The sequence below is a fragment of the Polyangium sp. 15x6 genome (assembly GCF_029960785.1).
GTDB lineage: Bacteria > Myxococcota_A > Polyangia > Polyangiales > Polyangiaceae > Polyangium.
Window position 1 is genome coordinate 1 of sequence record NZ_JASBQE010000065.1, and the last position, 56,938, is coordinate 56,938.

Genomic DNA, 56,938 nt, shown 5'->3' on the forward strand with positions numbered 1-56,938 from the left:
CGCCGCGCCCCCGCACGCCCTCCTCGCCCGCGCTCGATGCCGTGCGCGACCGCGAGCCCGTGCGCGACCGCGAGCCCGAGGCCGCCGCCGCGCCCGCCGCGAAAAACGCCCCCGCGGCCGACACGCTCCCGCCGCCGCCGCCCTTGCCCTCGGACCTCGCGCCGCCCTCGCCGCCGGCCAACCCCTCGCCGGTCGAGCGTATCCTCTCGGCGGCCGAGTGGCGCGCCTTCGCGATGGACCTCGACAACGCCCGTGGCCCCAAGCCCGCGGGCGTCATCGATCGGCTCTTCGCGACCCGCTACATGCCCCTCGTCGGCGCCCTCTCGCGTGGCCACGCCGACGCCTCCGTCCAGCGCGTCGTCGACGGCTTCCGCACCGCCTTCGAGCACAGCTACACCGAGGGTTTTGCCGCGATCCGCGCGACGGGAAAACGCCCGCTCATGGTCCTCGACGCGCCCGACGTGGCCGCGCGGATCGCGCGCCTGAACAACGCTCGCGCCGTGCGCTTGCTCCTCGTCGACGCCCTCCGCTTCGACCTCGGCGAGCGCGTCATGGCGCGCCTCAAGCCCACCTTGCAGGGCCGCGCCGTCTGCGTCGACCGCACCTTGCTCTGGAGCGCGCTCCCCACGACCACGCCGGCCCAGGTCGCGCTCCTCGGCCGCGGCCCCGAGGGCCTGCGCGAACCGCTCCCCGAGCCGGGCCCCGAGCCCGACATCGTCCGCGGCCGTGCCCTCTCCACGATCCGCCGCGAACGCTACGGCACCAAGGAAGTCTTCAAGCTCGACCTCGTCGAGGCGCGCCTGCGCGGCGTCGGCCCTGGCTTCGACGAGCGGCTCGGCAGCATCGCGGACGAGACGGCGCAGGTGATCTCGCGCTTCGTCGAGAGCTCGCCGCCGCGCACGCTGCTCTTCGTCTTCGGCGACCACGGCTTCCGCCTCTCGTGCGACGCGCGCGGCACGGCCCCCGCGACCCAGGGCGGCGCGAGCCCCGAGGAAGTGCTCGTCCCCGGGTATGCGTGGCTCGTGGGCGGGGTGCATTGAGGCGAGCACGAGCCGCCCGGACCGCCTGACCTCGCTCGAAGGACCGTTCACCCGCCCGCCCGATCCCCCAAGCCACGCTCGAGGCCCTGGTCGGCACACGACCTGCCGGCCTGCTCTCGCCCGAGGCCCTGGTCCCTCGCCGACCGAGCCCCCCAGGCATCGCCAGATCGTCCGGGAGACCGCCCTCCCACGTGCCCAAGCAACGCTCGGGGCCTTGGGAGGGGTGGTGACCGGCCCCTCTGTCGACGCTCGGGTTACTCGTCGCCCGTGTCCTCCTCTGTATCCTCGGCCTCACGCGCCTCCGGCTCCTCGGCCGGGGGCTCGGTGACCTTCGTGCCGGCGGGGACCTGAAGGTCGTAGAAGTAAAGGCGGAGCTGGTCGACGCGGCCGAGGTGGCGCAGGAGGCTCTCGCAGACGGCTTTCGCGGCGATGTAGCCATTGAGCCAGACCTGCCTCGTCGCCTCGACCTCCGGCGTCAGGGATTGCCTGTCGATACGGGCGTCGTCGGCGAATGCGACGACGGGCGCGAGCGACTTCGTCATCGCATCGAATCGACCATGCCAGTGCGCGGCGTCGCGTACGGCGAAGCCAGGCGCGGCGAGCTTCGTCGTGATGTGCGTGACCGCGAGGACGACGTCGGGTGCGGCCTTTCCGACGCCTCCGGCGGTGCCGTCTTTCGTGAAAAACACCTTTCGGTCGATGGCGCCCGCGTCGTGCGCGCCGAGGTGGGTGCTGAATTTGCCGAGGAGGGCGCGAGCTTGCTTGAGGAGCGGCGCCTTGCTCCGGACGCCCTGCCTGCGCGAGGCGTCCGTGCCACGCGCGGCCTCCACGGCAGATTTCACGGCGGCGGTCTGGGCGTCGATCTGGTCGGCGGCGTAGGTCAATGCAGGATCGTATTCGGGGATCAGACCGAGGAGCCGCGTGCGGATCCTTTTCGAGGCATAAGGACCGTAAATCGTGACCTCGTCCTGATCGATGAACCTGTCAGCCATTCTGGTCTTCCTTCGAAAGGGGACGGCCGACGCTAGCGGATGCGAAGGGGCCGTCCATGCCACGAAGGTGGGCTCGCGCCCGCGAGGCAGATCGTGTAGAGTGGCCGAGAGCCGAACGAGGGAGCCCGTGATGACCCGCCGGAAGAAGCTCTTCGCCGTCGCCATCGCCTTGCCGATCGCCGTCGCCGTGGGGGTGGGCTTGAAGGTCCGACGCGCCTCGTCGGACACGCTGGGGGCGGATGCTTGCGACAAGGATCTCGCGGCGGTGTTCGAGTTGTGCGAGGCCGGGGGGAAGATCTGCAACCCGGACGAGGGGCAAGAGGAAGCGTGCCAGGCCGGCTGCGTGATGTCGCATTGCCCGGAGCAGATGGCGTGCACGGGGATGGATCCGATCTGGTGCAAGCCGTGCGAGGATGAGGAGGGGGCGCTCCATTGGCGGATCTTGTACGAGGTACACGAGCAGTGCAGCCCTTCGCCTGATCTCGACACATGGAGACATGCGGACTGGAAGGCTTACAGTGATTGCTACATTGCTGAGGGGGAGCGCAGGTGCCCGGCGCTCAAGAATAAGCCGCAGTGGTATCGGCCGCCTCGTACAAGGGATTGAGACTCTTTCCCGAGGGTCGTCTCAGAATCCGCCCTGGTCCCCCGCGCCGTCCTCGCCACCATAGCCATCCGTTCCGCCCATCCCCTGCGGCTCGCTCTTGAAATCGCCGCTGGCCGCGCTGCCCACGATGATGACCGGGCCGCCGGGTCCAGGGCTCGCGCCGCAGCCGTTCGAGCCCGGCGGGTCGAGGCAAATGACCTGGGGGGAAACCTCAATCTTGTGGCATGTACCGGGGATGCCGCGCTCCTTGGCCCTTTTGATGCACGCGTCTTCGTTCTCCCGGGCGCTTCTGCGGTCGATGATCTGCGCGTCCTCCGCTCCCCGCAAGGCGTCTTGATGGTCACCCCCGCCTTGGAATCCTGAGGCGCAGGTCAAGACCACGTTGCATTGCATGAGAACCCCCTCCCTGGCGCCCGCCTCGCCGTTCGGCGGGCCCCTCTTCGGGTTCTTGCACGCGGGCTCCCAGCAGGCAGGTCCGAGCACGACGAACCAAACGAAGAGCAAGCCGAGGACGAGTGATCTCATGCCGAGCCTCCGCGCCGGACCGGAATCATTGTAGAAGACCGCAGTCCGGCGACACAAGACGCGATCATTCTCCGTGCGTGGGAACCTTCGTCCGCGCGCAGAGGCCTCGCGTCCTCGGCGCGGATCGTGTACGGTGGCCGCGACGAGCAGGGAGGACGAGAGATGACCCGACGGAAGAAGCTCTTCGCCGCAGCCATCGCCTTGCCGATCGCCGTCGCCGTGGGCGTGGGATTGAAGGTCCGCCGCGCCTCGTCGGACACGCTCGGGGCGGACGCTTGCGACAAGGACCTCGCGGCGGTGTTCGAGTTGTGCGAGGCCGGGGGTGAGATCTGCAAGAAGCCGCCCGAGGGACAAGAGGAAGCCTGCCAGGCCGGCTGCGTGATGGCCCGGTGCCCGAATCACGTGGCGTGCACGGAGCTCGATCTCATCTGGTGCAAGCCGTGCGAGGACGAAGAGGGCGCGCTCTTTTGGAGCCTCCAGGTCGAGGCGGCGCGTCTGTGCGAACCTTTGAATCCTACCGTGAATACGTTTGAAGGGCTCAAGGCATACTACGATTGCCTTGTCGAGGAGCCGGAGCGGAAGTGCCCAGCCCTAAAAAACAAGCCGAAGTGGTACCTGCCCCCCGATCGCAGGCAATAACCCAGCCCGGCCCGCGCTCCCCGCCCGCCCATCAAGCCACGTAACAACAAACCGTCCGCGGCCCGATCCTCGCCACCTCCCCAATCACCTCCCCGCCCGCCGCCTGGCAGCTCCCCGGCTGATACACGGGCGAGAGCGCCGTCTTCGATTCGAGCGCGCGTCCGGCAGGCACGACGTCGTGGCACGTGGGGCCCTTCGACCAGGCGCTCGCGATGAGGGGCGTCAGGGTACAAGCGGCGTCGGAATGAAATGCGATATCGGAATGACAAGAACTCCCCTCCGGCGCGCCGCACGAGCACGCCGTGCAATCGCGCTCGTCGCTGAAGCCTTCATAAAAGATAAATTGTTCGGTGTACCCCTCGGCCGCGCAGTCGTGGACCCCCTCGCGCTGGACGCACTGGCGAAACCCGGTCGGCGCCGTGGGCACGCAATGCTTGTCCGACGCGCACGCGCCGAACGCGCTGCCCTCGCAGACCCGCGCGATGAGGCCCCACGAGGGCGCGGGCGGCGGGGCCGTCACCGAACCGGAGCCGCCGATCGCCTCGCAAGACTCCGCCGCGACGCCGAGCGGACCCACGGTGATCGATTGCACGCACGGCCCCTCGGCCCCACAAGCGAGGTCCGCGGGGAGGGCGTCTCCTGCGGCGCAGGCGCCGTCCCACCCGGGGGGCGGGTCGGCCGGCGTCGCGGTCGCCCCGTCGGCGAGCGTGCAGGGCGCGGCGTGGGCCGTGATGCTGGTGGGGAGCGCGCACGTGCCCGTCGAGGGGGTACACGTGCAGGGGCCGCATTTCTTCGGGGGGATCACGAGGTCGGCGTGCCACACGAACTGCTCGACGGGCGCGTTGTCGGAGCAGGGGGGCGCGGCGCCGTCGTTGGGCCCGATCCACACGAGGACGGGGAAAGACATGTCGCCCGGGTGGAGGGGGACGCATTCGTCGCGACACGTGAAATCGCAATCGACGGGCCTCCCGCTGCTCGTGGGGCCGTCGGCGCCCGCGTCGGAGGCGCCGCCCTCACCACCCGCGCCACCTCCCCCATCCATTTGCGTATACGTCACGACCCCGTCCGCGCAGGCGACCATACCCACAAGAAAACTTGCAATAACAAACCCCTGAATCCAATGTTTCATGATACATCCATTTGTTCCATTTTAATGTTCATTTAGAGATCCTTGCCGCGACGGCGATGCCGAACGTGAGTCGCAGGAGGGGTGAGCGCCAATCGGGCACGTACGATCCTTCGCGAGGATCGGGCTGGATAGCGATGCTTCGCAGTTGCTGGTTCACATCGGCGTAACCTAACAGAGAGAACCGGGGCGAGAGCTGGAAGCGACCGTTGGCGCGCACGCCCATTCCGAACGTGGCGGCATCGACGCTCGTGACGGGATAAGTCGCAGGCAAGAGAAAGTCGATCTTGCTGAAGCTCGCTACGCCGCACACGTCGAAATGATCGGCGGCGAAGCAGGGCATCAGCGAGGCCGTCCACAACCCCGTTCGTCCCGGGAGCGCCCGGTCCCCGATGCCAGACGCGGGCGTGATGACGCCCCGCAGCTCGCCGGCAAACCCGAAGCTCCCCCATCGGACCCCCACGAGCCCGTTGCCCCCGACCGCGACACTCGTCAACCCGTGAGGCATCACGGCCGGGCCCAGGACGACCTCCACCTTGAACGGCGGCCTGTCCTCGACCATCGGACGCGGCAACGGCTCCTTCGAGACCACGACTACGGGCTCGTACGCCTCCTCCTCGACCGGGTGGAGCAGCTTCACGATGGCGGACGACGGCTCGAAATCCAGCACCGGCCGCCCGACCTCGAAGGTGACCGGCGCGACGAGCCACGGAGGCGGCTCCGGTCCTCGCCAAGCGCGCGGGCCGAAGGCGATGGACACGAGGACCGCGACGTCATAGAGGAGCTCGCGGCAGTCCCCCTGCGTGAGCACGCGCCGCCATTCCCCGTTGCTCTCGGGATCCGGCACCGTGATCACGGCATCGAGCTTGTTCCCGTTCGGATGCGTCTCGATCCGCAATGTCGCCCGGGCGTCGTCCCGCACGAGGAGATACCCGAACTCTGCCGCGAGAATGAGGCCAAACTCCTCCGCCGTGGGGCACCCGCGCCCGGGGAGCGCTTGCAAGTCCAGTCGGAAAGCGATCTTCGGCGCAGGCTCGGCCGCGGCCGCCCGCGGGAGCGCGAGCGCGACGAGGGCAGCGGCGAGGGCAGCGGCGCGGTGAGCCATGACGAACCCGAGGGTAGGGGAGAGCGGCCGTGCGGCGCAAGCACCATCACCCGCGGTATGCGCCGTCCACGCTGGAGTTCGTCCGAGCAAAACGAGATTGAGGAGCAGCCCGCTCGCCGCATCCGCAGCCCGGCGGCCTCGTGGGTGGCGCGCATTGAGCGCTACGTCCCGTCACCGGGACGGCGCATAGATGAGATCGGAGCGCACGGCGTACTTCACGCCGGCCGTGACCTCGGCGCCCTCGTGCAGGAGCAGGTGGTCGAACACGACGACGCTCCCCGGGGCCGGCCGCACCGCGAATCGCACGCGATTGTTGAATTTGCGCGCTCGACCCTCGCCACGGCGGCTCTTCTTGTCCTTCTCCTCGAAGAAGCGCGTCGAGCCGCCCTCGAAACCTTCGTTCAAATAAATCATGAGCGACGCGCGCGTCTCCCCCCGCGGCACGGCCGTGCGCACGTCGACGTGCGGCGAGAAGCGTTGACCGACCTCGTACCGATAGACCCGAAAGCGATCGTTCAGGCCCACGAGGGGCGAGGCCTCGTGCTCCGTGTCCACGTGGCCGCGAATGCGCGCCCAGAGCCCTTCGGCGAGCCGCTGCGCGTCGAGCACGACGCGCAGGTTGTTTCGGGCCGCCAGGTTCACCCGGTACGTGTCGTCGCCAATGGCGAGCCCCGCGTGCGTGAAGCCGATCGCCTCGGCCGTGCCGATCAAGCGCTTGCATTCCTTCGGCGACATCACGCCGTGCAGGAGATAAACCCCCTTCTCGACGTCCTCGCGGCGGACCGCGGCGGCGCGGTCTTCGTCGAGCAAGACCTCGTCGAGGCGATGCGGCACGGCGCGGAAGGTCTCCTCTCGGCGGAAGGAGATGTGGGTTCGGGATTTCATGGACATCTCCTCGGGCAGCCTGGACGCCTTTGACGGCGTGAGCGCCGGAGTGTATACGATGTCGTATGAATTCTCCCATCCTCGAACGCCTCGCCGAGCTTCGTCGACGCCTGACCCGGCTCCGCGACGGTCTTTGACCTTCCCCGGCAGGCGCGGCGCCTCGCCGAACTCGACTTCCTTCTCAGCGAAACCGACCTCTGGCGCGACCGCGAACGTGCGGAAGAGCTCCTCGCGGAGCGAGCACGTCTCGGCGCCCTGAACGATCGGATCACGCACGCCGAGCGCACGCTGGGCGATACGCATGGGTTCGTCCTGCTCGCGCTCCACGAAGGCGACGCGGACGCCCTCGCCGCGGCCGAAGCCGATCTCGCAGCCATCGAGGTCGAGCTCCGAGAGGCCGAGCGCTCGTGCGTGCCCCCCGAACCGGAGGGGTGCATGGGCGCGATCGTGTCCATTCAACCGGGCGCGGGCGGCGTCGACGCCAAGGACTTCGCGGCAATGCTCTTGCGGATGTACCTCCGCTGGGCGGCGCGGCGAGGGCTCCTCGTCGAGGAGCTCCACCGGCAGGAAGGAGACGAAGCGGGGATCGATGGCGTCGCGCTCCGGATTCCGGGCGCCGGCGTGTACGGCGCTCTCCGGGGCGAGACCGGCGTCCATCGGCTCGTGCGCGTGAGCCCCTTTGGCAAAGGGGATCGGCGGCAAACGTCGTTCGTCGCGATCGAGGTCCTGCTCGATATCGACGACGCGATTCCCGTCGAGATTCGCGACGACGATCTGGAGGTGACCACGATGTGCGCCGGCGGGCCCGGCGGACAGAACGTCAACAAGGTCGCGTCGGCGGTCCGCATGCGGCATCTACCGACGGGGATCGTCATCGTCGCTCGGTCGGAGCGCAGCCAGCATCAAAACCGCGCGAGCGCGCTCCGGCTCCTCCGGAGCAAGCTCGTCGAGCTCGAGCTCGAGCGGCGCGAACAGGCTGCGGCCGCGAGACGCGGCGCTCGGCCGGTCGCTCGATTCGGGCACCAGCGGCGCAGTTATGTCTTCGCGCCGCAGCGGCTCGTGCGTGACGAAATCAGCGGGGTCGTGAGCCCCCATGTCGAGCGTGTCCTCGACGGAGATCTCGACGCCCTGCTCGAACATCCCCCGAAAAACTGATCCACCTCGGCGCGCGCTGGCCTACGCTGAAACGTCCCCTCGGCGAGGCTCTCATGCAAGACCCTGCGCGCAGTGACGTCCCCACCGAACCCACCCCGACCGCCGAGTCCGAGGTCATCGCGGACGACGTCCGGCAGCTCCACCGGATGGGGTATGCCCAGGAGCTCCTCCGGCGGATGAGCGGATTCTCGAATTTCGCCGTCTCCTTTTCGATCATCTGCATCCTCGCCGGCGGCCTCACCTCCTATCACCTCGGCCTTTCCGCCGCGGGCGGCGCCTCGATCGGCCTCGGCTGGCCGCTCTCCTGCTTGCTCTCGTTCTGCTTCGCGCTCGCGATGGCCCAGCTCGCCTCGGCGTTCCCGACGGCGGGCGGCCTCTATCACTGGGCGTCCATTCTCGGCGGCAAGGGCCTCGGCTGGGCGACGGCCTGGTTCAACCTCGTCGGCCTCGTCACCGTCCTCGCCGCGATCAACGTCGGCGCCTATCTCTTCATCGCGGGCTCGCTCGGCCCCGTCTTCGGCATCGACCCGGAGAAACTCGGCCCGGGCCACCAGCTCGCCGCCGTCGTCGTCATCACCGGGACGCAGGCGCTCTTCAATCACCGCGGCATTCGCCTCACCACGCGCCTCACCGATTTCAGCGGGTATCTCATCTTCGTCGTCGCGACCGTCCTCACGGCCTCGATGCTCCTTTTTGCGCCGCGCCTCGAAGCGTCGCGGCTCGTCACCTTCACCAATTTCAGCGGCCCGGCCGGCGGGGACGTCTGGCCCGCGACGAACGGCATGACCTGGCTCTTTTTGCTCGGCCTGCTCATGCCGGCGTACACGGTCACCGGGTTCGATGCCTCCGCGCATACCGCCGAGGAGACCGTCGGCGCCGCGACGAACGTCCCCCGGGCCATTCTGCGCGCCGTGCTCTACTCGGGCGTGTTCGGATACCTGATGGTGGCCTCGATCCTCCTCGCCATGCCGAGCGTGGAGGTCGGCGCCTCGAAAGGCCCAGGGGTGTTTTTCTGGGTCATGGGCGAGATCCTCCCGCGCCCTTTGCAGATCGCTCTTTACGTCGGCATCGGCATCGCCCAGTACCTCTGCGGCCTCGCCACGGTCACCAGCGCCTCGCGCATGACGTACGCGTTTGCCCGCGACGGCGGCCTGCCCTTTTCGTATGCCCTCCGCCGCGTGAGCGAGGTGCACAGGACGCCCGCCCATGCGATCTGGGTCGTCGCGGCCGTGAGCACGGCGTTCACCGTCTACACGCCCGTGTATTCGACGATCACCGCGGTTTGCACGATTTTTCTCTACATCTCCTACGGCATGCCCATCGCGCTCGGCCTCTTCGCCTACGGCCGCACCTGGACCACGATGGGGCCCTTCTCGCTCGGCCCGTGGTATCGCCTCGTCGCGGTGATCTGCGTGCTCGGCTGCGCGCTCCTCCTCGTCATCGGCGTCGCGCCCCCGAACGACAAGGCCTTGCCGATCACGCTCGGCGCGCTGCTCGTCACGATCGTCGTGTGGTTCGGCGGCCTCCGGCGCGTGTTCCAGGGGCCGCCGGCCGCGGGGCCGCTCTGAATTCGTCTCTCAAAAGAAGAGGAAAATCACGAAGAACCCGATGAGCAGCACCGTCGCCGCGCCCACCGCGACGGCCAGGTAAAACCCCGTCTTGTTGACGTGCTCCACGTGCTGCGCCGGACGCTGGTGCAGCTCCGTCACCGTCATCTGCTGCTGCCGCGCGCTGAACAGCGTCGGCGCCGCGGCGCCGGGCGGCGGCGCGGTCGGCGGCGGCTCGGTCGGCTCGTCCACGATGTGCGCGCCTGCCATGGGCATCGGCGGCGGCGCGAACACGCCGGACGGCTCGATATAGACCTGCGTCGGCTCCGAGTCGTGCGAGGCGCGCGGCGGCGGGACGTACGCGGCTCGCGGGCGCCGCGTCGATTCCTCCGCGCGCGGGGAGGAAGAAGACGACGGCGGGGCCATGAGCAGCGTGCCGAGCGGCCCGGCCGAGGACGAGGGCGCGGGGAAACTCCCCGAGGCCGGCGACGATCGCAGCAAAGGCGCCGGACCCGACGGCGCCGACTCGGCCATCACCAGCGTGCCGAGCTGACCCCGCATCGGCAGCTCTTCCAGCACGGGCGCGTGCGCCGCGCCATTCGTGTTTTCGTCGTGGATCTTCGCCGGACCCGGAGCCGACGCCGCCGGCGGCGAAAGCGACGGTTTGCGCCCCGCTGCCGCGAACACCTCGAGCATGTGCGCGACGACCATCGCGCTGCCGATGCGTTTGTCGCGCTCGCGCTCCATGCACCGCGCCACGATCTCTTCGAGCGCCGGATCCACCGCGGACGCGAGCTGCGAGATCCGCGGCACCGGCCCGCTCGTGATCCGCGCCGTGATGTCCGCGCGCCCGCCCTCGAAAGGACGCTGCCCCGCGAGCATCTCGAACAGCACCACGCCGAGCGACCAGAGATCCGTTCGTACGTCGAACGACTCCGGCGCGGCGAGCTGCTCCGGGCTCCGGTACGACGGCGATCCCAGCCCGAGCGTCTCCGCCACGACCGCGGGCACCGCCCGCGCGACCCATAGATCCAGCAGTTTTACGATGGGCGCGTCCGTGCCCGGCTCTCCGTGCAGGAACACGTTCGCCGGCCGGAGATCGCCGTGCACGAGCCGCGCGGCATGCGCGATGGTCAGCGCCGAGGCGATGTCGCGCCCGATCTGCGCGGCGAGCGGCGGCGGCAGCGTGCGCTCGCGCGCGAGCCGGTCGGCGAGCGTCTCGCCCGAGAGCAGCTCCATGGCGACGAACGGCTCGCCGCCGCCCGTCTCGCCCACGTCGAGGATCGTGACCAGCGTGGGGTGCTTGGCGGCTTGCGCCGCGCGCGCCTCCTCGCCGAGCCGCCGCCCGACTTCCTGGTTCGGGATGCTGAGGAGCTTCAGCGCGACGTGGCGCGACGCCGTGTGGTCCTCCGCCTCCCAGACGGCCCCGAGCGCGCCCGTCCCGATTTGCCGCACGAGGCCGTATCTATCGCCGATGAGTTCGCCGCCGCTCATTGCCCTGCTCGACTCGAATTCATGCCCGATTGCGGAAATTCTTCACGGAAGCGATCGAATGCGCCGCGCCGCCTCTTCCAGCACGGCGTCCTCCTTCGCGAAGCAGAACCGGGAGAGCGTCTCGCCCACCGGGTCCCCGTAAAACGAGGTGCCAGGTACGCTCGCGATGCGGAGTTTTTCGAGCAGCAGCATCGCCGCCGCCTTCGCGTTCGGCGCGCCGAGCCGCCGGATGTCGGCGAGCACGTAATACGCGCCCCGCGGCACGTACGGCGTGAGGCCCGCGTCCGCGAGCGCGCTGCAGAGGATATCGCGCTTCTTCTGGTAGCCCTGCCCGATCGACGCGAAGTAATCGTCCGGCATCCCGAGCCCCGCCACCATCGCGTGCTGGAGCGGCGTCGGCGCGCAGACGTAGAGCAGATCGTGCGCCACCGTGATCCGCCGCGCGGCCTCGGGCGGCGCCGTCAGGTACCCGCACCGCCAGCCCGTCACCGCGAACGTCTTCGAGAATCCCGAGATCGACACCGTGCGGGACGCCGCGTTCTTCCGCGTCGCGAGCGGCACGTGCTTCTGCCCGTCGAACACGATGTGCTCGTAGATCTCGTCCGTGATCGCCACGAGATCGTGCGCCTCGATCGCGTCCGCGAGCCAGTCGAGCTCCTCCTCGCTCCACACCTTGCCGCTCGGGTTCGACGGCGTGCACACGACGACCGCGCGTGTCCGCGGCCCGATCGCCCGCACGAACGCTTCCCGATCGATCTCCCACGACGGCGGCCGCGTCGGCACGAGCACGGGCTGAAGGCCGAGCGCGAGCACCGTGTTCAAGTGGTAGCCGTAATAGGGCTCGAACAGGATCACCTCGTCGCCCGGATCGAGCAGCGCGAGGCACGCCGCCGCGAACGCGCCCGTCGCGCCCGACGTCACCACCACCTCACTCGCCGGATCGACCTCGCGTCCGTAGCGCTTCTTCAGATCGGCCGCGATCGCGAGCCGCAGCGGCAGGATCCCCTCGGGCGCGGTGTAGATCGCCACGCTCGCGTCGATCGCAGCGTTCGCCGCGCGGGCCACGGGCGGGGGCGTCGGCAGATCACACACGCCTTGCCCGAGGTTGATCCCGCCGACCGCCTCACACGCGCGGCTCATCGCGCGAATGTCGGAGATGACCAGCGAGCTCAGGCGTTGACCGATCCGCATGGCAGCACCCTACCTCAACACGGACCTAAAAATCCCCTCCGCTGCGCACGGCGATGACCACGAAGCCGAAAGCCGCCCCTTGCCTGAACGGCTGGACCATGGCACCCCCGGCGCCGTGCGTCCGTCATCCCTCGCCGAGACCCGCCTCGTTCGTGAGGGCGATCGCGCCCTCATGGCCGAGGTCTGGTCGCTCGCCTGGCCGGCGATCACGCACATGCTGCTGATCACGCTCGTCTTTCTGGTCGGGCGGCTCATGCTCGGCCGGTACTCGTCGACCGCGCTCGCGGCGATCCAGATCGGCGGCGCCACGAGCTGGACCCTCTACTCCGTCTGCACGGCCTTCTCCGCGGGCACCCTCGCCGTCGTGGCCCGGCGTGTCGGCGCCGGCGACCGTCCGGGCGCGGCCCGCGCCGCCCGCGCCGCGCTCCTCTTCGCGGTCGGGCTCGGCGTCGTCGTCGCGTGCGCCCTGTTTTTCGCGGAAGGCCCCTTCATTCGGACCCTCTTTCCTCGCGCCGGCGCGGCCGTGCATGAACAAGCGGGCGCGTACCTCCGCATCGCGTGCTGGGCCATGCCGCTCACGTTCGTCGAGGCGATCGCGGCCGCGTCGCTGCAAGCCTCGGGCGATACGCGCACGCCGCTCGTCGTCGCGGGCGTGGGCAATGTCCTGAACCTCGCGCTGAACGCGCTGCTCATCTTCGGCCTGTTCGGCCTGCCCGAGCTCGGCATTCGCGGCGCGGCCGTCGCGAACGCCGCGACCATGTCCCTCGAAGGCCTCCTGCTCGCCTACGCGCTCTTCCGCCGCACGAGCCCGCTGCCATTGCACAGCGCGAGCTTCGAGGGCGCGGGGGATGCTTTGAGGCGCGTGCTGCGCGTCTCGAGCGCGGCGTTCGGCGAGAAGGCGGCGTATCACCTCGGGTACATGTTTTACGTCGCGATCGTCGCGCTCCTCGGCGAGGTCGCGCTCGCGGCGCAGCAGGCGGCGATCAGCATCGAGTCGATCTCGTGGCTCTCGGCGGATGGGTTTGGCATCGCGGCGGGCGCGATCGTGGGCCAGAAGCTCGGGGCGAAGCGGCCCGAGGAGGCGGCGCGGGCGGGCCGGGTCGCGGCGATGCTCGCCGTGTTCTGCTTGACCCTCGTCGGGCTGTCGTTTTTGACGATGGCGCCCTTGCTCGTCTCGGCGTTCACGCCGGATCGGACCATCGTGGAGACGGCCGTGCCGGCGATGCGCGTGGGCGGATTCGCGCAGCCGTTCATGGGGTTCGCGATGGTCACGGCGATGGCGCTGCGCGGCGCGGGCGACACGCGCACCGTGCTCGGCACGATGATCCTCTGCGGTCTTTTCCTGCGGGCCGGCGTGACCTGGCTCTGCGCGATCAAGCTCGATCTCGGCCTCGCCGGCGTGTGGATGGGCAGCACGGCGGACTGGATCTGCCGCGCCGTGCTGCTCGGCTGGGCGTTCGCGCGGGGGCGGTGGAAGAAGGTCGAAGTGTAGGGCCGCTACACGCCACCGACGCAGGCGAATTTCACGCAGCTCTGATCGTTCTGGCAGTCGTTCGTCGACACGCATTGCACGTTGAGACACAACGCCACGTCCGAGCACGCGACGTCGCCGCCGCAATTGGCGAATGCGGATTGCTGGTCCGGCGTGAAGCCTTCACAGTCCGTGAGGCACTGCGTGGCTTCGTCTGCAGCGAGGCCGCAGGACTCGAAATGCTTGCAGGCTTCCTTGCACCCGACGAGGTTGTCGAACATGGGCGTCTCTGCGTCGGTCGTGGGCCGATCGATGCATTGCCGCGGCGCGGCCGCGTCCGGATCGCACATCTGCGACGGGTCGCAATTGTCGTCCGTGAGACAGCCCTCCTCGCATACGGAGAGCGAGAAATCTGCGCAGTGTTGACCGGGCGAGCAGAAGACGTCGCCGCCGCAATGGTCGAAGCCGGGTCCCTTGTTGGGCACGAAATCCTGGCGCATCTTGCACCCGAGGCCCAATGCGCCGAGCGCGAGGGCGAGGAGCAAGCCGGACTGGAGCGGAGCAAGTCGAAGTGATGCAAGCATAAGGACCTCCCTTCGAGGTGGCCCATTTGTGCGACGTGTGCGCGTTCGTGTCATGTTGCACATCTGCGAGCGGAGTTCGCAGGGGTGCAACGACGTCGCAGAGCCGCCGGCTCAGAGCGCCGCGCGAAACCGCCGCATGAGCGCGTCCATGAGCACCCGCACGCGGGGCGTCTTGCGCAGGTCGGGGTGGGTGAGCAGCCAGGCGGTCCGTTCGAGCGGCGCGACGTGCTCGCGATAGGCGGGGATCTCCACGAGCTCGGGGTGGAGCGCGGCGAGTGCGCGCGGAATGAGCCCGACGCCCACGCCGCCGGCGACGAGCGATACGAGCGCGCTGAACTGGGCGCGGGTGGCATAACCGCTGGCGTGCTCGCGCTCCCACGCCGACTCGGGCGAGGAGCGCTCGCTCAGCGCGCGCACGACCCAGAGCGGCTCGGGCTCGCGCCTCACGGCCTCCGCGGTCCCGAAGACGCCGTACGGGAGTTTGCCCAGCCGAACCCCCCAGCACCCGGGCGGCGGGCGCCGCATGATGCCGATCGCGACGTCGACCTCGCGGTCCCGGACGCTCGGCCCCGAATCGCCGAGGATGAGGTTCACGCGTAATGGATATTGCGTGGTTATTTCGGCGATCGGGTCCACGAGGAATGGGAGCAAGGCCTCCACGGTCGTGAGGCTGACCTCGCCGACGATCTCCGTGGCCTGGGCGTGCACGTGCCCCGCGACCTCGGCGAGGGCCTTGCGCATGCGGTGGCCGACCTGCGCGAGCATGGCGCCGGTCTCCGTCAAACCGCCGCCGGCCGGGCCACGCTCGAGGCACGGCGCGCCCACGGTGGATTCGAGGATCGCAATGCGGCGGTACACGGTGGAGGCCGACACGCCGAGCTCGCGGGCCGCGCCGCCCACGCCGCCGGCGCGGGCGACCGCTTCCAGATAACGGACGTCTTCCCAGAGAATCGACACGCGCCGAGTGTACTACGCGGCGGGATGAGGTCCTAGTGTAGCCCTTGCTCACCAGTTGCCGGTGGCCGAGACCCCCATCGTCTCGTTGGAAACGCTCGGCGCGATGTAGACGCTCGGAGCGGGCGCCTGGGGCAGGCTGGCGATTCCAATTCCCAGTCCTATGACACTGAGCCCAAGGAGGCCACCCCCAGCTCCTGCAACACCGGTCCACGCCCTACGGGTCGCCGCATCCTCGGTGTCACGAAACACGAGCCCCATGGCAAGTGCTCCCGTCCCGAGCCCCATGCCTACCACGCTCGCAATGATGAGGTTCTTCGGCCATGTAGGCTTTCCGTCTTGAGGGTCCGGCGAATATCCCCTCATGTTGACGTTCAGCGGGCGCTCGAACCCGATGACCTGCGTCTGGATCCGCTGCTGCATGGGGATGATCACCTCGGCGGTCTCTCCGGCTTTGACCTCCACGTATCGCTGGTTCATCCAGTAGCCTTCCTTCATCGCTTTCACGATGTGCTTGCCGGGCGCGACGAAAAACTCGTGATTGGCCCACAGGTCCCGGACCTCCTCCTCCCCGACGAATACGCGCGTATCCGGCACGTTCGGGTGCAGGATGATCGTGCCGATGTGCTTCTTGCATTCCCCGAGAGCGGCGTATGTCTCGTCGATGCGATGGGCCCGCAGGCGGTGGCCATACACCAGCGCCATGTCGAGGTGCCGAGCGGCCTGTAAGTAATTCCCGGCGCGGAGCTGGGCGAGGCCGAGCTCCACCTCGACGTCGTTGTCGCGGTCGCGCTGGAGCGCCTGCTCGAAGAGATCGAGCGCCTCCTTGAAATCGCCACGCCGCTCGGCCTTGTACGCCTGCTCGAAGAGCGCTTGCACTTCGGGCCTGTAAAAACCCTTCGCCTCGGCCAGGTACGCGGGGGAAGGCACACGCGGGGGAGGCTCGGCCCACGTCGACGGGGTGACAAAGACAGCCATGAAAAATGCTGCGATCGGGATAGAAGATTTGGTGTTCATGGAACGTGAGCTTACTCCATCCCGCATAGGCTGGTCAAGACGAACCCTGTTCCAGGACGAACCCAGGGTTTGCCCCCGAACCACGTGGGTTCGTCCCGGGCAGCGGCCGACGCAAGCGCGCGACATGGGGGGACGAGCACGCGCCGAGCCATCGTCCGGCGGCAGCCGAGGCGGCGGGGTGGGCATGTTCAACGAACCGGAGACCTCGCGCCCTCACCCGTGGTATACGCCCCGCCATGGCACAGGTCCACGGCGGCAGGCTCGTATCGAAGGCGCTCGCGCGGCACGGGGTCACGCACCTCTTCACGCTCTGCGGCGGGCACATCCAGGCCATTTACGATGGCTGTCTCGACGACGGCATCCGCGTCGTCGACGTCCGGCACGAGCAGACCGCGGGGCACGCGGCCGACGCCTGGGCCCGCGTCACGGGCAAGCCGGGCGTTTGCGCGGTCACGGCCGGCCCCGGCGTCACCGACACCGTCACCGCGGTCGCCAATGCCCAGCGTGCCGGCATCCCCATGATCGTGATCGGCGGCGCCGGCCCGCGCCTGCTCGCCGACATGGGCTCGCTCCAGGACATGAACCACGTCGAGCTCATGCGCCCGGTCACGAAGTGGAGCGTCTCCGTCCCCTCCACCGACCGCATCCAGGAGTACATCGACGCCGCCTTCCGCATCGCGCAGGGCAACGTCCCCGGCCCCGTCTTCCTGGAGATGCCGCTCGATCTCCTCATGAGCTTCGGCGACGACGCGCCGCCCGCCACGGTTCCTTTCGACGAACCCCCGCGCCCCGCCGGCAATCCGCACGCGATCGCCCGCGCCGCAGCGATGCTGCGCGAGGCCGAGCGACCGATGTTCATCGTCGGCACGCAGCTCCGATGGTCGCCGCGCAAGGAGATCCTGCGCGCGTTCGCCGACGCCATCGACGCCCCGTATTTCCTGAACGGCATGGCCCGCGGCGGCCTGCCGCACGCGCACCCGAACTTCTTCGCTCGGTCGCGCCGTGTCGCGCTCGGACAAACCGACCTCTGCGTCGTCCTCGGCACGCCCTTCGATTTCCGCCTCGAATACGGCCGCGCCATCAACCCGGGCGCGCGCGTCATCCAGATCGACCTCGACGGCAACGAGATCGGCCGCAATCGCAAGGTCGACGTCGCCATTCACGGCGACAGCGGCCTCGTCCTCGAGCAGCTCCTCGCCGAGGTGAAGGAGAAGCGCGCGCCCGGCTGGATCGCGGCGATGCGCGCGGCCGAGGACAAGTCGCGGGCCAAGATGCAGCCCGAGATCGACGCCACGACCGACCCGCCGAACCCGCTGCGCGTCTGCGACGAGATCGGGAAACGCCTCGGCAAGGAGGACATCGTCATCGGCGACGGCGGCGATTTCGTGGCCACCGCGGCGAACGTGATCAAGCTCGAATGGCCGCAGCTCTGGATGGATCCGGGCCCGCTCGGCACGCTCGGCGTCGGCCCCGGGTATGCGATGGCCGCGAAGCTCGCCCGTCCGGGCGCGCGCGTGGTGCTCATTTACGGTGATGGCTCGTTCGGCTTCAACGCGGCCGAGTTCGAGGCGCTCGCGCGGCAAGGCATTCCGGTCGTCAGCATCATCGGCAACGACGCCGCGTGGATGCAGATTCGCCGCGGCCAGGTCGATCTTTATGGCGCAGAGCGCGCGCCGGCCACGGCGCTCGAATACACGCGTTACGAGAAGGTCGTCGAGGCGCTCGGCGGCGTGGGCTACTGGGTCGAGAAGATGGCCGATCTCGGTCCCGCCCTCGATGCAGCATTCGCGGCCGACAAACCGTCCTGCGTGAACGTCAAGATCGCCACCAGCGAGTTCCGCAAGGGCGCGATCAGCGTATAGCGGGGCGGGACGTGGAGCTCCGCTTCTGCAACCCCGAGCTCACGAGCCTCGACGATCTCGACACCGAGATCCTCGCGTGCAGCGTGTGGGCGGACGCGCGCCCGGTGCACGGCGTCTTTGGCCTCTGCGATTGGCGCCTCGCCGGGCACCTGTCCGGGCTTTTGCGCAACGGCTTTTTGACGGGCAAGCTCGGCGAGGTCCTGATGGTCCCGGCCAAACCGCGCCTCACGTTCGACAAGCTCCTGTTTTTCGGGGCGGGTCCACGCGAGGGGTTCGGCGAGGAGGCCTTCCGCCGCGTCGTTCAGCACATGCTCGACGTGATGGAGGGCCTCGCCGCGCGTGTCGCGGTCGTCGAATTGCCGGGCCGCCCGGACGGCCTGATCCCGGCCGAACGAGCGGCCGACATCCTGCTCGCGAGCGCCGGCCGCAAGCGCGAGCACGACGTCTGGACGCTCGTCGAGGGCGCCGACGGCAAGCAGCGCATCACGCAACACATGATCGAGGAGCGGCGGCGGGTGCGGCGGGTTCTGTAGCGTCAGGGTAGAACCTGACAAACCCCTTTCCGCTCCGTATTGCAGATTCGCCCGTTGACCTTCGGCGCGAGCGGCTTGTTCTCTTTCTTCAGCGCGGCGAGCCTGTCGAGCACGACCTGCTTGATGTCCGGGCCCTTGGCGATCACCTTCGCCGAGCCCAGCATCGAATAGCCGTCCTTTTTCCCCTTCGGGTCGACCAGGTAATCGATCGTGACCGCGTAGAGCACGTCCTTCGGCCCGATCTTTTTGGGTTTGGCGCCGAGCAAGGTCAACTTCGACGCCGTCTTCGCCGCGGTATCGTGCTCGAACGCGAACCCGGCGATCTGCAGGAAATGCCCCTCGCCCGTCCAGTTCTCGATGCTGTGGTTCACGACCTTCTGCAAGGTCTCGCCGTTGATCTCGATGAGGTGCAGGATCGCCGGATACGCGAAGAGCTCCTCGATGTTCCGCGTCGTGATCGGCTCGCCTTTCGGCAGGTTCAGGTTGATCCGCAACGTCCCGCTGTTGATGAAGGCGATCTGCGGGCGCTTCTTTTCCTTGGGGAACGCGGCGAGCGCCTGGTCGAGGATCCAGTCCCCGAGGTTCGTCTCGAAGCGACGAATTTCGAGCTCCTCGGCGATGAGGTCCTCGCCCGCCGCGCCGAGCACCTCGGAGAGGCAGCCCGAGCCCGCCGGCAAATTGCGCGTCTTCGCGCAGAACTCGTCCTCGTGTTTCTTCAGCGTGGCGTCGACCCACGCCTTCATCTCGGGATCCTCGGGCACGGCCGCGCCCTCGAGCGGGACCCATTCGTGGGAGATCCGAAGGTTGCCACTCGAACGATCGATCCTGAGCACGTTCGCGCTCACCGCCTCCGCGTCGGCCTTGTAGACCACGCGCTCGCCCGCCGCGGCTTTTTGCTTCTGATGCTCGTGCCCGCCGAGCGTCACGTCCGGCCCCTCGGCGCCGAGTTTTTCGAGCAGTCCACGATCCGTCGTCATCGACAGGTGCGTCAGCGCCACGACCACGTCCGCGCCCTCTTTGCGCAGCGCGGCCGTCTGCACGCGCGCGGCCTCGACCGGGTCGTGGATCGCGGCGATGTACGGCTGATCCGCGCCGATCGTCACGCCGAAGACGCCGAGCTTCAGCGGGCCGCAGGGCACGATCGTTCGCGGCAGGACCTTTCCTTCGGGCAGGTTCACCGCGGGTTTGCCCGCGTCGTCGACCTTGAAATGCACGTTCGCCGAGAGCCAGCGGAACTCCGACTCCGCGACCCGCGCCGAGATCACGGCGGGGTCGTCCTTGTCGAACTCGTGATTGCCGAACGCCGCGAAGAGCCGGGCGTCCTGCCCCGGGCCGCCGTCGAGCCGGCTCACGGCCTCGATCATCTGCCGGCCCTTGTACATCTGGCTGATCAGCGACGGGAACAGCATGTCGCCCGCGTGCAGCACCACGAGGTCCGGATACTTCTTTTCGAGCTCCTTGCGGATCGTCCGGACCCGCGCCATGCCGCCCTTGCCGCCGGGCAATGCTTCGATTCGGTACGTATCGTTGATCGAGAGCACCGCGCAGCCCGTCTTCGGCGCGGGCGGCGTCGTGGCCGTCGTCGCCTCCGTCGCCTCCGTGGTCTTGACGGGTTCGTCCGGGCCCTTCGCGGGCGTCTCGGCCGCGGGCGCGCCGCAGCCCGATGCGAGGGCGAAGCCGAGAAGCAGGGCAGGGGCGTGTGTCCGGGCACGATCACGAATCCGAGGCATCATCGTTCGGAGCGTACACGCCTCTCCGAGCCGAAATCCAGCACGACATACTGTTGACTTTCAATTTCAACAACAGTACAGGGCATTTTCTCCGCACGAGAACCGCATGCGCCCTCGCACTCTGCTCGGCTCGTTTTTGCTGCTCGCCTGCACGACCCCGGCCTTCGCCGACGAGGCCAAACCCGCGCCCCCCGCCCCCGAAGCCGCGCCAAACGAGGCGCCCGCGAAGGCCGAAGCCGCGCCGGACGCGGCCCCCGCGCCGCCAAAGGAAGGCGAAACCGTAGCCGAGGCGCAGGCCAAGCCGTCCCCGCCCGAGGTGATCGAGGTGAGCGTGCTCGGCCGGAGCGACGACGCGCTCCAGAAGGTGCCGGGCTCGGGCACGTTGATCGGCGCGAAGGAGATCCGTCGCGCGATGCCCGCGGAGACAGGCGAGATCCTGCGGCGCGTGCCGGGCCTCGTGGTGCGGCCCGAGGAGGGGCTCGGCCTCCGGCTCAACGTCGGTATGCGCGGCCTCGATCCGACGCGCAGCCGTCAGGTGCTCATCCTCGAAGACGGCATGCCCGTCGCGATCAACCCGTACGGCGAGCCCGATCTCTACTACTCGACGCCCGTCGAGCGCATCCGCGCGGTCGAGGTCGTGAAGGGCTCGGGCAGCATTTTGTTCGGACCTCAAACCATTGGCGGCGTGGTCAACTTCCTTACGGCGCTTCCCCCGGACAAACCCGAGTGGTCGCTCGAAGCGCAGGCCGGCCAGCGCAACTACTTCAAGCTCTCGGGCCTCTACGGCGGCGCGGCCGGCGACGCGCGGTACGTCCTGCAATTCACGAGGAAGCAAGGCGACGGCTTCCGCAACATCGAGTTCCACGCCACGGACTTCATGGGCAAGATCGCGTTCCCGACGTCGGCGCGCGGCGAGGCCACGTTCAAGATCGCGGTGTACGACGAGTTCTCGCGCTCGACGTACGTGGGCCTGACGCGCCGCATGTTCGAGCTCGACCCGCGGACGCCCTCGATCGCGCCACACGACGGGTTCAACGTGCGTCGCTACGACGCCTCGCTCACGCACGAATACCGTTTTTCCGAGGCGACGCGGCTGCGCACGTTCATCTACGGCTACATCACGGATCGCGACTGGCGCAGGCAGAACTACGACCGCGATGCGAAGCCCGACGTGACGTACGAGCGGATCGTGGGCGATGCGTCGGTCTCGGGCGCCGCGATTTATTTCCGCAACACCTCGATGGTCCGCGACCGCGATTACCAGGTCCTCGGCATCGAGCCGCGCGTCGAGCACCGCTTCGAGACGGGCCGGGTGCGCCACACGATCACGGCCGGCGCGCGCGCGCACGTCGAGACCGCCGACCGAAAGCAATTCCAGGGCGAGATCGTGAATACGGCGGCCGGTAACCTCCAGGACCGGGAGCACCACCGCACGTTCGCGATCGCCGCGTATGCCCAGGACCGCCTCGCGTTCCGGGACGATTTGCTCGTCACGCCCGGCGTCCGCGTCGAATACGCGGCGAACCTGCGCAGCGTGGATCGAACGGCGGAGACGGGCACGTCGCGGGACGTGACGAACCGCGGTACGAGCGATTCTCTGGCGGTGATGCCGGGCATCGGAATGGTGTACGGGACGCCGAAGCTGAACTTCTTCGGCGGCGTGCACGTCGGGTACGCGCCGCCGCGCGTGTCGTCCGCCATTTCCCCGGGCGGCCAGGACGCCCAGCTCGACGCGGAAGAGAGCACGAATTACGAGATCGGCGTGCGGCTCGCGAAGCTGAAATGGATTCGCGCCGAGGTCACGGGGTTCGTCATGAGCTTCCGCAACCAGATCGTCACCGGCTCGGAGGCGAGCGGGCAGCAGAGCGAGCTCGCGAACGGCGGACGAACCTTGCACCGAGGCGCCGAGGCGCAGGTCACGGTCGGCGTCGGTCAGGCGCTTTCGCTGCCGCTCACGATCGATTTGACGGGGCGATACACCTTTTCCGTCTCCACGTTCCGCGGCGGGCCGTTCGACGGCAATCGCCTGCCCTATGCGCCGCTCCACACGGCGAACGCGACGCTCGACGTCGAGCACCGCATCGGGCTCGGGGGGCAGGTCGCCTGGAGCTACCTGAGCGACCAGTTCGCCGACGAATACAACACGGTGCTCGTGGACCCGACGGGGCGCCTCGGCGTGGTGCCGGCGTATCACCTCGTCGACGTGTCGTTGCGCTACCGCCACGCGAAGACGGGGCTCGGCGCGCTCCTCACGGTGAAGAACGCGCTCGATCAGGTGTTCGTGGCGACGAGGTTGCCCGATGGCATTCAGACGGGCGGGTTTCGGCAGGTGAACGTCGGGCTGCGGTGGGATCACCGCTGAGGCGAAGACCGAATCACTTCGGAATCGGCGGGATCGGGGTCGTGCCGACGGTGGTGCCGGCCTCGGCGCTCCATTGCCAGTTGTCGATGACGGCCGTCGAGTCGAGGACGCCGTCGCCCGAGTCGTAGGCGCCCCAGCGAATCCGGATGGTGCTGCCCGGCGTGACGGGCGCCTGCGTCTTCAGCCAGCTCGTCGCCGCGTGGGTCTCGAAGCCGGTGCCATCGAGCTCGGCCGTGCCGAGCGGGCAATCGAACATCTTGCCGCCTGCCTGGCAGGGCGGGCCGGCCGCGCAGCCGCACACGTTCATGAACGCGTTGTTCACGCTGATGGGGTTGCCCTGCATGTCGAACGAGATTTGCCCGTCCGGTTGACCCGCCGGGATCGGCGAGAGGATCGCCACGAAGAAGTCGTTGTACTTGCTGCAGATGTAGACCGGCCACTCGTACGTGTAGAAGTTGAAGTCGAACGAGAAGCCCTTCGCATTCTGCGGCACGCGAATCTCGAGCTCGACCGCCGTGGCGTCGTACGGCGTCCCCGTGATCACGCCGGGGCACGCCGGCGACTCCTTCGGGAAGCCTTGCGGATGGCCGCTGTTGTACCCCTTGCTGAAGCCGCTCGGGCTCTGATAGCCCGCGTCCGTCGGCTGGCGCGCCGCGCCGCTGGAGACGCTGAAGATCTTGCTGCCCGCCCGCGGCTTGACGTTCGGGCCGAAGCTGCTCAGGACGCCGTGGCCGAGGTGATAGTTCGCGCTGCCGTTCGCCGGCGAGCCGTCGGCCATGACCCATTGCGCGCTGACCACGCCCCAATCGGTGCCGCCCGGCGTGGCGATCTTGCAGAGCTCCACGGCGCGCGCGGCGTCGAACGGATCCTGCGTGTCGACAGCGAGCGCCCCGTCGCAGGTCTCGACCGCCTCGTCGGCCACCATGTTGCAGTTCTCGTCCGCGGGCTTGTAGTCGGGGTTCATCGCGTCACCCACGACTTCGACCGAGTTCGGGCTGACGTTCACGTCGCAATCGTTGCAGTCGCCCGCCGCCTCGCTGAACCCGTCGCCGTCGTCGTCCACGTTGACGTCGGTGTCGCAGGTGGGCTCGCCGGCGCCGCTGCCGCCCGCGCCCGGACCGACGAACGAGCCGCCGACGCCGTCGGGGTTCGAGCCGCCGTTGCCGCCCGGCATGGCGCCCGCGCCGCCGTCCCCGGACCACCCCTCGCCGCCGGAACCATCGTCACCAAAGACGTTTCGGCCACCCGTGGCTGTGCATGCGGCGCCCAGCACGGTGCTGCCTGCAAGGCCCACGAGCCCGATCCACTTCACCAAGTTCCGCATGGCCACTCCTTGAAAAGCTGATCCGCGTCGAGGCCTCCGACCCCAAGGAATCTCGGGGGCCGTGCGGCCGCGAGCAGTCTACAGGCAAGGCGTGGCCGTCGTGCAGCAAGAAATCGGCAGACGGACGTACGAAAATCGAGGACCCGTTGTCCGGGGCGAACCCCGAACGCCCAATGGTCGGCTCTTCCCGTCCCGCAGCTAACGGGCCCGCCCAGTTTCCGCCATCGCTCGCCAAAACCGCTCGAGCCGGTGCTCGATCGCGCCGAAGACCGTGCCCGCAGGGTAATGGCCGGTGTCGTCCGCGATACCTGCGGGCGATCCTGTGAGCAGCTCGATGCCTTCTTCGACCGCGGAAACCACGTGAACGTGGAATTGTTTACGCTCGATAGCCTCGACCACGTCGCTGCGCAACATCAGCGCGTGCTGGTTCGTGGCCGGGATCAGGACGCCCTGGTGGCCGGTGAGGCCTTTGGCCGCACAGAGATCGTAGAATGCCTCGATTTTTTCATTGAGACCACCCACGGGCAAGACGCCGCCCTGCTGATCGACGCTGCCCGTCACCGCGAGGTCCTGCCGGAGCGCATAACCGGAGAGCGCCGAGAGCAGCGCGTAAAGCTCGGGCGACGAGGCGCTGTCGCCGTCGATCGCCTCGTAGGTCTGCTCGAAGACGAGCGAGGCGCCGAATGAGAGGGGGCGGATCTGCGCGAACCGGAGCGACAAGAAGCCCGACAAAACGAGCACGCCCTTCGCGTGGATGGGCCCGCTCATTTCGACCTCGCGCGCGATGTTCACCGGTCCCTCGGTCCCCGGATACACGACGGCCGTGACGCGGCACGGTCGGCCAAACGTGACAGGTCCGTCGCTCAAGACCGAGATCGCGTTCACCTGGCCGACGCGCCGGCCCGTGACGTCGATGCGGATCGTGCCGTCGGCGAGCAGCTCGTGCACCTGGTCGCGGAAATGATCACTGCGCCTGCGCGCCGCCGCGAGCGCACCCACGATCTCGCCGCAGTCGACGACTCGTTTGCCCTTGCGCGTCGCGCGGTAGCTCGCCTCCGTTGCGACCTCCGCGAGGAGGCCGAGCTGCGCGGTGACCTTGCGCTGGCTCTCGGCGAGGCGGCCGCCGTAGAAGAAGAGCTCGGCCACGGCGTCGGCCGTGAGCGGCAAGAGGCGCCGCTCGCGCACGATGTCCGCGAGGAACGAGGGGTACGTCGCGAGCGCCGCGCCGAGCGGCATCGTGCCCTCGAAGCGCGCCTGCACCTTGAAGAGCTGCGAGAACTCGGGGTCGGCCTCGTGCAGGTCCTGGTAGAGGTCGGGGCTCGCGATGAGCACGACCTTCAGGTCGAGCTGCATCGGCGGGAACATGAGCTCCTCGCTCGTGCCGCGGTAATACGTGGGGTTGTGCTCGGGCACGATGAACTTGCTCGCGAGCAAGCACGCCTTGAGCTGCTCGTAGAGCGCCTCGTTCTTGAGCAGCGCGTTCGCCGGCAGGATCAAGAACCCGCCGTTCGCGAGGTGCAGCGCGCCCGCCACGGCGAACCCCGGCTCCGGCGGCGTGCCCGTGTCCGGCGGCGCGTAGCTGCGGCCGAACAGCGCCGACAAGGTCGGGTATGGGACCTCCACGACCGGCGCGCCCGACCCCGGCTTGTGCTCGGTGAGCAGCGTCGGCACCACGATGCCCTGCACGAGCACGGGCTGTTCGTCGTTGCCAGGTTCGTCGACGAGCAGGCGCGTCTCGCGCGTGACGAGCGTCTCCACCTCGCCGAGGAACGCGAGCAGCTCGTCGCGGCCCTCGAAGCGCGCGCGCACCGGCGAGAAGCACGCCTTCACCGCGTCGCCGAGGAGCTGCTTCGTCGTCGCGCGGAGCTCCGAATCGGCCTCGTCCTGCACCTCGGCGAGCCGCTCCTCGAAGGCCTCGATCGCCGTCGTGATCTCCCGGATCGACTCGCTCGGCGGGCTCTCGTCGACGAGCGGCGTCACCTGGAACTCGCGCCCCGCGCGCACCACGTCGAGCCCGAGCCCCTTCGCCTGCGCGCGGAGCTCCTCTTCGAGCCGCGACTCCTCCGCCTCCACGCGTCGCTGCCCGCGCGCCCGCGCCTGCTTCCACCGCTCGCCCTCCGTCGCGCCGTGGATCGACTCCAAAAGCTTCGCGTAGAGCTCCTCCATCGCCTCCGTGAACGGACGGCCTTCACCCGCAGGCAGCGTCAGCACCGTCGGCTCGCTCGGCCTTCGCGGGTTCGGCAGGAGCAACATGTCGTCGGGCGTGGGGAGCGTCGCGGCGAGCCTCCGGGCGACCTGACGCGCGCAGAACGTCCGTCCCGAGCCGGACGGACCCACGACGACGACGTGAAACCGGGAGTGGCGGATATCCAGCCCGAACGAAAGCGCCGCGAGCGCTCGCTCCTGGGCCGCGATGCCCGAGACGGGCTCCACCTCTTCGGTCGTCTGGAACGACAGCTCCGCGGGCTCGATGCGCTTGAGGCACTCCGCTGCGGTAAGCTCACGTGCGGGCATATCGCCGGAAGATACCACCCGACCCCGCACCCCGCTCGGCCCTCCTCGCGATGCGCCGCATTCGTCCGCGACACTGCGAGCGAGGGCCTTTCCGTCTCGTCATGGGCAACGCAGGACGAGCACCGGGCAGGTAGCCTTACGCAGGACGCGCTCGAAGACCGCTCCGTGCTCTTCGCGCCGGAGCCCGTGCCAGACGAGCACGGTCAGATCCGCGGCGAGGGTCTCGGCAAAGCGGAGGATCTCGTCCGCGGGGGCGCCGGCGCCGAGGAAGAAGCGCGTCGGGACGTCCTCGGGGCAGTGGCCGATCGTCTTCGCGAAGCGATGCACGAACTCCGCGGAGAACGCGGGCCACTCGTGATGCGGCTGGTCCACGTACTGCGGCGCGCCCATCGCGCCCGGCTCGACGTGGGGGCCGTGCTGCGCCTCGCCCACGAGCACGATGTCGAGCGACGCGCCCGCCTGCCGCGCGAGGGCCCCGGCCGGCTCGAGCGCGCTCGCCGTGCTCGGCGTCCCGTCGAGGGGCACGAGGATCCGGCTGAGCGCGAGCCGCTCCTCGGGCCGCACCACGATCACCGGCGCGTGCGACCGCTCGATCGTGTGCCCCGCGAGCTCACCCACCCCGAGCCCCCCGCGCTCGCTGCTCTCGGCTCCCACGATCACGAACGCCGTCGGGTGCGCCTCGGTGAAGGCCATGATCCGCTCCACGGGATCGCCGACCTCCACGTCGAGCACCACGCCGTCGAGGGCGTGCTTGGGCATCCCGAGGAGCCTCGGCAGCTCGCCGGGCGGGACCTTCGCCTCGGACGCGAAGATCCCGTGCAGCGGCTCGTGCAGCGTCCTCGCCACGAGCCGACCCATCGCGACCGCCGCCTGTGACGCGGCCGCGTCGGTGCCGTTCAAGGCCACGAGCACCCGCTGCCTCTTCGGACGCGCCTCGCTGCGCGGCCCCTCCTCGGCGCCTCGCTCGGCGCCGTGGGTCGTCCCTTCCGCGAGATCCGCCGGCTTCATGGCTCGATCTCCTCCCACGCCAAAAACCCTTCTTCCTCGCGCCGCGCCACGTAGGCCCGTCCGGGCTCGGCGCGCACCGTGTGTGTCGCCCCGGCCTTGTCCGGAGCGGCGAGCCCGATCGGCGCGGTCCCGGAGGTCACGTGCACCTCCACCGCGCCCGGCAGCGCATGCACCTGGAGCGAGCGGCCGCGGAGCTGCATCGGCAAGGACACGCGCCGCATGCCCGGCAAGAGCGTCGGCGCGACGATCAGCGTCTCCGGGTCCTCGGGCGCCGTGCGCAGGCCCGCCACGCCGAAGGCCACGGCCTGCCACAGGCTCCCGAGCCCGGCCGCGTGCACGCCGCCCGCGGCGTTGCCCATGTTGTTGCCGAGGTCGATCGACGCCGTCTGTTCGAGGTACCGCACGGCCGTCTCGAGCAGCCCGAGCCGCGCCGCCACGAGCGCATGAATCCCGGGCGACAGCGAGCTCCCGTGCGCCGTGCGTGGCTCGTAATAGAGAAAATTCTCTCGCCGTGCGCCGGGCGAGAACTCGTCCCAGAGCAGCGCCAGGAGCTGCACCACGTCCGCCTGCTTCACCACCTGCGAGTGCCGCGTCCGCTCGCGCCCGAGCAGCACGTCGATCGGCACCGTGCGTGGCGAGTACGCGGCGACGTCGATGTATTCGAGATCGAAAAAGCCCTTGTGCTGCTCGATCAATCCCGTGCGCGGATCCTCGCCGAGGTACATCCGCGCGGCGATCTCCTCCCAGTGGCTGATCTCCTGCGGCGTCACCCCGAGCGCCGCCGCCTTCGCGTTCCCCACGCCCCGCGCGATCGCCGCCGCGTACCTCAGGTTCTGCCGCGCCATCCAGTTCGTGAACGCGTTGTCGTCCACGCTCTCGTGGTACTCGTCGGGCCCAATCACCCGGTCGATGTGGAACTTGCCGTCGACCTTCATGGCGCCGCGGCTCACCCAGAAGCGCGCCGTCTCGACGAGGATCTCCGCGCCCTCCTCGTGCAGGATCCGCTCGTCGCCGGTGCCCTGCGCGTAGGCCCAGATCGCGTACGCCACGTCGGCGCTGATGTGGTGCTCCTCCAGCCCCGACAGGATCGGCACGATCTCGCCGACCGGGCTCCGCACGAACTCGGGCGTCGTCTCGTCCCCCGTGTCCGCCGACTCCCACGCGTAGAGCGCGCCCTCGTAGCCGAGCTTCTTCGCCTTGCGCCGCGCGCCGTCGAGGGTGAGGTGCCGGTAGAGGAGGAGCGTCCGCGCCGCCTCGGGCCACGTGTGCACGTAGAACGGCACCATGAAGATCTCCGTGTCCCAGAAGACGTGACCGCGGTACGCCTCGCCCGAGAGCGCGCGCGCGCCGATCGAGCAGCGCGGATCGTGCGGCTGCACCGTCGCGATCAGGTGGTAGAGCGCGAACCGGAGCGCCCGCTCGATCTGCGGCGCCCCGTCGATCTCCACGTCCGACTGCTTCCACCGCGCCTGCCACGCCGCCACGTGATCCGCGAGCAGCGCGTCGAACGACGTCGCCGCCGCTTGCCGCTCGAGCACCTCGACCCGTTGCACCGGCGTCGTTCCGTCACGCGACGTAAACAGACCGACCACCCGATGCAGCACGCTCGGCTCGCCGAGCCGGACGTGAAGCGTGCACCGCTCCATCGCCGACGCCGGCCCGACCTCCCGCTCGCAGCGCATCTCGAGCGACCCTGGATCCGCCGCCGTCGTACGCGACGCGAGCGCGAGCTCGAGCCCGCCGTGCGTCTTGCCCACGAGGATCGGCCCCACGAGCCCGTGACGCGGCTCGAACCCGGCCCAGTGCGACGAGCCGCTCCCGCTCTTCACGTCGCCCGACAGCACCGCGTCGATCACCACCGTGCCCGAGAAATTCTGCGGCGAGATCTCCACCGCCTCGAGCAGCAGATGCCGGTTCGCGAGCGACGCGAGGTGCACCGTCCGGATCCGCGTCGCGTGCCCGCCCGGCCCGGTCCCGAGCCCGTCGCGCAGGACGAGCCCACGCCGCAGGTCGAGCGTCCGGTGGTGCCGCTCCATCGACGTCGTCTCCACCCCGAACGGCTCGCCCTCCACCGTGAACCGGAGCCGCCCCCAGTCCGGCGCGATCACGAGCTCCGGCACCGGCGACACGTCCGACGACGCCTCGAACGCCCCCGCCAGAAACGTCGCCGGCCGCGACACGCTGCTCCCCTCCGCCAGCGATCCGCGCATCCCGAGGTAGCCGTTCGCGATCGTCAAAAGCGACTCGATCTCGTGCTCCCGCGCCACGTCGAAGCCGCTCTCCACCACCACCCACGAAGGGTCCCGCGGCGGCGCGAACGGCCCGAGCTCGGCTTCCAGCGCGAGCTGCTGCTCCAGGATGTCCGCGAGCCCCCCGAGCCCGTACGCCTCGCCCACGACGAGCACGTCCTCCGGATCGAGCCCGAGCGGCCGCGCGATTTCGTGCATCATGAACGAAAGCACGTCACCTCGGTCTGCCGTCTGCGCGACCTCGATGGGCCTGCCGCGGTGATCGAACCCGAAGACGTGATCCCCGCTGTCCGTCGCCACGTGGAGCCGTCTCCTCGGCTCCACTGCGAGCGTCGCCTCGATCGCCGGCGTGAGCTCGCCCAGGCTCGCGTCCGTCACGATCGCCACCCGCGCGCCTCGATCGAGGAGTGCTCCCACGAGGCCGAGGGCCCGCGTCGACTCGGGCGCTTGGGCCGACGTTCCGCGCAGATCCCAGCTCAGCACGAACAGGCGAAAGAGGTGGTCGAGCTCGGGCAGGGGGGACGTCGGGACGAACCCGGACGAGCGACCGGATGCGGGCTCTCGGATCTCGGCAGATGCGGTGGACGTCATGGGCCTCGTTCGTCGAGCGAGGACCGTGCCGACGTCGCGCGCTCCCGAGGTCCCCCGATCCGTGCAGCGCCGTGGCATTTGCATCCACCGCGCACGGAGCTCGAAACGAGCGGGCGTACGGGACGCGTTCAGGCGGCGAGCCGTGACAGCTCGTCGAGCAGCTTTTCGAGATCGAAGGGCTTTCGGATCATCGCGCGCACCCGTCGAACGGGCACATCGAGGCGCGACTCGTTCATCGCGGAGAGCACCATCACGGGGACGTCGATCCCTGCGCGATCGAGCGCGGCGAGGAACGCGTCGCCTTTCATCTCGGGCATCAAGTAATCGAGGAGAATCACATCGGGCCGGGTGCCTGCTTCCAGCCTTGCGAGCGCCTCGCTCGCAACGGTGTGCGCTTCTACCTCGTAGCCTTCTTCTCGGAGCAGATCGGAGAGTGCTTCGACCAGGGCATCATCGTCATCCACGATGAAAACCGAGGGCCCGGATTTCTTGTCGTCGGGGCTACCGGGTGGCGCGGCCGGCACGTTCGGGCTCGGACTCATGGGCCCCTTCCATCGAGCAGGTTCCCCGCGTCGTCGAGCCTCCGGACCCCTTGCCGCCGCCGGCTGATCGATTCATACGTTGTGAACGGCTGGCTGGGGTTTGTGATCTCGTTTGTCCAAGCGGAAATCGAGTGGGGTAGGGACTTTCCGTAGGGCGTGTTCCGCGTGCGCCCGACCACAGCCGCACTTGACGCGCGAGTCAGGCTGAGGCCCAATTCGTTGAAGGGCGGTCCTTGTCATGTCGGACACGAATAACAGCATCCGCGTTTACCTCATCGATGATCATCCGGTTTTGCGGGAGGGTTTTGCCAAAGCACTCGAAGCAGAGCCGGGGATGACCGTCGTTGGTCAGGCGGGCACGGCGGCCGATGCGCTTCGGGAAGTACAGTCGATCAAGCCCGAAGTCGTGCTGGTCGACTTGAACATTCCCGATCGCGACGGCATCGAGCTCCTCGCGGCCCTTCGCGTCCAGGTGCCCTCCGCAAAGCTGCTCGTTTTGAGCTGCTACGACGACGAATTTCGCGTCGCCGAAGCGCTTCGTGCTGGGGCGCAGGGGTACCTCGTGAAGACCAGCGAGCTCGCCGAAGTGATCGACGGCATTCGGCGAATCGCGAGCGGCGGCGCGCCGCTCAGTCAACGCATCGCGGGAGCCGTCGTTCGCGCGATGCGCAAACCTGCGCCTGAAGGCACGGGCGGTCTCGACGCGCTCACGCCGCGCGAGCGGCAGGTGCTGCGCCTCCTCGCGGCGGGCATCTCCACCCGCGAGACGGCCGCGCGTCTCACGATCAGCCCGAAGACCGTGGAGACCCACCGCGTGCGGATCTACGCGAAGCTCGGCTGCAAGAGCGCCGTCGAGCTCACGCGGATCGCGGTCCGCACCGGCCTCATCGAGGCCTGAACCATCGGGAAAACCGAGCTCATCCCTCGGGTTTTTGATCAGGCGCGTCGATCTGCGGCGCGCCTGATCGTTTGTGCTGCAACAATAGATCGATTCGAACGCCGTCGATGGTCAGCCCTTCGATCGAGCAGTTCGTGATCGTCACGCCGGCGAGGCTCACGTCGTCGAGCGACGCGCCTTCGAACGACGCGTTGTGCATCTTCGTTTTCGCGAACGTCACGTCGTCGAACGCTGCGGACTCGAACGACACGTTTTTCACGCTGGCCCGCGCGAAGCTCGCGTCGTCGAGCTTCACGTCCTCGAACGACGCGTTGTGAATCGTCGCGCCTGAAAAACTCACGTCGTCGAACGAAGCCCTTTCGAACGTCGTGTCGTGCACCTTCGCGTCGGCCATCGATACGTCGTCGAGTTCGATTTTTTCGAACGACGCATTCGAAACCCTCATCGGCAGCGTCGGTGTGTTTCCGGACTTCGGTCCAGTCGTCTTCGCAGGGCCGCTGGGCTTCGATGGCGCCTTCTTCTTCATGCGCACATGCTACCCCTCTTCCCCGACTCCAGCTTCCCCGTACGGCCGGATCCAGGACGACATGCACGAGCCCGCCATGCTTCCCCATCACGCCATCGTCACCGCGCCCGGCGCGTCGCCTTCGTGCTGCGTGCTCGTACTTCATGGCATCTTTGGCTCCGGCGGCAACTTTCGGACGTTGACCCGCACCCTCGCGTCGGCCTGCCCCCGCTGGGCCTTCGTGCTCGTCGACCTCCGCGCGCACGGCCTCTCCACGTCGCTCCCGCCCCCGCACACGCTCGGGGCCGCGGCCGACGACCTCGTGCGGCTCGGCTCTGCGCTCCCGTTCGAGGTGCGCGGCGTGATGGGCCACTCCTTCGGCGGCAAGGTTGCGCTCGCGTACGCCGCCCTGCGGCGCGGCGAGCTCGACCAGCTCTGGGTGCTCGACTCGACCCCGAGCGCGCGTCCTTTCGGCATGGAGAACGTCGGCGCGGCGAAGGTCCTCGCCATGCTCGAGTCCTTCCCCGCGGAGCTTCCGTCCCGCGAGCGCTTCCTCGAGCTCGTCACCTCGCATGGCGTCTCCCGCGCCGAGGCCGACTGGCTCGCCATGAACGTCCGTCGCGAGGGCGACGCCTTCCGCTTCCGCCTCGACCTCGCCGCGATCCGCGACCTGCTCACCGACTACTTCACCGAGGACCTCTGGCCGGTCGTCGAGCAGCCCGACGGCCGTCGCCGCACGGGCTTCGTCATCGGCGGCCGCTCGGACACGGTCAGCCCCGAGGACCGCGCGCGCCTCACCGCGCTCGCCGCGAAGGACCCGACCCTCGGCGTGCACATCCTCCCGAACGCCGGCCACTGGGTGCACGTCGACGACACCGAGGGCCTTTTGCGCATCCTCACGGCGGCCTTCGGCGGCTGAGGACTTCTCGCGAGGGTTTTTCCGGGCTACGGGAGGGGCCATGCGAATCGCCTCCTGGAACGTGAACTCGATCCGCGCCCGCCTCGAACACCTCCGCACCTTCCTCGGGAGCGCGAGCCCGGACGTCCTCTGCATGCAGGAGACCAAGGTCGAGGACGAGAAATTCCCCGAGGAGGCCCTCGGCGACGCTGGCTACCGCGTCGTCTACTTCGGGCAGAAGACCTACAACGGCGTCGCCATCGCCGCGCGGTACGGCCTCGGCATCGAGGACGTGAAGAAGAACCTCGACGGCGACGAGGACGACGCCCCGCGCAGGCTCCTCGCCGCCACGATCGAGGGCGTCCGCATCGTCAACGTCTACGTGCCCAACGGGCAGGCCGTGGGCACGAAGCCCTTCGCCTACAAGCTCGCCTGGTTCGAGCGGCTCGGCCTCGACCTCGCCACGCACCACAAGCCGGACGAGCCCTTGCTCGTCTGCGGCGACTTCAACGTCGCGCCCACGAACCTCGACGTCCACGAGCCCAAGCGCTGGGAGGGGCAGGTCCTCTGCCACCCGGACGAGCGCGCGGCCCTCGGGCGCCTGCTCTCCTGGGGGCTCGTCGACGCCCTGCGCGAGCGTCACCCCGACGAGAAGGTCTACTCCTGGTGGGACTACCGCATGGGCGCCTACCGCAAGAACCATGGCCTGCGCATCGACCTCGCCCTCGTCACGTCGCCGCTCCTCGCGCGCACGAAGGACGTGTGGGTCGACCGCAGCGTTCGTGAGCTCGAACGACCCAGTGACCACGCCCCCGTCCTGATCGACATCGGCGAAAGTCAAGCCTGACTTCGGACAATCTACGTCCGATCGGTCCAGAAACGTCCTACCCAATCTAGGACATATCCTGTCCGATCGCCCCCCATTTCGCCCCCGATCGAACGACGCGATTTGCTAGTTTTCTCCGCGTGATGCGGCTCAACCTGGATGGTTATTCGCTCGACCTTCCCCCCGCCTGGTCCGGCCTCGAGGACGTGACCTACTCCGATCCGAGCACCCTGCCTCCGGTCGCGCTCGCGGCCGAGGGAGGCACGGGCCGGCTCATGGTGGCCGAGATGCTCTTCGACGACGACGACGAGCAGCCCGGCCATGAACCCGAAGAGCTCGAAGCCCTCATCCGCGCCTGGGGCAAACGCCGCAGGCTCGAACCCCTGGAGCAGGGCACCCACGAGCGCCCCGACGGCGTCGTCGCCACGGCCACCTACCTCGTGCGTGGCTGCTTCGTGCAGGTCTGGTTCCTGTCGAACGGCGACCGCGTCGTGCAGGCGAGTTACGTCTGCCCCTGGGACGAACGCGACAGCGAAGAGGCCGATCGCGAGGCGATCGTGAGCTCCTTGCGCTGGTCCTGAAGCACTAGCGGTCCTTGTCGCCGCCCTCGTCCTTCTTGGCCTTCGTGGCCACGGGCGGGGGCGGCGCCGCTTCCTTGGCTTCCTTCTCTTCCTTCGCTTCGCCCGCCTTTTCCTTCGGCGCGGGCTCCCCCTTCGTGTCCTTGCTCGCCGCGCCCGCCGCGTTCGTCGCGCTCGCCGCGCTCCCCCCGCCGCCTCCGCGCAGGTACGACTCCTCCACGCACGCCGACTTCATCCTCTCGGGACAGGCGATTCGCACGTGGAAGTGATCGTCGTGCACGTCCGCGTCCGCGGGGCTCATCAGCACCGACGCGGCCTTCGTGTAGAGCTCCTTCGCCACGTTTTTCTTCGCCGCGTACTTGAGCAGCCGCGTACGCAGCCCGGCCGACACGAACAGGTACCGCACGTCGGTCTTCGTGTCGGTGAGCAGCGCCTCGACGAAGGCCCAGTTCCGCTCATCGTCGAAGCGCACCACCTCGCCGCCGCGCGGCCGCCCGTCGCTCCCGAACGCGACGAACCTGTGCGGGTTCACGTGCTTGCCTTTCTCGCTCACCATGTAGAAGCCGACGTCCGCGTCGCGCCCCGACTGATGCGAGTTGTGCCCGAAGAGCGCCCCGCCGTTCTTCGCCGACAGGTCCCCCACGTACAGGACCGACCCCTTGTGCTTCCCGCTCACCTTGGCCGCGGCGCGCCGGAGCACCCGCACGAGGTCGGGCAGCCCGTACGCGTGCCCGCCGCCGCGCACCTCGACCGACTTGCTCGACGCGAGCTTCTCGCCCCCGTACAGCCGGCCCTTGTTCGGCGCGCCCGCCGACAGCGCGCCTTTGGGCTTCCGTTCCTTCTCCGCGCCCTTCTTCGGCTCGCCCTTGTCCTTCTTGCCCTTGTCCTTCGTGGGCTCCGTCTTCGCAGCCTTGGCGCCAGGCGCGGCTTCGGAGGCGCGCGGGCCCGTGGCGACGAGCGCGAGGCCGAGGGTGAGGGTCGCGGCGATCCGAGCGAGCAGGCGCATGACGTCGCGGACGTTAGCGCGCAAGGCGCGCGCGGGGGAGGGGATGTGTACGGCCGATCGTGGGGTTTTGCGCGACCGACCTCAGCCGTGGCTGGATCATGAGCCAGCCCACACGAAAAAAAGAAGACACCATGTGCTTGACATGAACCATCGGGACGGGTAGAAGGCTCGTCGCGTCCCACCCGAGGGCGGCGCAGGATGCGCCCGTAGCTCAGCTGGATAGAGCGTCGGACTTCGAATCCGAAAGTCGCCCGTTCGAATCGGGCCGGGCGTACCGGGTTCCGAGTCGACTCTACCCAGGGGAGCTCGGGAGACCGTTGAAAAGATAAGCAGCAAAACCGGGCCATTAGCTCAATTGGTAGAGCAGTGGACTCTTAATCCATTGGCTGAAGGTTCAAGTCCTTCATGGCCCACCCGGAAGACAGCCAGAGAGCCCGACGAACGTCATGGTCGTCGGGCTTTCGACATTTTGTCCCTCTGTCGCCCGTAGGTATCTCGATACCCTCCTCGGATGGCGGGCGCGTGACTTATCCCGAGCGATAGCTCCGCCGTCCGTCAGCCCCGTCGCACGGGCGCGCGGAAGAGAGGCGGCAGAGCTTCGTAGGCTTCGCTTGCATCATCGATGTCCTCCTCGACGATGATCCTGAGCCGATGGGCGACCTCGGGTTCGGCTCGCGCCTCGACCTCGTGGATGCGCCTCTGGGTATCCTCGGGATCGATACGCCGCAGCACCCTCGTCGCTGCCACGCGCAGCGCGACGGGCGCCTCGATGTCCCCGATGATGCTCGCGAGGTCGACGCGCTCGATGGCCGTGTGACGGTAGGGAGCGGCGCTCGGGTCCGTGTCGAGCGCGTCGAGGCGCGACAGCCACGCCCGGACGGGTTCGTCATGCCTGCGCGACAGGTCATGGAGCCGCTCGGACGCAGCCGACCCTTCTCCTCTTTTTACGGCGGCGCCCTCTGCGGCCGAGAGGATGTGGGTCGCCACATGGGCGAGCTCGGTCGCAGAACGCCCGGGCAAACCGATGACGATCGGACTTCGATCGGCCGGAGCCTCGCGGAGCTGGATCGCGATCCCGCCTCGTTGCAACGCGACCGACGCGATATCGACGTAGGGGATCCGTACGTCTTCGAGGCGCAGCTCGTCCTTCCCCAGGACCAGCCTCTCGTGACCACGGAAACGCAAGCAGCGAAAAACGAACCCTGCCAGCACGCAGAGGATTCCGACCAGGGCCAGCGGCCAGGGCAAGCCACGCCAATAGCAGTTCGAGGCGGCGACCCAGAAGGGGCTGAAGGGGTCACCGCTCAGGTTCCAGCACGCAAAGCAGAGGACCCAAAACAACAAGCCCGAGACGCGAATGAACCCTTCGATCCGGTCGCGGACCACGTCGCTGGAGGTGCCATCCACGCGGGCCGGCAGCGCCACATCGCCCGTCCCGAGGCCGCTCTCGAGGAGCGTCGCCGCGATGGATCGCGACTGCTCGAGATCCTCGAACTCCAGGAATATGGCGGCCCCGTTTCGCCGCACCACCATGAGGCTCGCTCCTTCGGCAGCCTCTGCCACCCGCACGCCGGCGATGTCCTCGCCTGGGATCTGCTCCCATCGCGAGCTCCCCGAGGCGCCGAGGAGGAGCCCATCCTTCCACGCCTCCACCGAATGCACCTGCGAACGCCGACGCGGCAGGACGGCGGGCCAAACGATACCGACGATCCCGGCGACGGCCAGAAGCGCCGCGAATCCATGCCCGGCCCCCGTCTCGCTCCAATCACGAAGCGCGTGGAGCCAGAATGCCGGAGTCAGCGTCGAAATGTTGATGTGTTTGGACAGGACGAACGGGATCCAATACACACCGGCGACGAGCAGGCAAAGGAGCGGCCCGAGCCCGATCCGGATCAGGGACCAACCTGCGTGGCCGTCCCCTGGAGCGGGGTCCTTCTGCGGTCGTGAGTGAGAAACAGGTTCCCGGGCTTTAGATCCCGGTGAACGACGCCTGCTGCGTGGGCTTGTGCCAGTGCATCGGCGAGCTGGAGGAAGAGGCGGCGTAGGCTGCTATTGCAGAGTCGTCGCGCCGCGCTTGGCGGGCTCGTCAGGGCGTCCAAACCGCGCGGGGGAGCGAATAGGGCCAGAACGTCGTAGCCGCCGCCAAGAGGGCGCCATCGAGCGGGTCGACGAGCTGCGCGGCCCAGCGGAGAATGACGGACGGCTTCGTCTGGAAGGCGTGAGCGATGGCGTTGGGCAAGACGAGGTTCGGAATGCCGAGCTCGTGCACGCTTATGTCGAGAGGTTGTCGAGGCCAAAATACCAATGCATGTCGTGCAATGAGGTGCCAGCCCTCGTCGAGTAGCTGGTAGCGAATCTCTGCGATTCTGCCATTGTAACCAAGCACCGTAGCCACGGCATCGAGCGCGAACTTGGACTGATTGCTTTGAACGATGAGCGCGAACGTGGGGCTGGTACTCTGCGCGACTTGGCTTTGGAGCATCGGAAAGTCGCCCTTCAGGTTCCGGCCCTCGGGGAGAGCATCCTGGGGCCAGCGCTGTGCCATGAGGGCGTACGTGGTGTAAAACGCCTCGTCATCCGCCACGAATTGGGTGTTGCCATGTCGCATGGCGCCTGCGCACCCTCGGAGCGCTTCGAGGAAGGTCCAAGTAAAGCGCCCGCCGGGGACGCCCCCGCCTTCCATCGTATTCTCGTCGGATCTCGCCGCGAAGAACATGCGCATGCCGGGCATGGCGCTCTCGAGGAGCTCTGCCCAGGAACGTCCGATGCCGCCGACTTCGACGACCTTGCCGAACGTACCGGACTGGCACGCGTCGAGGATCACCAGCACGGCCCGAGCGGAGACCTCTTGGAGCGCCTTGTGCAATCGACGGTAGCTGAGCGTGCCGTCGGCGAGAGCGATCCCATCCTCGCCCCCATGGCCCGAGAAGTAGAAGAGCAGGTACTCGGTGCCGATGCGGGCCATGTGCTGGAGGCAGAAAAGGACGTTTCCGACCGTCGCGTGTGGACCGAGAAGGAGAGGCGAATCCGAGGCGCTCGCCGGGCCCATCGGCCCCGTGAACGCCTCATGGACGCGCCGCGCGTCGTCTTCGGCGAACCGTAGGGGCGACGCCCCCGCAGTCCTGTTCACGCCACACACGAGTGCCCGGTACTTCATGCTGTTCGCCACCCCGACCCCTCCCAGATGCTCAGGCGGGCCAACGTGGCCACGCTCGTCGGCCTGTCAAGCCGCGTAAGGCTTGGTCGCTTGCGGAGGAGCCTTGCCGCTCCGCGAGCCCGTGACCTTGCGGACGAGCTTGGCGGTGCGGGCGCGGTCCCTCTCGTCGGGCAAGGTGACCAGATGCCGCAGCGGGATGTCGATTCGGCGGACTGACACCGGTGCCGAGGTGCGCATTCTCCTGTCGCAGACCTGCGCCGGAGAGGCGCGGCGCGATTCTCCCATGCGCATTGGGATCCCGAGGCGTCGGTTCTTCCGGAAGAACCATGCGCCGGAGCAGTTCTCGCCACTTGACTTTTCAAACCTGCTCCGGCAGACGTTGGCTACATTGGCATTCCCTGAAACCGTCAGAGCAGATTTTTGTGAAAGTTCACGCTAGCTCAGGGAACCTCGGAACCAACCCTCGGCGCTCGACGACCCGGTCCAAGGCCGATGTCGTGATCATCGGTGGCGGCCTCGCCGGACTCGCGGCGGCATTTCGTGACGGTCGCATCCTCTCGGACGCCCTCCCCGACGAGGCGCTGCGCATCATCAATGCGTCCTTCGAGCAGGTCCACCCGGGCGACATTCGCGACTACATCCCCGAGAGGCAACGAGACGCGATCGATCCGCTGTATCCCGACCACTTCGAACACGGCAACGGTTGCGCCGTCGAGGCATACCTGAACGTCCTGGGGGACAGGGTCGAGCTCGCGGAGACGGCGTCCGGCGTCCGGGTCCATTATCGCACGGCGGACCTCGAGCGCGACGGGTGGATCGATTGCGCCGCGGCGATCGTCGCGAGCCCTGCGCACGTCGCGAGCGGCCCTCCCCGCGCGGCGCCGTTTTTTACGTCCATCGCCGGCATGGACTCGGCCATCGCCGGGCGATGGGCGACGACGCAGACGAACGGATGACAACGACCATGGACCAAACCAACGTGATCCCTGCCGACCGCCCTCGAACGAGCGCCGACGTCACGCCCGACGTCTCCGCGACGAGTTATTACGCGCATGGCTCGGCCGAGCTACGCTCGCTGGCCAGGGCGCTCGGGCAGCACGCGCAGATCGATTCGCTGCTCGGCACGTTCCGCGCGATGATCGAGCCGTGGGGATACCGCCGCGTGGGCGATCTGCGCGGGTGGCGCAGCAACGTCGCCGACGATGGAACGCCGTACGAGCTCTCCGTGGCTTTCTCGGAGGAGGAGCAACCCGAAATCCGTGTGCTCGTGGAGGCCCAGGGGGAATCACCCGGCCTCGACGCCCTCTGGCGCGCCGGCAAGGACCTGTCGCGACGCCTGCAGCACGATTTCAATGCCTCGCTTTCGAAGCTGCACGAGGTGGAGGACCTCTTCGAGCCGCGCGGCGCGGGGCGGCTCGCCGTGTGGCACGCGGCCGCGTTCCAGCCCGAGCAGGCGCCCGAATTCAAGATCTATCTCGATGCCCAAGCGCAGGGCACCGCGCGCGCACAGTCGGTCGTCGAAGAAGCGCTGTGGCGGCTCGGCTACCGGCACGCGTGGCGGAGAATGCTCGAGGGCCCGCTGCGGAGAGGATTTGCGCTCGACGAGCTCAAGTATTTCGCGCTCGACCTGAGCCCGCACGGCGAGGCTCGCGCGAAGGTGTACGTGAGCCACCACGGGGTATCACTCGCGGAGCTATCGGCATCCTTGCTCCCGGACGCCTGCGACGTCGATTCCATGGTCGACTTTTGCCGTCACATGACGGGCGGGGAAGGGCCCTACACGGGCCGCCCCATTTTCACGTGCACCGCGTTCCGCGATATCCACATGAGCGCCCCGCTCTCGCAGACCCTGTACGTGCCCATCGTCGATTACACGAGCAGCGACCACATGGTCCGACAGCGCGTGTCCGGCTACATGGACCTTCATGGTTTGCCCGTCCGGAGCTACCAGGCGGCGCTCCCCGCGAAGGCGGAGGGAAAAACCAACCGGAAGCATAGCTACGTCGGCCTGCGCCACGACGGGGGCAAGCGCCGGCTGACGGTGTACGTCTCGCCGCAGGCCCACGCGCCGATGCCCATCACCCCGGCCCCTTCCGAGCGCAAGCTAAGGCCGGCCGAGGAGATCGTCGAGCGTTACGAGCGAAAGCACCTTCTCACCGATCACCCCTTCTTCCAGCGCCTGCAGCGCGAGCCGGTGCATTTTGGTCATCTGTGGCTCATCATGGCGAATTTCTGGGAAGGCGTGGTCCACGACTTCCCCGCCCGGCTCGCGCACGTCGTGGCCAAGGTGAGCGACGATCGGGCCCGCTGCCTGCTCGCCAAGCAGCTCAACGACGAGCTCGGCGAGGGCGACTTCCAGCGCGCCCATCGAGGCCTGTTCAGGACATTGCTCGACGGCCTCGCGCCCTACCGCCTCGCGCTCGACGACACGCTCCTCCTCGCCCCTGGCCGGGAGCTCCACGCGCGGCTGAACGAGCCGCTCTATTCGACCGACGAATACGAATCGATCGGCGCCCTCATGTTGATCGAGATTTACGGCAAACAGGTCGACGTTCGCCTCGGATCCGAGTTCCGTCGCCAGCACGAGCTCCCGCGCGAGGTGCTCACGTGGCTGCACCTCCACGAGGAGCTCGAGGTCGATCACGCGGAGGATTCGCTTTGCCTGGCGAGGCTCGTCCCCGCGCGCGAGGCGCACCTCGCTGCGGCCTGGGCCGGCGCCGAGGCCGTCGCTCGGGCATCGGAGCAGTATTTCGATGCCCTCTACAGGTTGTGTTACCCGTGATGACCACGAACTTCGCCCCCTACCGCCAGCGCTTTCCCGTCTTCGCGGAGAGAAACTACCTGGCCTCCCAGAGCATCGGGCCTCTCCCCGCCGAGGGGCTCGAGGACCTGACGGAGTACATCCGCAGCCGCGCGCTCAACAATCGCGCGATCGGAACCTGGTACGAGCGCGTGGAGGAGATGACCGGGCTCATCGCAAAGCTCCTGCATACGGAGCCCGCCACGATCGCGCTGCGTGACAATGCCACCGCCTGCCAGGCCGCCATTGCAGCGTCGATCCACCCGGGACCGGTACGCCGGCGGATCATCACCACCGCCCTCGATTTCCATTCCTCCCTTCACCTCTGGAACGCGCAGGCGCAGCGTGGCTTCGAAGTCGTCGAGGTGCCGTCGTCGGATGGATCCTCGGTCTCCGAAGAGGCCATTCTCCGGGAAATCGACGAGCGCACGGCGATCGTGGCCGTATCGCTGGTCTCGCGTTACAACGCGCGCCTCGACGTCCGGGCGCTCTGCGAACGGACGCGCGCCGTGGGCGCTGTCCTCTTGCTCGACGCTTATCAGGCGGTGGGCATCGTCCCGCTCGACGTCACGCAGCTCGGCGCGGACGTCGTCGTCGGAGGTGTCCACAAGTGGCTCTCCGGTTCGACCGGGCTCGCCTTCATGTACGTCGACCCGTCCCTCAGCGACAAGCTCGAACCCGCGTATCCTGGGTGGTTTGCCCACAGGAGCCTCGACGCCTTCGTCACGCAAAAGACGTTCGAGGACGCCTACCTCCCGCGACTCGGCGCGCGCCGCTTCCAGCAGGGCACGCCCGGGCTGCCCTCCATTTACGGATCGCGCGCCGGACTCCGCTTCGCCCTGGAAGTCGGCGTCGAGTCGATGGAGCGACGCAACACAGAGCTCTGCGCGCTCCTCCACGACGGCGCCCTGGAGCGTGGATTCGAGGTCGTGACGCCGCGCGCGCCTTCACTTCGGGCGGGCGGCGTTTGCATTGCGGTACCGGAACCCGAGTCGGTGGTGCAAGCCCTCGCCGAGCGGGGCATCGATATCGACCAGCGACGCCACGAGGTCCTCCGCGTGGCGCCGCACCCCTGCACGACCGAACAGGAATGTATCGACTTCCTCGATACCCTGGCCGAGCTCTGCCCGCGCGCGCCGGGTCGAGTGCGGGCTCGACCCCCCCGGGCCTGACGACGCTCTTCGTTCAGCTCAGAACCACTGCCCGACGAGCTTGTCCTTGCGGGTCACCTTCGAAAGGTGCTCGAGCTCCAGCACCCAGAGCTCGGTCTTCTTGATCAGCGGCTTCGTGTCCGTGACCGTCTTCGCCTCGTGCTTCTTTACGACCGCGTAGCCCTCGACCTTGTCGCCGACCTGCACCGTCACGCCCTCGGGCATCTCCCCGAGCGTCAGCCGCACCGTCGTCTCCTGGATGCTCTTGCCGGTCTTGCAGATCTCCCGGTAGACGATTCGCCCATTCTGGATGCTGTGGATCCGGTTCGTCTCCACGCAATCGTAGGCGTACTCGTTCGTGTAGGCGTACAGGATCTCGAGATCCGTCTTGCCGCCGTTCTGCGTGATCTTCTTGACCTCGCCGAACCCCGAATAGTACCCGAGCTTCGGGTGACCGGGGATCTCCTTCTCGCCCTTCTCGATCCCCTCGATGTACACCTTCGAGAAATTGCCCGGCCGCGCCTCGTCGACGGACTTCTTCGCTTCCTTCTCGCGGAGCCGATCGATCTTCTTCTGCGTCTCCTCGGAGAAAAGCGGCTTCACGTACTTCGCGCCGCGCTCCGTGTACGAGTTGCCGCGTCCGGCGCCGTCGAGCGCCGGCGTCTTCGACGTCCCGTTCGAGGCCGCGTAGGCGCAATACATGTCCCGCTCCGTCGCGGCGTCGAGCCTGGCGCGGACGTCGTTCTGCTGAGGCGCGCCGTTCACGATCGCGTACAGGTAATCGCGCCCCGTCGATTCGTAAGCCTTCTTGATCGCGACGCGCAGGTCCCTTTGAAACCCGACCTGCGTCATCAGGATGTCGATGACCGAATCGTTCCTCGCCGCCTCGTTGGCCGTCTTCTGCAGGCCGAGCAGCGCGCCGATGCGCCCGTACGGGCTCGGGATCTTCGACGCCTCCGCGATCTCGACGGCCCACTTCGCGTCGTTCGCCCGCGCCTCCTTGTCGATCGCGAGGTAGTCCGCGTAGCACTTCGCGAGCCACGTCCTGCGCATCGCCGCCACGATCAGCGCCTGGTACGTCTCGTCCGCCGTGTTGGCCTTCTCGTCCTCCGACAGCTTGTCCCAGCCCGTGAGCCACGTCGGATCCGGGTTCTTCAGCGTCCGGCGCGGGTTATACTGGTAGATGTACGTCGCCTTGTCCTGGTACTCCTTCACGCCCGCCTTCTTCTTGAAATCGGGCACGCACATGTGGTTCTCGCAGGACGTGTAATCCCACGACTTGAACGTTTCGAGCACCGCCTTGCCCGCCTCGTCCTCGTCGTACGGCAAGATGCCGAAAGGCCCTGTGGTGGGCGTCCCTGAGTCTCCCCCGAGACCCGGGATGTTCGTCTGAAGGTTGACGAGACCACATCCGGACACGAACAGGCCGGACATCAAAACAATCGCAGCTTTTCTCATCGTACCGGGCCGCCAGCTATCACGCGCTGCCGGCTTTTGGCAACCCACCACCTCGGACGTCACCCGCCCTCGGCGAGCTCCTTCTCGATCGCCTCCCACTCCCCGAGGAGGGCCTCGATCTTCCCGTCGAGCTCTTTCCGTAGCCGATCCAGCGCGGCCACGTCGTCCTTGCTCGTCCGCTCGAAAAAACCCGGCTCGCAAAAACGCGACTCGAGCTCTCGTTTCTGCGACTCGGCCGCCTCGACGGCCGCCAGCACCTTGTCCCGCTTGCCGGGCAGCTCCTTCAAGCGATTGCGCTTCTTCTTCTGGTCCTCCCACGCCGAGCCCGACACCTGCGCCGCGGGCTCCTGCGCCTTCGCTGCGCTCTTCGCGGCCTTGTCCTTCTGGACCACCGCCTCCGCGTCGAGGTGATCGTCGCCGCAGCGCGCGAGGTACTCCTCGTACGTGCCCGGGAAATCGTTTCGGCCCGTCGGCAGCACCTCGAGGATACGCGTCGCGATCTTCGAGACGAACCAGCGATCGTGCGAAACCAGGATCAGCGTCCCCTCGTACGCCACGAGCGCCTCCGCGAGCGCCTCGATCGCCTCCACGTCGAGGTGGTTCGTCGGCTCGTCCAGCAGGAGCACGTTCGGCTCCTCCACGAGGATCCGGCAGAATAAAAGCCGCGCCGCCTCTCCCCCGGAGAGCAGCCCGACCTTCTTGTTCACGTCGTCGCCCGAGAACAGCATCCGCCCGAGCCGCCCCCGCACCGCGGCTTCCGGCTCCGTCGGGCATGCCGCTTTCATGATCCCGAGCGGCGTCGCCTCCGGATCGTCGAGGACCTCCCGGTGATCCTGCGCGAAGTACCCCACGCGCGCCTCGTGCCCCCAGCGCACCGTGCCTGCGTCCTTGTCGAGCCGGTCCGCGAGGATCTTGAGCAGCGTCGACTTGCCGATCCCGTTCGGCCCGATCACCGCCACCCGCTCGCCTCGCCGCACCACGAGCGACACCGCGGTGAGCACCCGCTTCTCCCCGTATGACTTGTTGATCCCCGCGACGTCGAGCACGTCCCGCCCGCTCGGCCGCGCGATCGACAGCTTGAACACCGGCGTCCGCCGCGAGCTCTCCTCCAGCTCCGGCACCTCGATCTTCTCGATCTGCTTCAGCCGGCTCTGCGCTTGCTTCGCCTTCGTCGCCTTGTACCGGAACCGGTCCACGTACGACTGCTTGTGCGCGATCACCTCCTCGATCCGCTCGACCTCCGCTTGCTGCCGCTCCCGCTCGGCGCGCTTCTCCTTCACGAACGCCGTGTAATTGCCGTGGTAGAGCGTCACCGTCCCGTAATCGATGTCGAGGATGTGCGTCGCCACGTTGTCGAGGAAGCGCTGATCGTGGGAGATCACGAGCACCGCGCCGTCGTGCGCGTTCAGGAATTTTTCGAGCCAGCGGATCGTCAGGATGTCGAGGTGGTTCGTCGGCTCGTCGAGCAAGAGCACGTCCGGCCCGCCCACGAGCACCTGCGCCAGCAGGACGCGCAGCTTGAACCCGCCCGACAGCGTCGCGAGCGGCCGCTCGTGCGCCTCCATCGGGATCCCGAGGCCCACCAGGATCGACGTCGCCCGCGCCTTCAGCGTGTAGCCGTCGTACGCCCGGATCACGTCGGCGACCTCCGCGAGCCTTTGCGCGTCGCCGGCCCCGTCCTCCACGATCCGCTTCTCCTCCTCGAGCGCCTCCCACACGATCCGGTCGCCCATCATCGCGAGGTCGAGGATCTTCGCCTCGTCTTCGAGGAACCGGTCTTGCCGCAGCACGCCCATGCGGGCGCCGGCGGGGATGTTGAAGCTCCCTTCGGTCGGGGCCTCGTCGCCGGCCAGGATCTCGAGCAGCGTCGTCTTGCCGGAGCCGTTCGCGCCGACGAGCCCGTAGCGGCTCTGCCGGTTGAGCTTCAGCGACACCTCCTCGAAGAGGGTCCGGTCGCCGTACGATTTGCCCAGGTTCGACGTGACGATCATCGCGGGGACGGTGGTATATCCTCCCGCAACCGAGGAGGCCACGTGCGCTTTCGAGAGCTCATCCAAGATTCCAGCGCCACCATCGACGCCATCGCCAGCTACCTCGACGGGCTCTCCGCCGAAGACAGGCTCAACGAGACCCGCACCCTCTCACGCGACGAGCAACGCAAGCTCTACCAGAGGGCCGAGAGGGCGTCCCTCATCACGCTCGACCACTTCGTCCCGACGGACATCACGAAGCTCGCCCCGGTCCACCACGACGGCCGCAACACGCTCCCCTTGCCTTCGGGCCTCAAGCTCTTCCAGAAGCGGTTTTGCCGACCCGAGGACGGCTCAGCGCGCCTCTTCGGATACAACGAGTCGCCGTTCCTCGGCACCGTCGGCCCGGGCTTCTTCGTCGCGGTCCCGACGAAGGGCCGCGCCGAGTGGGAGGCGCGCGGCGGCGTCGTGATCGATTACTTCCAGGTCCCCGACGGCCCCGTCGCGGCGGGCTGGCCCAAGGTCATCCCGAACTCCAAGGGCCTCCAGAAGTTCGTCTACAACGGCACCCGCGACTACATGCGCAAGGTCTCGACCCACGTCTCGATCGGCGCGGCCTACAAGGGCGAAAAGGCCCTCGACCACTACTTCATCCTCTGCCGCGACCGCTGACCCCGCCCCGGGGCGCGCGCGGCTCTACGCAGGGCCGGGCCATGCGGCGCGCTTCGTCCCTGACGCCTCTTCCATCTCCACGAACGCCTCCCCGAGCCAATCGAGGAACGCCGCGTCCCACGCCGGCCCCTCCGGCCACCTCTCCGCGATCCTGACGGAGAGCTCCGCGTCCCACCGCTCGAACACCGCCCGCAGCGCCCCGTGCGCCTGCCTCGCCCGCACCGCGCTCGGCTCGCCTTTCCGCTCGCCCCCCTCGACGAACGTATCCTCGCAGAGAAAGTAATTGCAGGTCGCGGGGCGCATGGCCGGGCTGATCGTGCATCCGCCCGGCCCGTGGAACACGCATTTGCGCTCCATCGGCTCCGTCTTTGCCTCCCGCCGCTTCACCCGCCGCAGCTCGAGCCCGCGCTTGGTCGGAATCAGCTCCTTCTTGGCGATCCTCGCGAGCACGAAATCGCGCCCGCCCCCGGCGACGACGCGCCCCACGTCCGACCAATCCATCTCGGGCGGCGCCTTGCAACAACCTGCCGGCCCCTGCGGGCATTTCGCGCAGAGGGTCGAGAGGAGCTGGGTATGGGCGCCGAGGACTTCGAGTCGAATCATTGCGCCGCGAGGCGGGACGAGAGCGCCGTCCGGACCGAGCGGCCCACGGCGCCCTCGACCTTCTTCAGCTCCTCGGGCATCCAGAAATGGAGCACGCGCCCGAGCGCCTCCGTGCTCGAACGGACGAACGCCATTCCGCCCGTCTCTGCCCGCTCGGTGCTCTGCGGCAAACACAGCTTGCACAGGCACGGCAAAGGCCCGGCCGCATCGTGTTTCGTCACGTTCACGGCCGGCGCCACGCCGCCGCTCCAGGATGCGCCGAGCAGCAGCGCGGCCGAGGGCGCGTCGAGCACGCGCGGCGTCTGCAGCGACATCCCGAGCGTGCCGGGCGACGCGGTGATCCCTTTTCCATTCGCGAACCGGATCCTCGGTACGAGCGACGTGATGTCGTTGATCGGCACGCGGTTCTTTCCGCTGCGCCAGCCCTTGCCGGTGAGCTGCGGATTCTCCAGCACGGCGACGAGCCAGAGCGTGTCTGCCGGCGGCCGCACGGTCACCATGAACAGCCGTCCTCCGCCGGCGAGCGGGGCGAGGCCCTTGCTCTGGCTGTGGTAGGTGTCGATGGGCCACACCTTGCCCGGCTTGCGTCCGCCCGCTTCCTTCTCGAACACGGCCTTGCTGACGATGGCGAGGACGTCCGGCATGCGCGCGACTCTACCAGAACGGTCCCGGAAGGTCAGGGCCCATCCCGCCATCACGTCTCCGGCCGTGGGAAACGCCTTCGCGGAGCCCGCACGCCCGATTTCCCGGTGGGAAACGTGATCGCGCCGACCCGCGGACGCGTCCGTCATCCGACGGAGAGGTTCGCGGCGTCTGCGAAGACGTCCGTCGTCTGACGGACGGGTTGGCGGCGACTGCGAAGGCGTCCGTCGCCGAAAAAACGGGTCTGCGCCGTCCGCGAAGGCGTTTCCCATGGAAACGTCGGGTTCGCGGCCGGCGCGAAGGCGTTTCCCAGCGTCCTCGGCGGCTTGCGGCGCGCCCCGGGCTCGGGCAACCTCACGGCATGGCCGCCGATGCTGCGCGGAAACGTGCGACGTACGAGGACCTCCTGGCGCTCCCGTCGAACGTGAAGGGGGAGATCCTGGATGGGGTGCTGTACACGCAGCCGCGGCCGCGGTTTCGGCATGTTCACGGGGCGTCGGTCCTCAACCGCCGGATCGGCAACCCGTACGAGGACGGCGTGGGCGGCCCGGGTGGCTGGTGGATCGCCACGGAGCCCGGCATCGAGCTGCCCGACTCGCCCGAAGTCTCTCCGGATCTGGCCGGCTGGCTTCGCGAGCGGATGCCTGATCCGCCGGGTGACGATCCCATCAAGATCGTGCCCGACTGGGTCTGCGAGATCTTCTCCCCGAGCACACGGGACTACGATCAGCAGATCAAGAAACCGTTTTACGCGAAGCACGGCGTCCGATGGTTGTGGTTCATCGACCCCGCTGCCCGCGTGCTCCTGGCGCATCGTCTGGAAAACGGCCGCTGGCTCGACCTCGGCACATGGCGGAACGACGACCGCGCGCGGATCGAGCCGTTTGATGCGATCGAGCTCGATCTGTCCGATCTCTGGTTGCCCGCGAAGGGCTAAAGCTTGCGCGCCGATCTGTTCTCGGACAAACTCGGCCCATGACCGAGTCCACGCACGGCCCGCCGCTGAACGTGAAACGCGAGATCCTCGACGGTGTGCCCTACACCCAGCGACGTTTCGATTTTCAGCGAGCACGGGCGGCGCAGGCGCTCGGGATGCACCTCGGTAGCCCTTTCGACATTGGTTGGCGTGGCCCTGGCGGATGGTGGATCCTCATCGAGCCCTGGATCGCGCTGCCCGACTCGCCCGAGGTCTGCCCGGCGCTCGCGGGCTGGCGCCGCGAGCGTATGCCCGAGCCTCCGCTCGACAATGCCATCACGATCGTTCCGGACTGGGTGTGCGAGATCGGTGCGCTGCGCACGCGCCAATACCATCTCGTGACCAAGCACCGATTTTACATGAAGCACGGTGTGACGTGGTTGTGGATCGTCGAGTTCGACGACCGCCTGCTCAGGACGCTCGTCGCGTACAACGGGCTCTGGCGCGACGTGGGCGCTGGCGTGTGGGGGTATGACGACCGCGTACGGGCCGAGCCGTTCGAGGCGATCGAGTTTCCTATCACCGACCTCTGGCTCCCCTCGGACGCCTGACCCTCACCCCTCCTTCGGCGGCTCCGTCCCTTCGATCTCCGCCCCTTCATCCTCCCCGCGGAGCTTCCGCTGCGTCGGCCGCACCTTCTCCGCCAGGTCCCGATACCCGGCCAGCCGGTAGAGCCCCTCCAGCGTCGACGCCGTCCCCTGATACGCATCCGACCACGCCGCCGCCGCGCGGTCCCGCGCCGCGAGCGCGGTCTCCAGCTCGCGCGCCTCGCGATGGTCGTCCCCCACCGCCGCTTCGAGCTGGCTCGATTGCTTGATCACCGATTGCTGCGCGACGGCCGTGTTGAACGTCGAGCCGAGCGGCGAGACCACGATCGCCGGGTGCTCGCCGAGCAGCCGCGCCACGGTCTTCGTGTACTGCAAGAGCTTCGCCGGCACGCGCGGCGATTCGGTCGAGAGCCCGTACGTCGCGAGCGCCGCCGCCCCCATGTGATCCTCGATCGTCCGGCGCAAGAGCCCGAGCAACGTCGCGAGCGCCGTCGCCGCCGCGTCGCGCGAGGCCCGCACCGGGATGTCGTCCGCCCGCTCGGCGGCGAGGTCTTCCTCCGCTTTGCCGAGCTCCGCCGCGGACCGCGCGAGGCCGTCCGCGAGCGCTTCGAAGACCGCGACGTACGATTGCTTCGTGGCTTTCGTGAGCGGCCCCTGGACCTCCTGCGCCCGCGCCGCGAGGTTCTCCGCGACGGCCGCGCCATGCGTGCGGGCCGAGGCGACGACCTTGTCGCTCACGCGGATCTGATTCTGGACCTGTTCGCTGACCTTCGACATGAACACCTCCCTCCGAGCGGCCCGGGAGGGTAATCGGGAGCGAACGAGCCCGGCAAGCCGGAATGCCGCGCCGCTTGACATTCGCTCGACTTTGCCGTCCCGCTCGAAGGCGATCCCGTGGACCGCTCCTCCCCCGCAAGCCCGCCCGCGCTCGTCCGCCTCCTCGACGACGACGCCGAGGCCCGGCGCGACGCCGCCGAGACGCTCGACCCCCGCCCGCTCCCCGCCCGCTTCGCCCTCCGTCAGGCCATGCTCGGCGACGAGGACGCCGATGTCCGCGCCGCCGCCGCCCAGAAGCTCGGCGAGCTGCGCAGCCGGCGTTTTGCCTCCGCCTTCGTCGAGGCGCTCGACGACGTGATGCCCTCGGTGCGCGACCGCGCCTATCGCGCGCTCGCGCGGCTCGAATCACGGGACGTTTTGCCGTACGCGGCCCGCGCCATTCGAAAGGAGCCCGTGTGGTGGGTGCGCCGATCGGCCGTGCGCGCCGCGGCCGCGGCGGGAGGGAAGGAGGCGCTCTCGCTGCTCGTCGAGGCGCTCGCGGATCCCTTCTGGCGCGTCCGGCACGCGGCCGTGCAGGCGCTCGTGGTGCTCGGCGAGGACGATTTCGAGGTGCGGGACGCCGTCTCCCAGGCCGCCGCGAAGGATCCGACCGGGACCGTCGCCTCCGCCGCGCATTACCTCGGCGCCGCGTGGGCCGGCGCCGCCGATACGCCGGCCGCGGCCGCTTCGCCGCCGGTGCAGCTCGCCGAAGGCCTCGCCGACGAGGACCCCGCCGTCGTCACCGCGCGCCTCGAAAAGGCCGACCCCTCGCTCGTGCCCGCCGCCGCGCTCGTCGCCTGGCTCGGCGACCCCCACGCGTCTTTGCGTGCCCTCGCCCGTCGTCGTTTGCGCGAGCGGAACGATCCCGACGCGCTCCTGCTCGCATTGCGATGGCTCGACGAGCCCCGCGTGCCCCACGCCGCCGCCGAGGTGCGCGCCGTGCTCGATCGGCTCGGGAGCGGGGAGGATCTGCCGCTCGCGCGGCGCGTTCTCACGGCGGATCCGCCGTCCCCCGGGGCGCTCGCCTGGGCCGCGGAGGTGCTCGCGGTGCGGGGGAATGCCGAGGATCTGGAGCGGGTGCGGGGCCTGGCGAAGAGCGGCGCGCCGGGGCTGCGCGCGGCCGCGGTGACGGGATTGCTGCGGGATCAGCGGTCGCTCCCGGTCGTGCTCGGGGCGCTCGACGATCCGGACGAGGAGGTCCGCGCGGCCGCGCTCGCGGGATGGGAGAGGCGCCCCGGTTCGCCGCGGATTCTGGGGGCCTGGGCCGAGGCGCTGGTCGCCGCCGCCCCCCGCGCCGTCTCCGTTCGGGAACGTCGCGCCGTCGCCGAAGCCGCCGCCCTGCTCGGCGACGACGCCCTGCTCGCCCGCGCCGCCGAAGGCGCGGACCCGGCGACCCGCGCCGTCGCCCTCGCCGCCCGCGCCGCCGGGGGCGACCTCCCGCCCGTCGAACGCGTCCGCGCCCTCGCCGACGAGGACCCATGGATTCGCGCGGCCGTGCTCGACGCGGAGGCTTCCCTCGCCGCCGCCGTCAGTGACGCCGACCCGTGGCTCCGCCGCCAGGCGATGACCCTCGTGTTCCGCGATCGAAAAAACCTCGCGCCCGACGACGTCCGCGCCTGCGCGCTCGCCTCTGCCCTCGCGACAGACCCCTTCCTCCGCGCCCGCGCCGCGGATCTGCTCGCGCCCGAGGACGAATCACTTCACCCCGAAGCCTTTCGCACCCTGCTCCGCCTCTCCCAGGACCGCGCCCCGATGGTCCGCGCGGCCGCCGCGAGCGCCCTCGAAGCCGTGGTCGGCCTGGAAGATCGTCTCCTCGCGCTGCTCGACCCGGCGAAACCCGAGCCCGACGAGGCCGTACGCACCTCGGCCTATACCTGGTTGCTTCGCGACGGCGACGATCGGGCCCTCGCGCGCCTCGTCGCGGCGCTCGCGCCCGGCGCCGAGGGAGCCCTCGTGAAGGCGCACCTCGAAGCATTGACGCTCGTGCTCCCGGACGAGGCATTCTCGAAGCAGCCATCCCTCGTCCAGCATCGCCCGGCGTCACCCCCGGCCGCCGCGGAGCCGGCTCGAAAACGCGCGCCGGTGCCCGCGCGGCCCGAAGGCGTCACCCTGCGACCCCTCGGTGCGACGGGGCTTTTCGTGTCGCCGCTCGTGGTCTCCGGCGCCCACGGCCTCGTCGCGTCGAGCTTCGCCGACGCCCGCGACGCCGGGGTCAATGCGTTCTTCTGGGAGCCGCGTTATCACGAGCTCACGCGTTTCCTGCGGTCACGCCGGGCCGGACGGGAGGGGCTCGTCCTCGTCGCCGGCACGTACCATTCTGGCCCCGACGCCCTCCGCGCCGACGTCGAGCGCACGCTCGCGCGCCTGCGTATCGACTGGATCGACGTCTTCCTCCTGTTCTGGGTCCGCTCCCCCGATCGCCTCGCCGACGACGATTACGAGGCCCTCGCGCGCCTTCGCGACGAAGGCAAGCTGCGCGCATTCGGCTTCTCCACGCACGACCGCGCCGTGGCCGTTTCCGCGCTCCAGAAGCACCCCTGGCCCGTCGTGATGACCCGCCACAGCGCCGCGCACCCGGGCGCCGAAACCTTTTTCCTCCCCGAGGCCCTCGCGCGCGGCACGGGCGTCCTCACGTTCACGGCCACCTCCTACGGCCGCCTCCTGCGCCCCGCGCCGGGCGACGCCCCGGAAACAAGACCCCCGAGCGCCCCCGATTGCTACCGGTATTCGCTCACGCAGCCCGGCGTGAGCGCCACGCTCACGGCGCCGCGCAGCCACCGCGAGCTTCTCGAAAACCTCACCGTCCTCGCCCGCCCGACCCTCCCCGAGGACGCTCTGCCCGCGCTCCGCGCCCACGGCGAGCGCATCCGGGCCGAGACGCGCCGCTTCGACGCCCTGGTCCGCCGCGCCCCGGGCGGCCCGCGCGACCGTCTCCGCGCGCTGCTCGAAGAGGACACGACGCGCCCCGACGACGCCCTTCCGCCCGAGCCCAAGATGTGATGTGATCGCCTCGCTCACGGGAGGCGCGAGCAGCCAGCTATCACCCCGCGATGTCACGTCGCGGCTGCGAACGACTCCCCATGGAGAATGAAGCGTCACGGGGACCGCCCCGCAGGGCTTTTCGTCCCCGTACGCCTCTGCCGAGCAGGTGGCGGCGCCTCCCGTGAGCGTCTTTCTTTCAGGGCTTCCCTGCATCGGGAAAATATGTTCCCATGAGGACGGCTCCCGGGGACACGAGCAGCCAGCTATCACCCGCGATGTCACGTCGCGGCTGCGACCTGTACCCCATGAAAGAACGATGCGTCACGAGACCGCCCTGCGGGGCGATACAGCTTGCAGCTGTAGGTCTTGTGTACGCCTCTGCCGAGCAAGTGGCGAGGTCTCCGGGAGCCTTCTCGCCTCGGCGGCGGTGAGCGTACCGAATTCGTCCCAAAAATCGCGGCGCATGCTCGATTGTGGACGGCGGGGTTTTTCCAGGTACGCTCGTTTGTCGGCGCATGACCGACAACCCGCACGACGCGCTCTTCCAGTACGTCTTCTCGAATCCGGTTCACGCGGCCCCGGCGCTGCGGTCGATGCTCCCGGCGACGCTCGTCGAGAAGATCGACTTCTCGACGCTCGCGCTCGCCCCGGGGCATTTCGTGGATCCGGAGCTCGACGGGCACCGGAGTGATCTGCTGTTCTCCGCCAAGATCGCGGGCCGCGAAGCCTTCATCTACGTGCTCTGGGAACACCAGAGTTACGTGGACGCGTGGCTGCTCTTGCGGCTGCTCGAGTACATGGTGCGGATCTGGCGCTCGTACCGGGACGAACACCCGCGGGCGAAGAGGTTGCCGGTGATCGTTCCGGTCGTCTTGCACCACAGCAAGACAGGATGGCGGGCGGCACGGCGGTTCGAGGAGCTCGTGGACGTCGATGGGGTCGTCATGGGCGTGCTCGACCATGTCCCTCGGTTCGGGATCGTGCTGGACGACATCAGCCACGTGGACGACGCAGAGCTGTCTCGCCGGGCGATGACGACGCTCGGTCGGTTGGTCCTGTACCTCCTGCGTTATTCGCGGAGCCCGGAGGAGCTCTTCGCGGGGCTCGGCCGGTGGGCGGAGGCGCTCCGGCAGGTGGTGCACGCGCCGGACGGGGATGCTGCGATCGCGGCGGTGATGATGTATCTTCGAAAGGTCGGTAAGCGAGAGGAGGACGAGGTAATCATGGCGGTGCGGAGAGCCGTGGGCGACAGCGTGTTCGATCAGATCTTCCACGCTGGCGAGCGGCTGGAGCAGAAGGGGTTCGAACGAGGGATCGAGCGGGGGATCGAGCGAGGGATCGAGCGAGGGATCGAACGGGGGATCGAGCGAGGCAAACGCGAGGGCCGTCGTGACGTTCTCGCGCGCCAGCTCGAGCTCCGCTTCGGCAAGCTCCCCGCCTCCGTCATGGAAGCCCTCGACGCGGCCACGATCGAGGCGCTCGACCGCATGACGGACCGGATCCTCACCGCCTCCACGCTCGCCGAGGTCCTCGGCTCCGATTCCCCCGCCGAGCCGAAGCCCACCCGAAAGAGCCCCGCACGCAAGTCCCCGCAGCGCCGCACCCGCGGACGCTGAGCGCACACGCATCCATTCCCCCTTAAAAACCTCCCCCCATCCCTGGTAGGATGCGCCGCCATGAGCCTTGTCGGCCTCCTCCTCGAGCTCAAGCCCTTGCTCGCCGATCCCGACGCGAACTTCGAGCGCGTCGCCGAGCTGCTCGAGCGACACCAGGGCCTCGCCGAGTACGAAGTCGCGCGCTTCTACGCAGGTCGCGCCTTCGTCGGGCCCGTCGGCAAGCTCCTCTGCAGCGAGGATCCGCGCGAGCGGCTCCGTGGTGTCCGGATCGTCCCGCTCATCTTCGCCCGCGGGAACGCGGCGCAGCACCTTCGCCGCATGGTCAAGGACGCCGACAACGCCGTCGCGAGTGCCGCGCGCGCCGCCGTCAAGACGCTCGGCCTCGCGGATGTCGCGCCGCCCGATCGACGCGCCTCGCCTTCGCGGTTCGCGAACCCGATCGCGCCCGGGGGCTGGAATCCCACGGGCTGGACCTTCGGGCTCTTTCGCTCCCGATATGCCTTTCGCCGCGGCGCGACCGCCACGAAGCCCCCGCCGCACGTCGATGTCCCCAAGCTGAGCTCCCGCGCCGGCGTGGCCAAGCTCGTCGGCGTCAAACCCGGCGAGCTGCCCGCCCTCATGCGCCCCGGCACCGGCAAGGGAAGCGGCTACGTCGAGTTCGAGATTCCCAAGCGCACCGGCGGACTCCGGAAGATCTCGGCCCCCCGCGTCCGCTTGAAGGGCGTCCAGCGCGCCATCCTGCGCGAGATCCTCGCCAAGATCCCCGCGCACCCCGCGGCCCACGGCTTCATCGAGGAGCGCTCCACGCTCACCAATGCGAGCCCTCACGTCGGCGCCGCCGTCGTCGTGCGCGTCGACATCGAGGACTTCTTCCCCACGGTCCATTACCGCCGCGTCGTCGGCTTCTTCCGTCGCCATTACGACGAGGAGGTCGCCGTCGCGCTCGCCGGCCTCACGACCCACCGGGCCAAGCTGCCGGACGGCACCGTGGTTTGGCCGGGCGCATTGCCCCAGGGCGCGCCCACCTCGCCGGCCCTCGCGAACCTCGTCTGCCGCCGCCTCGACGCGCGCCTCGACGCCCTCGCCAGGAAGACCGGCGCCACGTACACCCGTTATGCCGACGACCTCACGTTCTCCTTCCGCGACCCGCCCGCGCGCCTCGGGCGGTTCCTCTGGTGGGTCAATGCGATCCTCCAGCAGGAGGGTTTCGCGGAGAACGTCAAGAAACGTCGCATCATGCGCAAGGGCAATCGCCAGCGCGTGACGGGGCTCGTCGTCGACCAGAAGCCGTCCATCCCGCGCGAGGAGCGGAGGCGGTTCAAGGCCATCCTCAACAACTGCCGCAGCCATGGCGTGGCCTCCCAGGCCCGCGGAAAACCCGACTTTCCGGCCTGGCTGCGCGGATACGCAGCCTACGTGCGCATGATTCATCCCGAGCTCGGCGCGAAATGGCAGCGCGAGGTCGAGGAGATCCTGTCGAAATAGGGGAGACGATCGTGTCGAACGAGGACGAGCTGAATCCGTACGAAGCGCCCAAGGAAACGAAGACCACGAAGCGGCCCAAGAAAAAGAAGTCGGCCGAAGACGACGCCCCGCACGATCCCTCGATCGACGCGATCGTCTTTTCGCTCCAGAAGACGCGGCCCTGGATCACCCTGTTCGGGACGCTGAGCTACATCGGCGCCGTCGGGCTCGTGGTCTTCGGCCTCTACACGATGAGCTCGACCTCGACGTCGCGCGCGATCGGCGAGTACGGGGCCATCGCCTTCATCGTGTACCTCATCCTCGC

General features: G+C 68.7%; 48 protein-coding genes, 2 tRNA genes and 2 pseudogenes (1 of these 52 cut by a window edge). 26 read left to right on the forward strand and 26 right to left on the reverse strand.

Annotated elements, in window-relative coordinates:
* Positions 1-1,040: pseudogene (locus QHF83_RS35275) on the forward strand (hypothetical protein); the annotation flags it as partial.
* A 254-nt stretch (positions 1,041-1,294) separates the two neighbouring features.
* On the opposite strand, the gene QHF83_RS35280 reads toward QHF83_RS35275, so the two are convergent.
* On the reverse strand, positions 1,295-2,032 hold the full coding sequence (locus QHF83_RS35280; RefSeq protein ID WP_282422422.1) for a hypothetical protein: 738 nt from the start codon (positions 2,030-2,032) through the stop codon (positions 1,295-1,297).
* A 130-nt stretch (positions 2,033-2,162) separates the two neighbouring features.
* Between QHF83_RS35280 and QHF83_RS35285 the strand changes: the two genes are divergently transcribed.
* Entirely contained in the window at positions 2,163-2,639 is a 477-nt protein-coding gene (locus tag QHF83_RS35285) for a hypothetical protein (RefSeq protein WP_282422423.1), read from the forward strand.
* 21 nt (positions 2,640-2,660) lie between these two features.
* Here QHF83_RS35285 and QHF83_RS35290 read toward each other — a convergent pair whose 3' ends face one another.
* Positions 2,661-3,164 carry a hypothetical protein gene (locus tag QHF83_RS35290; RefSeq protein WP_282422424.1) on the reverse strand — a complete coding sequence of 168 codons (504 nt, stop codon included), beginning with the start codon at positions 3,162-3,164 and terminating at the stop codon, positions 2,661-2,663.
* A 162-nt stretch (positions 3,165-3,326) separates the two neighbouring features.
* Between QHF83_RS35290 and QHF83_RS35295 the strand changes: the two genes are divergently transcribed.
* Entirely contained in the window at positions 3,327-3,803 is a 477-nt protein-coding gene (locus QHF83_RS35295; protein WP_282422425.1) for a hypothetical protein, read from the forward strand.
* A gap of 31 nt (positions 3,804-3,834) precedes the next feature.
* Here QHF83_RS35295 and QHF83_RS35300 read toward each other — a convergent pair whose 3' ends face one another.
* From QHF83_RS35300 to QHF83_RS53575, 3 genes are all read right to left on the reverse strand, one after another.
* Entirely contained in the window at positions 3,835-4,932 is a 1,098-nt protein-coding gene (locus tag QHF83_RS35300) for a hypothetical protein (RefSeq protein ID WP_282422426.1), read from the reverse strand.
* Positions 4,933-4,960: 28 nt separating this feature from the next.
* Positions 4,961-6,034, reverse strand: a complete 1,074-nt coding sequence (locus tag QHF83_RS35305; RefSeq protein ID WP_282422427.1) for a hypothetical protein — start codon at positions 6,032-6,034, stop codon at positions 4,961-4,963.
* A gap of 171 nt (positions 6,035-6,205) precedes the next feature.
* Entirely contained in the window at positions 6,206-7,222 is a 1,017-nt protein-coding gene (locus QHF83_RS53575) for a 2OG-Fe(II) oxygenase (protein ID WP_348980501.1), read from the reverse strand.
* Between QHF83_RS53575 and QHF83_RS35315 the strand changes: the two are divergent.
* The 3 genes and pseudogenes from QHF83_RS35315 to QHF83_RS35325 all read left to right on the forward strand — a co-directional run.
* Positions 7,133-7,579 (forward strand): annotated as a pseudogene (locus tag QHF83_RS35315) (PCRF domain-containing protein); the annotation flags it as partial. The gene QHF83_RS53575 and the pseudogene QHF83_RS35315 sit on opposite strands and share 90 nt — an antisense overlap.
* A gap of 9 nt (positions 7,580-7,588) precedes the next feature.
* Positions 7,589-8,074 carry a peptide chain release factor-like protein gene (locus tag QHF83_RS35320; protein WP_282422477.1) on the forward strand — a complete coding sequence of 162 codons (486 nt, stop codon included), beginning with the start codon at positions 7,589-7,591 and terminating at the stop codon, positions 8,072-8,074.
* A gap of 53 nt (positions 8,075-8,127) precedes the next feature.
* Complete coding sequence (locus QHF83_RS35325) at positions 8,128-9,642, forward strand: amino acid permease (protein ID WP_282422428.1); 1,515 nt, start codon at positions 8,128-8,130, stop codon at positions 9,640-9,642.
* 9 nt (positions 9,643-9,651) lie between these two features.
* On the opposite strand, the gene QHF83_RS35330 is transcribed toward QHF83_RS35325, so the two are convergent.
* Together QHF83_RS35330 and QHF83_RS35335 are read right to left on the reverse strand one after the other, a co-directional pair.
* Positions 9,652-11,115 carry a serine/threonine-protein kinase gene (locus tag QHF83_RS35330; protein ID WP_282422429.1) on the reverse strand — a complete coding sequence of 488 codons (1,464 nt, stop codon included), beginning with the start codon at positions 11,113-11,115 and terminating at the stop codon, positions 9,652-9,654.
* A gap of 42 nt (positions 11,116-11,157) precedes the next feature.
* Positions 11,158-12,306, reverse strand: coding sequence for an aminotransferase class I/II-fold pyridoxal phosphate-dependent enzyme (locus QHF83_RS35335; RefSeq protein ID WP_282422430.1), 1,149 nt, complete (start codon positions 12,304-12,306; stop codon positions 11,158-11,160).
* A gap of 115 nt (positions 12,307-12,421) precedes the next feature.
* Here QHF83_RS35335 and QHF83_RS35340 point away from each other — a divergent pair, with 115 nt between their 5' ends.
* The gene (locus tag QHF83_RS35340; RefSeq protein WP_282422431.1) at positions 12,422-13,798 is read left to right on the forward strand and encodes an MATE family efflux transporter; all 1,377 of its coding nucleotides are present in this window, start codon (positions 12,422-12,424) and stop codon (positions 13,796-13,798) included.
* A 5-nt stretch (positions 13,799-13,803) separates the two neighbouring features.
* Here the strand turns inward: QHF83_RS35340 and QHF83_RS35345 are convergent, their stop codons facing one another.
* The 3 genes from QHF83_RS35345 to QHF83_RS35355 all read right to left on the reverse strand — a co-directional run bounded on the left by QHF83_RS35345 (position 13,804) and on the right by QHF83_RS35355 (position 16,293).
* Positions 13,804-14,361 carry a hypothetical protein gene (locus QHF83_RS35345; protein ID WP_282422432.1) on the reverse strand — a complete coding sequence of 186 codons (558 nt, stop codon included), beginning with the start codon at positions 14,359-14,361 and terminating at the stop codon, positions 13,804-13,806.
* 111 nt (positions 14,362-14,472) lie between these two features.
* Positions 14,473-15,318 carry a LysR family transcriptional regulator gene (locus tag QHF83_RS35350; protein WP_282422433.1) on the reverse strand — a complete coding sequence of 282 codons (846 nt, stop codon included), beginning with the start codon at positions 15,316-15,318 and terminating at the stop codon, positions 14,473-14,475.
* Between the two features lie 48 nt (positions 15,319-15,366).
* A complete protein-coding gene (locus tag QHF83_RS35355) occupies positions 15,367-16,293 on the reverse strand; it encodes a tetratricopeptide repeat protein (RefSeq protein ID WP_282422434.1) in 927 nt (308 codons plus the stop codon).
* A 275-nt stretch (positions 16,294-16,568) separates the two neighbouring features.
* On the opposite strand from QHF83_RS35355, the gene QHF83_RS35360 reads away from it, so the two are divergent.
* Together QHF83_RS35360 and QHF83_RS35365 are read left to right on the forward strand one after the other, a co-directional pair.
* Positions 16,569-18,194, forward strand: a complete 1,626-nt coding sequence (locus tag QHF83_RS35360) for a thiamine pyrophosphate-binding protein (RefSeq protein ID WP_282422435.1) — start codon at positions 16,569-16,571, stop codon at positions 18,192-18,194.
* An 11-nt stretch (positions 18,195-18,205) separates the two neighbouring features.
* On the forward strand, positions 18,206-18,727 hold the full coding sequence (locus QHF83_RS35365; protein ID WP_282422436.1) for a M17 family peptidase N-terminal domain-containing protein: 522 nt from the start codon (positions 18,206-18,208) through the stop codon (positions 18,725-18,727).
* A 2-nt stretch (positions 18,728-18,729) separates the two neighbouring features.
* Here the strand turns inward: QHF83_RS35365 and QHF83_RS35370 are convergent, their stop codons facing one another.
* Complete coding sequence (locus tag QHF83_RS35370) at positions 18,730-20,460, reverse strand: bifunctional metallophosphatase/5'-nucleotidase (RefSeq protein ID WP_282422437.1); 1,731 nt, start codon at positions 20,458-20,460, stop codon at positions 18,730-18,732.
* A gap of 103 nt (positions 20,461-20,563) precedes the next feature.
* On the opposite strand from QHF83_RS35370, the gene QHF83_RS35375 reads away from it, so the two are divergent.
* The gene (locus QHF83_RS35375; RefSeq protein ID WP_282422438.1) at positions 20,564-22,819 is read left to right on the forward strand and encodes a TonB-dependent receptor; all 2,256 of its coding nucleotides are present in this window, start codon (positions 20,564-20,566) and stop codon (positions 22,817-22,819) included.
* A gap of 13 nt (positions 22,820-22,832) precedes the next feature.
* On the opposite strand, the gene QHF83_RS35380 is transcribed toward QHF83_RS35375, so the two are convergent.
* The 5 genes from QHF83_RS35380 to QHF83_RS35400 all read right to left on the reverse strand — a co-directional run bounded on the left by QHF83_RS35380 (position 22,833) and on the right by QHF83_RS35400 (position 31,047).
* Entirely contained in the window at positions 22,833-24,143 is a 1,311-nt protein-coding gene (locus QHF83_RS35380) for a choice-of-anchor L domain-containing protein (RefSeq protein ID WP_282422439.1), read from the reverse strand.
* Between the two features lie 198 nt (positions 24,144-24,341).
* Positions 24,342-26,657, reverse strand: coding sequence for an AAA family ATPase (locus QHF83_RS35385; RefSeq protein WP_282422440.1), 2,316 nt, complete (start codon positions 26,655-26,657; stop codon positions 24,342-24,344).
* Between the two features lie 99 nt (positions 26,658-26,756).
* Positions 26,757-27,665, reverse strand: coding sequence for a universal stress protein (locus tag QHF83_RS35390; protein WP_282422441.1), 909 nt, complete (start codon positions 27,663-27,665; stop codon positions 26,757-26,759).
* Entirely contained in the window at positions 27,662-30,505 is a 2,844-nt protein-coding gene (locus QHF83_RS35395; RefSeq protein WP_282422442.1) for a glycosyl hydrolase family 65 protein, read from the reverse strand. Before QHF83_RS35395 ends, QHF83_RS35390 begins: the two co-directional genes overlap by 4 nt.
* A 128-nt stretch (positions 30,506-30,633) precedes the next feature.
* Positions 30,634-31,047 (reverse strand): response regulator, encoded by a 414-nt coding sequence (locus QHF83_RS35400; protein WP_282422443.1) that lies wholly within the window; start codon positions 31,045-31,047, stop codon positions 30,634-30,636.
* Between the two features lie 238 nt (positions 31,048-31,285).
* Between QHF83_RS35400 and QHF83_RS35405 the strand changes: the two genes are divergently transcribed.
* Positions 31,286-31,945, forward strand: a complete 660-nt coding sequence (locus tag QHF83_RS35405; RefSeq protein ID WP_136934084.1) for a response regulator transcription factor — start codon at positions 31,286-31,288, stop codon at positions 31,943-31,945.
* 19 nt (positions 31,946-31,964) lie between these two features.
* Here the strand turns inward: QHF83_RS35405 and QHF83_RS35410 are convergent, their stop codons facing one another.
* Complete coding sequence (locus tag QHF83_RS35410; RefSeq protein ID WP_282422444.1) at positions 31,965-32,471, reverse strand: pentapeptide repeat-containing protein; 507 nt, start codon at positions 32,469-32,471, stop codon at positions 31,965-31,967.
* A 76-nt stretch (positions 32,472-32,547) separates the two neighbouring features.
* Between QHF83_RS35410 and QHF83_RS35415 the strand changes: the two genes are divergently transcribed.
* From QHF83_RS35415 to QHF83_RS35425, 3 genes are all read left to right on the forward strand, one after another.
* Positions 32,548-33,369, forward strand: coding sequence for an alpha/beta hydrolase (locus QHF83_RS35415; protein WP_282422445.1), 822 nt, complete (start codon positions 32,548-32,550; stop codon positions 33,367-33,369).
* A gap of 40 nt (positions 33,370-33,409) precedes the next feature.
* Entirely contained in the window at positions 33,410-34,195 is a 786-nt protein-coding gene (gene xth / locus QHF83_RS35420) for an exodeoxyribonuclease III (RefSeq protein WP_282422446.1), read from the forward strand.
* 119 nt (positions 34,196-34,314) lie between these two features.
* Positions 34,315-34,755 (forward strand): hypothetical protein, encoded by a 441-nt coding sequence (locus tag QHF83_RS35425; RefSeq protein ID WP_282422447.1) that lies wholly within the window; start codon positions 34,315-34,317, stop codon positions 34,753-34,755.
* 4 nt (positions 34,756-34,759) lie between these two features.
* Here the strand turns inward: QHF83_RS35425 and QHF83_RS35430 are convergent, their stop codons facing one another.
* A complete protein-coding gene (locus tag QHF83_RS35430; RefSeq protein ID WP_282422448.1) occupies positions 34,760-35,758 on the reverse strand; it encodes a penicillin-insensitive murein endopeptidase in 999 nt (332 codons plus the stop codon).
* A gap of 200 nt (positions 35,759-35,958) precedes the next feature.
* Between QHF83_RS35430 and QHF83_RS35435 the strand changes: the two genes are divergently transcribed.
* Positions 35,959-36,032: transfer RNA gene (locus tag QHF83_RS35435), tRNA-Arg, on the forward strand.
* A gap of 66 nt (positions 36,033-36,098) precedes the next feature.
* Positions 36,099-36,171 (forward strand) — tRNA-Lys (locus tag QHF83_RS35440).
* Between the two features lie 142 nt (positions 36,172-36,313).
* Here the strand turns inward: QHF83_RS35440 and QHF83_RS35445 are convergent.
* From QHF83_RS35445 to QHF83_RS35455, 3 genes are all read right to left on the reverse strand, one after another.
* Positions 36,314-37,606: a hypothetical protein gene (locus QHF83_RS35445; protein WP_282422449.1), complete on the reverse strand. Its 1,293-nt coding sequence runs from the start codon at positions 37,604-37,606 to the stop codon at positions 36,314-36,316.
* A gap of 238 nt (positions 37,607-37,844) precedes the next feature.
* A complete protein-coding gene (locus QHF83_RS35450) occupies positions 37,845-38,915 on the reverse strand; it encodes a caspase family protein (RefSeq protein WP_282422450.1) in 1,071 nt (356 codons plus the stop codon).
* A 66-nt stretch (positions 38,916-38,981) separates the two neighbouring features.
* On the reverse strand, positions 38,982-39,134 hold the full coding sequence (locus tag QHF83_RS35455) for a hypothetical protein (protein ID WP_282422451.1): 153 nt from the start codon (positions 39,132-39,134) through the stop codon (positions 38,982-38,984).
* 278 nt (positions 39,135-39,412) lie between these two features.
* Here QHF83_RS35455 and QHF83_RS35460 point away from each other — a divergent pair, with 278 nt between their 5' ends.
* From QHF83_RS35460 to QHF83_RS35470, 3 genes are read left to right on the forward strand one after another with little or no spacing between them, the layout of a single operon-like run.
* Positions 39,413-39,871, forward strand: coding sequence for a hypothetical protein (locus tag QHF83_RS35460; protein WP_282422452.1), 459 nt, complete (start codon positions 39,413-39,415; stop codon positions 39,869-39,871).
* A gap of 8 nt (positions 39,872-39,879) precedes the next feature.
* The gene (locus tag QHF83_RS35465) at positions 39,880-41,697 is read left to right on the forward strand and encodes an iron-containing redox enzyme family protein (protein WP_282422453.1); all 1,818 of its coding nucleotides are present in this window, start codon (positions 39,880-39,882) and stop codon (positions 41,695-41,697) included.
* On the forward strand, positions 41,697-42,887 hold the full coding sequence (locus tag QHF83_RS35470; protein WP_282422478.1) for an aminotransferase class V-fold PLP-dependent enzyme: 1,191 nt from the start codon (positions 41,697-41,699) through the stop codon (positions 42,885-42,887). The genes QHF83_RS35465 and QHF83_RS35470 overlap by 1 nt, the downstream gene beginning before the upstream one ends.
* An 18-nt stretch (positions 42,888-42,905) precedes the next feature.
* Here the strand turns inward: QHF83_RS35470 and QHF83_RS35475 are convergent, their stop codons facing one another.
* Both QHF83_RS35475 and abc-f read right to left on the reverse strand, forming a co-directional pair.
* Complete coding sequence (locus QHF83_RS35475; RefSeq protein ID WP_282422454.1) at positions 42,906-44,300, reverse strand: hypothetical protein; 1,395 nt, start codon at positions 44,298-44,300, stop codon at positions 42,906-42,908.
* Between the two features lie 83 nt (positions 44,301-44,383).
* Complete coding sequence (gene abc-f, locus QHF83_RS35480) at positions 44,384-46,315, reverse strand: ribosomal protection-like ABC-F family protein (protein WP_282422455.1); 1,932 nt, start codon at positions 46,313-46,315, stop codon at positions 44,384-44,386.
* A gap of 42 nt (positions 46,316-46,357) precedes the next feature.
* Between abc-f and QHF83_RS35485 the strand changes: the two genes are divergently transcribed.
* Positions 46,358-46,966 (forward strand): hypothetical protein, encoded by a 609-nt coding sequence (locus tag QHF83_RS35485; RefSeq protein WP_282422456.1) that lies wholly within the window; start codon positions 46,358-46,360, stop codon positions 46,964-46,966.
* Between the two features lie 24 nt (positions 46,967-46,990).
* Here the strand turns inward: QHF83_RS35485 and QHF83_RS35490 are convergent, their stop codons facing one another.
* Positions 46,991-47,569 (reverse strand): hypothetical protein, encoded by a 579-nt coding sequence (locus tag QHF83_RS35490; RefSeq protein WP_282422457.1) that lies wholly within the window; start codon positions 47,567-47,569, stop codon positions 46,991-46,993.
* Entirely contained in the window at positions 47,566-48,213 is a 648-nt protein-coding gene (locus QHF83_RS35495) for a hypothetical protein (RefSeq protein ID WP_282422458.1), read from the reverse strand. The genes QHF83_RS35490 and QHF83_RS35495 overlap by 4 nt, the downstream gene beginning before the upstream one ends.
* Before the next feature lie 359 nt (positions 48,214-48,572).
* Between QHF83_RS35495 and QHF83_RS35500 the strand changes: the two genes are divergently transcribed.
* Together QHF83_RS35500 and QHF83_RS35505 are read left to right on the forward strand one after the other, a co-directional pair.
* Complete coding sequence (locus tag QHF83_RS35500) at positions 48,573-49,148, forward strand: Uma2 family endonuclease (RefSeq protein ID WP_282422459.1); 576 nt, start codon at positions 48,573-48,575, stop codon at positions 49,146-49,148.
* 38 nt (positions 49,149-49,186) lie between these two features.
* Entirely contained in the window at positions 49,187-49,738 is a 552-nt protein-coding gene (locus QHF83_RS35505; protein WP_282422460.1) for a Uma2 family endonuclease, read from the forward strand.
* Positions 49,739-49,741: 3 nt separating this feature from the next.
* On the opposite strand, the gene QHF83_RS35510 is transcribed toward QHF83_RS35505, so the two are convergent.
* On the reverse strand, positions 49,742-50,512 hold the full coding sequence (locus tag QHF83_RS35510) for a hypothetical protein (protein ID WP_282422461.1): 771 nt from the start codon (positions 50,510-50,512) through the stop codon (positions 49,742-49,744).
* Between the two features lie 117 nt (positions 50,513-50,629).
* On the opposite strand from QHF83_RS35510, the gene QHF83_RS35515 reads away from it, so the two are divergent.
* The 4 genes from QHF83_RS35515 to QHF83_RS35530 form a co-directional block, all read left to right on the forward strand.
* Positions 50,630-53,551 (forward strand): aldo/keto reductase, encoded by a 2,922-nt coding sequence (locus tag QHF83_RS35515; protein ID WP_282422462.1) that lies wholly within the window; start codon positions 50,630-50,632, stop codon positions 53,549-53,551.
* 497 nt (positions 53,552-54,048) lie between these two features.
* Entirely contained in the window at positions 54,049-55,149 is a 1,101-nt protein-coding gene (locus QHF83_RS35520) for an Rpn family recombination-promoting nuclease/putative transposase (RefSeq protein ID WP_282422463.1), read from the forward strand.
* 60 nt (positions 55,150-55,209) lie between these two features.
* Positions 55,210-56,634 (forward strand): reverse transcriptase family protein, encoded by a 1,425-nt coding sequence (locus tag QHF83_RS35525; protein ID WP_282422464.1) that lies wholly within the window; start codon positions 55,210-55,212, stop codon positions 56,632-56,634.
* 11 nt (positions 56,635-56,645) lie between these two features.
* Positions 56,646-56,938, forward strand: partial view of a hypothetical protein gene (locus QHF83_RS35530; RefSeq protein WP_282422465.1) — the 5' portion only. Its footprint extends 208 nt past the window's final position; the window shows 293 of its 501 coding nt (coding positions 1-293); its start codon is at positions 56,646-56,648; its stop codon lies off the right edge, out of view.

Coding starts and splice junctions, on each gene's coding strand:
- QHF83_RS35280 (WP_282422422.1), bottom strand. CDS start 2,032: ATGGCTGACAGGTTCATCGATCAGGACGAGGTCACGATTTACGGTCCT.
- QHF83_RS35285 (WP_282422423.1), top strand. CDS start 2,163: ATGACCCGCCGGAAGAAGCTCTTCGCCGTCGCCATCGCCTTGCCGATC.
- QHF83_RS35290 (WP_282422424.1), bottom strand. CDS start 3,164: ATGAGATCACTCGTCCTCGGCTTGCTCTTCGTTTGGTTCGTCGTGCTC.
- QHF83_RS35295 (WP_282422425.1), top strand. CDS start 3,327: ATGACCCGACGGAAGAAGCTCTTCGCCGCAGCCATCGCCTTGCCGATC.
- QHF83_RS35300 (WP_282422426.1), bottom strand. CDS start 4,932: ATGAAACATTGGATTCAGGGGTTTGTTATTGCAAGTTTTCTTGTGGGT.
- QHF83_RS35305 (WP_282422427.1), bottom strand. CDS start 6,034: ATGGCTCACCGCGCCGCTGCCCTCGCCGCTGCCCTCGTCGCGCTCGCG.
- QHF83_RS53575 (WP_348980501.1), bottom strand. CDS start 7,222: ATGCGTATCGCCCAGCGTGCGCTCGGCGTGCGTGATCCGATCGTTCAG.
- QHF83_RS35325 (WP_282422428.1), top strand. CDS start 8,128: ATGCAAGACCCTGCGCGCAGTGACGTCCCCACCGAACCCACCCCGACC.
- QHF83_RS35330 (WP_282422429.1), bottom strand. CDS start 11,115: ATGAGCGGCGGCGAACTCATCGGCGATAGATACGGCCTCGTGCGGCAA.
- QHF83_RS35335 (WP_282422430.1), bottom strand. CDS start 12,306: ATGCGGATCGGTCAACGCCTGAGCTCGCTGGTCATCTCCGACATTCGC.
- QHF83_RS35345 (WP_282422432.1), bottom strand. CDS start 14,361: ATGCTTGCATCACTTCGACTTGCTCCGCTCCAGTCCGGCTTGCTCCTC.
- QHF83_RS35355 (WP_282422434.1), bottom strand. CDS start 16,293: ATGGCTGTCTTTGTCACCCCGTCGACGTGGGCCGAGCCTCCCCCGCGT.
- QHF83_RS35360 (WP_282422435.1), top strand. CDS start 16,569: ATGGCACAGGTCCACGGCGGCAGGCTCGTATCGAAGGCGCTCGCGCGG.
- QHF83_RS35370 (WP_282422437.1), bottom strand. CDS start 20,460: ATGATGCCTCGGATTCGTGATCGTGCCCGGACACACGCCCCTGCCCTG.
- QHF83_RS35375 (WP_282422438.1), top strand. CDS start 20,564: ATGCGCCCTCGCACTCTGCTCGGCTCGTTTTTGCTGCTCGCCTGCACG.
- QHF83_RS35380 (WP_282422439.1), bottom strand. CDS start 24,143: ATGCGGAACTTGGTGAAGTGGATCGGGCTCGTGGGCCTTGCAGGCAGC.
- QHF83_RS35385 (WP_282422440.1), bottom strand. CDS start 26,657: ATGCCCGCACGTGAGCTTACCGCAGCGGAGTGCCTCAAGCGCATCGAG.
- QHF83_RS35390 (WP_282422441.1), bottom strand. CDS start 27,665: ATGAAGCCGGCGGATCTCGCGGAAGGGACGACCCACGGCGCCGAGCGA.
- QHF83_RS35395 (WP_282422442.1), bottom strand. CDS start 30,505: ATGACGTCCACCGCATCTGCCGAGATCCGAGAGCCCGCATCCGGTCGC.
- QHF83_RS35400 (WP_282422443.1), bottom strand. CDS start 31,047: ATGAGTCCGAGCCCGAACGTGCCGGCCGCGCCACCCGGTAGCCCCGAC.
- QHF83_RS35405 (WP_136934084.1), top strand. CDS start 31,286: ATGTCGGACACGAATAACAGCATCCGCGTTTACCTCATCGATGATCAT.
- QHF83_RS35410 (WP_282422444.1), bottom strand. CDS start 32,471: ATGAAGAAGAAGGCGCCATCGAAGCCCAGCGGCCCTGCGAAGACGACT.
- QHF83_RS35415 (WP_282422445.1), top strand. CDS start 32,548: ATGCTTCCCCATCACGCCATCGTCACCGCGCCCGGCGCGTCGCCTTCG.
- xth (WP_282422446.1), top strand. CDS start 33,410: ATGCGAATCGCCTCCTGGAACGTGAACTCGATCCGCGCCCGCCTCGAA.
- QHF83_RS35430 (WP_282422448.1), bottom strand. CDS start 35,758: ATGCGCCTGCTCGCTCGGATCGCCGCGACCCTCACCCTCGGCCTCGCG.
- QHF83_RS35450 (WP_282422450.1), bottom strand. CDS start 38,915: ATGAAGTACCGGGCACTCGTGTGTGGCGTGAACAGGACTGCGGGGGCG.
- QHF83_RS35465 (WP_282422453.1), top strand. CDS start 39,880: ATGGACCAAACCAACGTGATCCCTGCCGACCGCCCTCGAACGAGCGCC.
- QHF83_RS35470 (WP_282422478.1), top strand. CDS start 41,697: ATGACCACGAACTTCGCCCCCTACCGCCAGCGCTTTCCCGTCTTCGCG.
- QHF83_RS35475 (WP_282422454.1), bottom strand. CDS start 44,300: ATGTCCGGCCTGTTCGTGTCCGGATGTGGTCTCGTCAACCTTCAGACG.
- abc-f (WP_282422455.1), bottom strand. CDS start 46,315: ATGATCGTCACGTCGAACCTGGGCAAATCGTACGGCGACCGGACCCTC.
- QHF83_RS35490 (WP_282422457.1), bottom strand. CDS start 47,569: ATGATTCGACTCGAAGTCCTCGGCGCCCATACCCAGCTCCTCTCGACC.
- QHF83_RS35495 (WP_282422458.1), bottom strand. CDS start 48,213: ATGCCGGACGTCCTCGCCATCGTCAGCAAGGCCGTGTTCGAGAAGGAA.
- QHF83_RS35500 (WP_282422459.1), top strand. CDS start 48,573: ATGGCCGCCGATGCTGCGCGGAAACGTGCGACGTACGAGGACCTCCTG.
- QHF83_RS35505 (WP_282422460.1), top strand. CDS start 49,187: ATGACCGAGTCCACGCACGGCCCGCCGCTGAACGTGAAACGCGAGATC.
- QHF83_RS35510 (WP_282422461.1), bottom strand. CDS start 50,512: ATGTCGAAGGTCAGCGAACAGGTCCAGAATCAGATCCGCGTGAGCGAC.
- QHF83_RS35520 (WP_282422463.1), top strand. CDS start 54,049: ATGACCGACAACCCGCACGACGCGCTCTTCCAGTACGTCTTCTCGAAT.
- QHF83_RS35525 (WP_282422464.1), top strand. CDS start 55,210: ATGAGCCTTGTCGGCCTCCTCCTCGAGCTCAAGCCCTTGCTCGCCGAT.